The organism is Rhizobium leguminosarum bv. trifolii WSM2297 (assembly GCF_000271845.1).
This window is the reverse complement of record NZ_JH719393.1, coordinates 1007128-1063646: the sequence shown is the minus strand read 5'-3', so window position 1 is coordinate 1063646 and position 56519 is coordinate 1007128. Positions and strand designations below refer to the sequence as shown.

General features: G+C 59.1%; 51 protein-coding genes and 5 pseudogenes (2 of these 56 only partly in view). 23 read left to right on the top strand and 33 right to left on the bottom strand.

All coding sequences use genetic code 11. The annotated features are described in order from the left end of the window. Together RLEG4DRAFT_RS08700 and RLEG4DRAFT_RS08695 are read right to left on the bottom strand one after the other, a co-directional pair. Positions 1–151: pseudogene (locus RLEG4DRAFT_RS08700) on the bottom strand (response regulator) (its annotated part extends 203 nt beyond the left edge of the window); the annotation flags it as partial. Between the two features lie 996 nt (positions 152–1147). Further along, complete coding sequence (locus RLEG4DRAFT_RS08695) at positions 1148–1867, bottom strand: SOS response-associated peptidase (RefSeq protein WP_003577005.1); 720 nt, start codon at positions 1865–1867, stop codon at positions 1148–1150. A gap of 156 nt (positions 1868–2023) precedes the next feature. Between RLEG4DRAFT_RS08695 and RLEG4DRAFT_RS08690 the strand changes: the two are divergent. Then, positions 2024–2969: pseudogene (locus tag RLEG4DRAFT_RS08690) on the top strand (sialate O-acetylesterase). Between the two features lie 133 nt (positions 2970–3102). Here RLEG4DRAFT_RS08690 and RLEG4DRAFT_RS08685 read toward each other — a convergent pair. The 3 genes from RLEG4DRAFT_RS08685 to RLEG4DRAFT_RS08670 form a co-directional block, all read right to left on the bottom strand. Beyond that, positions 3103–4173 carry an acyltransferase family protein gene (locus RLEG4DRAFT_RS08685; RefSeq protein WP_003577003.1) on the bottom strand — a complete coding sequence of 357 codons (1071 nt, stop codon included), beginning with the start codon at positions 4171–4173 and terminating at the stop codon, positions 3103–3105. Positions 4174–4757: 584 nt separating this feature from the next. After that, positions 4758–5516, bottom strand: coding sequence for a DUF1236 domain-containing protein (locus RLEG4DRAFT_RS08675; protein ID WP_003577002.1), 759 nt, complete (start codon positions 5514–5516; stop codon positions 4758–4760). A gap of 116 nt (positions 5517–5632) precedes the next feature. Then, on the bottom strand, positions 5633–5905 hold the full coding sequence (locus tag RLEG4DRAFT_RS08670) for a BON domain-containing protein (protein ID WP_003577001.1): 273 nt from the start codon (positions 5903–5905) through the stop codon (positions 5633–5635). 73 nt (positions 5906–5978) lie between these two features. On the opposite strand from RLEG4DRAFT_RS08670, the gene RLEG4DRAFT_RS38580 reads away from it, so the two are divergent. Further along, positions 5979–6206, top strand: a complete 228-nt coding sequence (locus RLEG4DRAFT_RS38580) for a DUF982 domain-containing protein (protein ID WP_003576999.1) — start codon at positions 5979–5981, stop codon at positions 6204–6206. 78 nt (positions 6207–6284) lie between these two features. Here RLEG4DRAFT_RS38580 and RLEG4DRAFT_RS08660 read toward each other — a convergent pair whose 3' ends face one another. Continuing rightward, positions 6285–8459 (bottom strand): putative bifunctional diguanylate cyclase/phosphodiesterase, encoded by a 2175-nt coding sequence (locus tag RLEG4DRAFT_RS08660; protein WP_003576998.1) that lies wholly within the window; start codon positions 8457–8459, stop codon positions 6285–6287. 338 nt (positions 8460–8797) lie between these two features. On the opposite strand from RLEG4DRAFT_RS08660, the gene RLEG4DRAFT_RS08655 reads away from it, so the two are divergent. Then, a complete protein-coding gene (locus tag RLEG4DRAFT_RS08655) occupies positions 8798–9955 on the top strand; it encodes a glycosyltransferase family 2 protein (RefSeq protein ID WP_003576996.1) in 1158 nt (385 codons plus the stop codon). Between the two features lie 43 nt (positions 9956–9998). Here the strand turns inward: RLEG4DRAFT_RS08655 and RLEG4DRAFT_RS08650 are convergent, their stop codons facing one another. Then, complete coding sequence (locus tag RLEG4DRAFT_RS08650; RefSeq protein WP_003576994.1) at positions 9999–10286, bottom strand: DUF1236 domain-containing protein; 288 nt, start codon at positions 10284–10286, stop codon at positions 9999–10001. A 566-nt stretch (positions 10287–10852) separates the two neighbouring features. Here RLEG4DRAFT_RS08650 and RLEG4DRAFT_RS42465 point away from each other — a divergent pair. The 6 genes and pseudogenes from RLEG4DRAFT_RS42465 (at position 10853) to RLEG4DRAFT_RS08635 (ending at position 14367) form a co-directional block, all read left to right on the top strand. Continuing rightward, a complete protein-coding gene (locus RLEG4DRAFT_RS42465) occupies positions 10853–11251 on the top strand; it encodes a hypothetical protein (RefSeq protein ID WP_051040886.1) in 399 nt (132 codons plus the stop codon). Further along, complete coding sequence (locus RLEG4DRAFT_RS54140) at positions 11230–11541, top strand: AAA domain-containing protein (RefSeq protein ID WP_348529929.1); 312 nt, start codon at positions 11230–11232, stop codon at positions 11539–11541. Before RLEG4DRAFT_RS42465 ends, RLEG4DRAFT_RS54140 begins: the two co-directional genes overlap by 22 nt. A gap of 109 nt (positions 11542–11650) precedes the next feature. After that, positions 11651–11761, top strand: a pseudogene (locus RLEG4DRAFT_RS42460) (hypothetical protein); the annotation flags it as partial. A gap of 13 nt (positions 11762–11774) precedes the next feature. After that, positions 11775–12446, top strand: coding sequence for a DEAD/DEAH box helicase (locus RLEG4DRAFT_RS42455; protein WP_051040884.1), 672 nt, complete (start codon positions 11775–11777; stop codon positions 12444–12446). A 277-nt stretch (positions 12447–12723) separates the two neighbouring features. Beyond that, a complete protein-coding gene (locus RLEG4DRAFT_RS08640; protein ID WP_003576992.1) occupies positions 12724–13530 on the top strand; it encodes a PRC-barrel domain-containing protein in 807 nt (268 codons plus the stop codon). 255 nt (positions 13531–13785) lie between these two features. Continuing rightward, positions 13786–14367, top strand: a complete 582-nt coding sequence (locus RLEG4DRAFT_RS08635) for a hypothetical protein (protein WP_037093365.1) — start codon at positions 13786–13788, stop codon at positions 14365–14367. 195 nt (positions 14368–14562) lie between these two features. Here the strand turns inward: RLEG4DRAFT_RS08635 and RLEG4DRAFT_RS08630 are convergent, their stop codons facing one another. Then, positions 14563–18642, bottom strand: coding sequence for an NACHT domain-containing protein (locus RLEG4DRAFT_RS08630; RefSeq protein ID WP_003576988.1), 4080 nt, complete (start codon positions 18640–18642; stop codon positions 14563–14565). A 780-nt stretch (positions 18643–19422) separates the two neighbouring features. Here RLEG4DRAFT_RS08630 and RLEG4DRAFT_RS08625 point away from each other — a divergent pair. Then, on the top strand, positions 19423–20331 hold the full coding sequence (locus tag RLEG4DRAFT_RS08625) for a nucleotidyltransferase and HEPN domain-containing protein (RefSeq protein ID WP_037093363.1): 909 nt from the start codon (positions 19423–19425) through the stop codon (positions 20329–20331). A gap of 208 nt (positions 20332–20539) precedes the next feature. Here RLEG4DRAFT_RS08625 and RLEG4DRAFT_RS08620 read toward each other — a convergent pair whose 3' ends face one another. From RLEG4DRAFT_RS08620 to RLEG4DRAFT_RS08600, 5 genes and pseudogenes are all read right to left on the bottom strand, one after another. Next, positions 20540–21211, bottom strand: coding sequence for a winged helix-turn-helix transcriptional regulator (locus tag RLEG4DRAFT_RS08620; RefSeq protein ID WP_003576984.1), 672 nt, complete (start codon positions 21209–21211; stop codon positions 20540–20542). A 36-nt stretch (positions 21212–21247) separates the two neighbouring features. Then, the gene (gene fabG / locus RLEG4DRAFT_RS08615) at positions 21248–22024 is read right to left on the bottom strand and encodes a 3-oxoacyl-ACP reductase FabG (protein WP_003576982.1); all 777 of its coding nucleotides are present in this window, start codon (positions 22022–22024) and stop codon (positions 21248–21250) included. Next, positions 22021–23729 (bottom strand): annotated as a pseudogene (locus tag RLEG4DRAFT_RS08610) (acetolactate synthase catalytic subunit). Before RLEG4DRAFT_RS08610 ends, fabG begins: the two are co-directional and overlap by 4 nt. Positions 23730–23731: 2 nt before the next feature. Continuing rightward, on the bottom strand, positions 23732–25093 hold the full coding sequence (locus RLEG4DRAFT_RS08605) for an aspartate aminotransferase family protein (protein ID WP_003576977.1): 1362 nt from the start codon (positions 25091–25093) through the stop codon (positions 23732–23734). A 109-nt stretch (positions 25094–25202) separates the two neighbouring features. After that, positions 25203–25898: a GntR family transcriptional regulator gene (locus RLEG4DRAFT_RS08600; protein WP_037093481.1), complete on the bottom strand. Its 696-nt coding sequence runs from the start codon at positions 25896–25898 to the stop codon at positions 25203–25205. A gap of 243 nt (positions 25899–26141) precedes the next feature. Between RLEG4DRAFT_RS08600 and RLEG4DRAFT_RS08595 the strand changes: the two genes are divergently transcribed. The 4 genes from RLEG4DRAFT_RS08595 (at position 26142) to RLEG4DRAFT_RS08580 (ending at position 30095) form a co-directional block, all read left to right on the top strand. Next, positions 26142–27251: an ABC transporter ATP-binding protein gene (locus RLEG4DRAFT_RS08595; RefSeq protein WP_003576973.1), complete on the top strand. Its 1110-nt coding sequence runs from the start codon at positions 26142–26144 to the stop codon at positions 27249–27251. 7 nt (positions 27252–27258) lie between these two features. Then, positions 27259–28161: an ABC transporter permease gene (locus tag RLEG4DRAFT_RS08590; protein ID WP_432416798.1), complete on the top strand. Its 903-nt coding sequence runs from the start codon at positions 27259–27261 to the stop codon at positions 28159–28161. Between the two features lie 70 nt (positions 28162–28231). Beyond that, positions 28232–29002 carry an ABC transporter permease gene (locus tag RLEG4DRAFT_RS08585; RefSeq protein ID WP_037093480.1) on the top strand — a complete coding sequence of 257 codons (771 nt, stop codon included), beginning with the start codon at positions 28232–28234 and terminating at the stop codon, positions 29000–29002. Between the two features lie 34 nt (positions 29003–29036). Then, complete coding sequence (locus tag RLEG4DRAFT_RS08580) at positions 29037–30095, top strand: extracellular solute-binding protein (protein ID WP_171898198.1); 1059 nt, start codon at positions 29037–29039, stop codon at positions 30093–30095. Between the two features lie 45 nt (positions 30096–30140). Here RLEG4DRAFT_RS08580 and RLEG4DRAFT_RS08575 read toward each other — a convergent pair whose 3' ends face one another. From RLEG4DRAFT_RS08575 to traA, 3 genes are all read right to left on the bottom strand, one after another. Continuing rightward, complete coding sequence (locus tag RLEG4DRAFT_RS08575) at positions 30141–31382, bottom strand: aminotransferase class I/II-fold pyridoxal phosphate-dependent enzyme (protein WP_003576963.1); 1242 nt, start codon at positions 31380–31382, stop codon at positions 30141–30143. A 127-nt stretch (positions 31383–31509) separates the two neighbouring features. Further along, positions 31510–32193 carry a winged helix-turn-helix transcriptional regulator gene (locus tag RLEG4DRAFT_RS08570; RefSeq protein WP_003576961.1) on the bottom strand — a complete coding sequence of 228 codons (684 nt, stop codon included), beginning with the start codon at positions 32191–32193 and terminating at the stop codon, positions 31510–31512. A gap of 665 nt (positions 32194–32858) precedes the next feature. Continuing rightward, positions 32859–37511 carry a Ti-type conjugative transfer relaxase TraA gene (gene traA / locus RLEG4DRAFT_RS08565; RefSeq protein ID WP_003576958.1) on the bottom strand — a complete coding sequence of 1551 codons (4653 nt, stop codon included), beginning with the start codon at positions 37509–37511 and terminating at the stop codon, positions 32859–32861. Positions 37512–37731: 220 nt separating this feature from the next. On the opposite strand from traA, the gene RLEG4DRAFT_RS08560 reads away from it, so the two are divergent. Genes RLEG4DRAFT_RS08560 through traG form a run of 3 tightly spaced genes read left to right on the top strand, consistent with a single transcriptional unit; the run spans position 37732 to position 40158 of the window. After that, complete coding sequence (locus RLEG4DRAFT_RS08560; protein WP_003576956.1) at positions 37732–38019, top strand: TraC family protein; 288 nt, start codon at positions 37732–37734, stop codon at positions 38017–38019. Beyond that, positions 38009–38248: a conjugal transfer protein TraD gene (locus RLEG4DRAFT_RS08555; RefSeq protein ID WP_003576954.1), complete on the top strand. Its 240-nt coding sequence runs from the start codon at positions 38009–38011 to the stop codon at positions 38246–38248. Before RLEG4DRAFT_RS08560 ends, RLEG4DRAFT_RS08555 begins: the two co-directional genes overlap by 11 nt. Then, entirely contained in the window at positions 38239–40158 is a 1920-nt protein-coding gene (traG, locus tag RLEG4DRAFT_RS08550; protein WP_003576952.1) for a Ti-type conjugative transfer system protein TraG, read from the top strand. Before RLEG4DRAFT_RS08555 ends, traG begins: the two co-directional genes overlap by 10 nt. Positions 40159–40192: 34 nt before the next feature. On the opposite strand, the gene RLEG4DRAFT_RS08545 is transcribed toward traG, so the two are convergent. From RLEG4DRAFT_RS08545 to RLEG4DRAFT_RS08530, 4 genes are all read right to left on the bottom strand, one after another. Then, positions 40193–40441, bottom strand: coding sequence for a type II toxin-antitoxin system prevent-host-death family antitoxin (locus RLEG4DRAFT_RS08545; protein WP_003576951.1), 249 nt, complete (start codon positions 40439–40441; stop codon positions 40193–40195). 167 nt (positions 40442–40608) lie between these two features. Then, positions 40609–41088 carry a hypothetical protein gene (locus RLEG4DRAFT_RS08540; RefSeq protein ID WP_003576950.1) on the bottom strand — a complete coding sequence of 160 codons (480 nt, stop codon included), beginning with the start codon at positions 41086–41088 and terminating at the stop codon, positions 40609–40611. 306 nt (positions 41089–41394) lie between these two features. Continuing rightward, positions 41395–41562 (bottom strand): hypothetical protein, encoded by a 168-nt coding sequence (locus RLEG4DRAFT_RS40745; RefSeq protein ID WP_003576949.1) that lies wholly within the window; start codon positions 41560–41562, stop codon positions 41395–41397. A gap of 317 nt (positions 41563–41879) precedes the next feature. After that, positions 41880–42203, bottom strand: coding sequence for a DUF736 domain-containing protein (locus RLEG4DRAFT_RS08530; RefSeq protein ID WP_003576948.1), 324 nt, complete (start codon positions 42201–42203; stop codon positions 41880–41882). A gap of 35 nt (positions 42204–42238) precedes the next feature. On the opposite strand from RLEG4DRAFT_RS08530, the gene RLEG4DRAFT_RS42450 reads away from it, so the two are divergent. Next, on the top strand, positions 42239–42991 hold the full coding sequence (locus tag RLEG4DRAFT_RS42450) for a WGR domain-containing protein (protein ID WP_245277940.1): 753 nt from the start codon (positions 42239–42241) through the stop codon (positions 42989–42991). Positions 42992–43058: 67 nt separating this feature from the next. Here RLEG4DRAFT_RS42450 and RLEG4DRAFT_RS39690 read toward each other — a convergent pair whose 3' ends face one another. Both RLEG4DRAFT_RS39690 and RLEG4DRAFT_RS39685 read right to left on the bottom strand, forming a co-directional pair. Then, entirely contained in the window at positions 43059–43406 is a 348-nt protein-coding gene (locus tag RLEG4DRAFT_RS39690) for a type II toxin-antitoxin system VapC family toxin (RefSeq protein WP_245277939.1), read from the bottom strand. 65 nt (positions 43407–43471) lie between these two features. Beyond that, complete coding sequence (locus RLEG4DRAFT_RS39685) at positions 43472–43738, bottom strand: type II toxin-antitoxin system Phd/YefM family antitoxin (RefSeq protein WP_003576945.1); 267 nt, start codon at positions 43736–43738, stop codon at positions 43472–43474. Positions 43739–43965: 227 nt separating this feature from the next. Between RLEG4DRAFT_RS39685 and parS the strand changes: the two genes are divergently transcribed. Beyond that, positions 43966–44454 (top strand): type II RES/Xre toxin-antitoxin system antitoxin, encoded by a 489-nt coding sequence (parS, locus tag RLEG4DRAFT_RS08510; RefSeq protein ID WP_432416797.1) that lies wholly within the window; start codon positions 43966–43968, stop codon positions 44452–44454. After that, positions 44447–44953 carry an RES family NAD+ phosphorylase gene (locus RLEG4DRAFT_RS08505; RefSeq protein ID WP_003576943.1) on the top strand — a complete coding sequence of 169 codons (507 nt, stop codon included), beginning with the start codon at positions 44447–44449 and terminating at the stop codon, positions 44951–44953. The genes parS and RLEG4DRAFT_RS08505 overlap by 8 nt, the downstream gene beginning before the upstream one ends. 73 nt (positions 44954–45026) lie before the next feature. On the opposite strand, the gene RLEG4DRAFT_RS08500 is transcribed toward RLEG4DRAFT_RS08505, so the two are convergent. Both RLEG4DRAFT_RS08500 and RLEG4DRAFT_RS08495 read right to left on the bottom strand, forming a co-directional pair. After that, on the bottom strand, positions 45027–45968 hold the full coding sequence (locus tag RLEG4DRAFT_RS08500; RefSeq protein ID WP_003576942.1) for a DUF2493 domain-containing protein: 942 nt from the start codon (positions 45966–45968) through the stop codon (positions 45027–45029). Between the two features lie 329 nt (positions 45969–46297). Further along, positions 46298–47329 (bottom strand): DUF7146 domain-containing protein, encoded by a 1032-nt coding sequence (locus tag RLEG4DRAFT_RS08495; RefSeq protein ID WP_003576941.1) that lies wholly within the window; start codon positions 47327–47329, stop codon positions 46298–46300. 579 nt (positions 47330–47908) lie between these two features. Here RLEG4DRAFT_RS08495 and RLEG4DRAFT_RS08490 point away from each other — a divergent pair. From RLEG4DRAFT_RS08490 to RLEG4DRAFT_RS08480, 3 genes are all read left to right on the top strand, one after another. Next, entirely contained in the window at positions 47909–49099 is a 1191-nt protein-coding gene (locus RLEG4DRAFT_RS08490; RefSeq protein ID WP_003576940.1) for a DUF1173 domain-containing protein, read from the top strand. An 86-nt stretch (positions 49100–49185) separates the two neighbouring features. After that, complete coding sequence (locus RLEG4DRAFT_RS08485; RefSeq protein ID WP_003576939.1) at positions 49186–49791, top strand: DUF433 domain-containing protein; 606 nt, start codon at positions 49186–49188, stop codon at positions 49789–49791. 26 nt (positions 49792–49817) lie between these two features. Beyond that, on the top strand, positions 49818–50258 hold the full coding sequence (locus RLEG4DRAFT_RS08480) for a PIN domain-containing protein (RefSeq protein WP_003576938.1): 441 nt from the start codon (positions 49818–49820) through the stop codon (positions 50256–50258). A 110-nt stretch (positions 50259–50368) separates the two neighbouring features. On the opposite strand, the gene virB11 is transcribed toward RLEG4DRAFT_RS08480, so the two are convergent. From virB11 to RLEG4DRAFT_RS08440, 9 genes and pseudogenes are all read right to left on the bottom strand, one after another. After that, positions 50369–51406 (bottom strand): P-type DNA transfer ATPase VirB11, encoded by a 1038-nt coding sequence (virB11, locus tag RLEG4DRAFT_RS08475; protein WP_003576937.1) that lies wholly within the window; start codon positions 51404–51406, stop codon positions 50369–50371. An 8-nt stretch (positions 51407–51414) separates the two neighbouring features. Further along, entirely contained in the window at positions 51415–52590 is a 1176-nt protein-coding gene (gene virB10, locus RLEG4DRAFT_RS08470) for a type IV secretion system protein VirB10 (protein ID WP_003576936.1), read from the bottom strand. An 8-nt stretch (positions 52591–52598) separates the two neighbouring features. Beyond that, complete coding sequence (gene virB9, locus RLEG4DRAFT_RS08465; protein ID WP_003576935.1) at positions 52599–53456, bottom strand: P-type conjugative transfer protein VirB9; 858 nt, start codon at positions 53454–53456, stop codon at positions 52599–52601. Continuing rightward, positions 53453–54124 (bottom strand): virB8 family protein, encoded by a 672-nt coding sequence (locus RLEG4DRAFT_RS08460; protein ID WP_003576934.1) that lies wholly within the window; start codon positions 54122–54124, stop codon positions 53453–53455. Before RLEG4DRAFT_RS08460 ends, virB9 begins: the two co-directional genes overlap by 4 nt. 1 nt (position 54125) lies before the next feature. Next, a complete protein-coding gene (locus tag RLEG4DRAFT_RS38555) occupies positions 54126–54410 on the bottom strand; it encodes a hypothetical protein (RefSeq protein ID WP_003576933.1) in 285 nt (94 codons plus the stop codon). A 37-nt stretch (positions 54411–54447) separates the two neighbouring features. Next, positions 54448–55380, bottom strand: coding sequence for a type IV secretion system protein (locus RLEG4DRAFT_RS08455; RefSeq protein ID WP_003576932.1), 933 nt, complete (start codon positions 55378–55380; stop codon positions 54448–54450). A 4-nt stretch (positions 55381–55384) separates the two neighbouring features. Beyond that, positions 55385–55618, bottom strand: coding sequence for an EexN family lipoprotein (locus RLEG4DRAFT_RS08450; RefSeq protein ID WP_003576930.1), 234 nt, complete (start codon positions 55616–55618; stop codon positions 55385–55387). Next, a pseudogene (virB5, locus tag RLEG4DRAFT_RS08445) lies at positions 55615–56298 on the bottom strand (P-type DNA transfer protein VirB5). The gene RLEG4DRAFT_RS08450 and the pseudogene virB5 overlap by 4 nt, the downstream one beginning before the upstream one ends. 14 nt (positions 56299–56312) lie before the next feature. Further along, positions 56313–56519, bottom strand: the 3' end of a protein-coding gene (locus tag RLEG4DRAFT_RS08440) for a VirB4 family type IV secretion/conjugal transfer ATPase (RefSeq protein ID WP_003576929.1). Its footprint extends 2160 nt past the window's final position; only the last 207 of its 2367 coding nucleotides appear in the window; its start codon lies beyond the right edge, outside the window — the gene reads right to left on this strand; its stop codon occupies positions 56313–56315.

The following is a 56519-nucleotide window of genomic DNA, read 5'->3' as shown; positions in this document are numbered from 1 at the left end:
GGATGCGGACGTCCGCTTCCGTCTCAAGACGCGTTATCGCTGCCGCTGCGTCGCTCGCCTCAAGGGCTTCGAACCCGGCTTCCTCGACGAGGTTTACGGCAAGCATGAGCAGCAGCGGCTCGTCTTCGACTATCAGAACTTTAGATGGCATCGTCACCCACCCTGGCACCACCATTGCGGACTGTAACTTGCCTGTCGAGATAAGGTTCCCGCCAGCCGAGCAAATTTTCTCGAAGCCGTGAACCCGCCATGTTCAGTTGCGCGCTACCTATTTCGCGACTAACCCCTATGTTGTGGCCGGTAGACGTCTTCAAGAGAAACAACGTGATCGTGCGGGGTTCCGGCGACGCGACGATCGTGTTCGCCCACGGGTTAGGCTGCGATGGTGGCGCTATATCACCCCTGCCTTCGAGGATCGCTACCGCGTCGTTCTGTTCGACAATGTTGGCGCGCCGGTCAGTCGGACCTGCCTGCCTACTCGTTCGAAAATACGGAACGCTCGACTTATGCTGGCGACCTGGTCGAGGCCTTTGCCGTCGAAAGGCGGTTTGTCAGTCATTTGGTCAGTTCGATCGGTCACTGCTCGGTCTATCCCATCGATGTTGAACGACTGGATTGTCACGACTGGCCAAGTTCCCACGTCCGCGTGTCTGGATTTGTTCACCGCGGTCACGAAGCACCTCGGGCAGAGAGCCATCTCGGCGCCGCAAAAAGGCCCCGCCGAGGCGGGGCAAGTCTTGACAACACTGGATCGCACAGGAGGAACACCCGTGCTTTCCTTCCCCTCTAACGATGAGGGAACAGCTAGGTTCCGGTACGGTGACGTACCGAGGATATTCGGCTAGCTCGTCGCACCCGTCGTCCAATCCGGCGCCCATGTCCGCGCAAACCCACCTACCGATCTGCCGTTTGGTGTTGACGGGCGGCCGGTCCTTTATGTTTTGTCTCGTCCCCTACGCCGGTGAGCGTTGAGGATGAGAGCTCAGGTCCCTCACGTACTACCGAACGTTCCTGCTTCTGGGATCAGAAAGCAAAATGCCCCACGGGGTTTGCGGGGCATCTTGTATCAGGGCTTTTCGCGACCGGGGGGCCGCGATAAAAGAATGACATGGTTCTGAAGCTGGTCAATTAGCCTTAAGTTACTAATCTAATTGCAGAACCCGTTCGGCGCTGGATCAATTTGATCAATGACCCCAGCTCCAGGGTTTCTGACGGTTTTTACGCGCCGCGCAATCGGCCACATCATCATCGCCTCGGCATTGAATGGCTTCATCAGGTCTCGTGGATCGGGATCTGGGGACAGCCAATGCTCGTAATCCTCGCGTCGAATAATGACCGGCATTCGATTTTGGATTGTCGCCATCATCTCGTTTGGAGGGCAGGTGACGACGGCGAAGCTCCGGATATCGATGCCGATCGGATGGTGCCACGCTTCCCAAATGCCTGCGAGGGCGAAAATCGATTGATCCTTCATGGCGACGGCGTAGGGTTGTTCGTTCCGGCTAGTCCCAAGGCTGTCCCTCCATTCAAAGAAGCCACTAAGCGGGATCAGGCAGCGGCGCGACCGGTAAGCTTCTTGGAAAAGTCCATTCGAGTTGATTTCTTCACGACGTGCGTGGACTGGCGGCTGGCGACGCGGTCGGTCCATCCATGCCGGGGTGAGGCCCCAGCGGGCGACAGCGAAGACTGGCCTTCGAAGATCTCTCTGCCGTTCAACGTCTTGAATGACGATGTGGTAAACCTCAAGCGCGCCGCCATTGTACCGAGGGAGGCGATCACCCAAGTCATCGACATCACCTCGCTCAGCGAAAGCGAAATTTCTTGCCATCTCGTCAAACGGTTGATCGATGTAGATCCGGCGGCACATGCGGAACTCCGTCTGCACATAGACTTTTCGATATGTGTCTTTGATGAATTACGTCAATACCGATTGGTGCTTGGGTTACCCCTATTGCATAGCTGGACCCTCTTTGATTGGTCCAATAGGCTCCATGCCATCGGGTGATGAGTAAAGGGTAACGAGATGCGTAACGCGCTAGCAGTCTGCGGGACCGCCCTAATCGCCATATACTTCCTCGGCGGCATGAGCGCGAGACATGATACCTTTCCTTGGCCACAACTTTCCGCGCTGAGGAAAACGGTTGTTGGAGAGAAGCCGGCAGCACCAAGCCGATATACTTTCGACGACAAGGAACGCCTCATCGGTGATGAATCAAAAACCTCAGTGACCTGCCCCACTCAAACCGATCGAACGGCTGTCTTGCTCCTTCTTGGCCAATCGAACGCGGCCAACGACGGTGGACAACGGCACCGGTCGAATTATGGCGCTCGCGTCGTCAACGCCTTTAACAAACGGTGCTTCGTCGCAGCGTCGCCACTTCTTGGATCGACCGATACCAAGGGGGAGTACTGGACGCTCCTTGCGAACAATTTGATTGCATCGGGACAGTATGACAGCGTCATCCTCGCACCTCTCGCATATTCCGGATCCGAGGTCGCGCGGTGGGCGGCAGGCGGCGACATCAATCCAGTGCTGGTCGACACCATGAAACAGCTTCAGGATTCCAACTATCGGATAACGAGCGTCCTCTGGGTCCAAGGAGAGGCGGACCTCGTTCTGGGCACCACTGCGGAGGCCTATCAGCAACGTTTCATGTCGATGGTTGACACGCTGCGTCAGCACGGCGTCGAACGCACCCGTTTACATTTCGATCGCATCGAAATGTCTGGAACCGAGCAACGGCGGCTTCAAGGAGCATATTCCAGACAATCCAATCGTACGGGCGCAGCTGGCCCTGTCAAAAAGCGGCCACGGTATCCGAGAGGGCGTAAATTCTGACGTGTTGCTCGATGGGGATGACCGCTACGACGATTGCCATATCGGCGGCACAGGCGCGGAGAAAGTGTCGCGGGCCTGGCTGAACCTTCTGCGCGGGGAAAGCCACTTACTGGAAACAACCGCGCGATAGTCTTCGCTGAACCGGTTTTCGCACCTTCGCACGCGCTCGGCCGCGCCCCACAGCCAGGTGCGCGATCTCTGCGGTGAGCATATTAAAATGAAATCATGGCTCTCGCTGCGATGTGGGGCGAAGTCAGCTTTTCTCAAGGACTGACGGGCTGTCGCTGGAGGAGCGCGATCCGCTTCAAACGCAGCGCCCGCTTTTCCAGGAGATGCCACGAGAGCCAGCCGAGCAACCACGCTGTCGGCAGGGAAAGCGCAAAGACCGCCCACCACGTGCTGTACTGGCCGAGGGCATGGTTCATCATCTGCTCCACTGGCCAGCCATAGAGATAGGTCCCGTAGGAGGCGTCGCCCAATCGTTCGAGAGTCGGCAGGCGTATCACCGGCGAGGTCGCGATGTAGACAAGCGGATAGGCGAACAACATGCGGCCGTAAAGATAGCCGGGCCAGAAGACGAGGCAGACCATACCGAGCGCCACGAAGATCAATGCCAAGACAATATCGGGACGCCGCTTTTCCATCACGAACCAGAGAAGCGAACCGCAGAAAAAGTATGGCGCGATAAAAGTGAAATCCGTCAGGAACCGTATCTTTGGCCACGGATGATCGAAGAAAAGCTGCCAGGTCACGCCCACGGCGAGGGCAAGTGCCATCAACGGGGCTCGCAGAAGCCCGATTACCATTAATCCGGCGACGATGAGGTAGCAGAAGATTTCCTGCCCGATCGTCCAAAGAGAGCCGTTGACGGAGACGGCAAGCCAAGAAATGGCGGGGTCATAGAACTGCACATGCGGCAGGGTCATGCCAAAGTTCGGGTCGAGCAACGAATGCAGTGTCGTCTTCAAATGAAGCGACTTGAGCAAGTAACCACTGACGCCCAGCGGGCTGAACAAGGCGCCCAGGACATAGACGCTGAGCAGCGTACATACGATAAATGCCGGGTATATTCGCAGCGCCCGCCGCCAGAGAAAACCACCCGCGCTGCCGAACTGCGCGCTCTGCGTGACGAGGAAGCCGCTGCTGATGAAAAAAATATAAACGCCGAAGAGGCCAAGGATATTGCCCTCTCCGAGCAAACGCTCAAAGGGCTCGTTCGCCGAGGTTTTTTCCGAGATAAGAAAGGCATGCGAGAAGATCACCGTGGAGGCTGCGACGAGCCTGATCATGTTGAAGTTCGGGTAAAATGCCTTCTTGATCTCGCCGCCATGCATGCGAACCTCCCCGCTTCTAAAGCTTAACAAACCATTAAGGTGAATTTGGAACGTTGTCACGGATCGGTGCGAAAACGCGGCGGGAACGATCGAGATTGCCCCAACATCCGTCTACGCGGGACGGGCTTCTGGTCCAATACATGTTCAGCGCTCGGGCAGGATACGTTGCGCTCGATAAGAGCGATGTGAAGTTTGCTCGGACAGCCGATCGGCCGGAGGTCGTTCAAAGTAGGGAAAACGCGTTGCGCACGGAGTGACGCCGCGAATCATGCTGCTTTGATGCGAGTTCGGAGAATGCTGTGGCGAAGGGGACCGTTAAGTTTTTTAATGACAAGGGGTTCGGTTTTCATCACGCCGGACGACGGCGGTGCGCCGCCGGATCAAGGCCCTGCCGATCTTGCAGGAACCCAAACCCGAGCAGACGCTGGATGGCCTGATGACAAGACCAGGCTGCCGACAATAGCGACCATGGCAATCAGGATGACGATGATGGGAAAGGCAGTGCCGGACGGCTTATCTTCATGGTAGATCATTGATTGCTCCTGCGGCCCGGCGGCGCATAAGACACCGCCGGGAAACGCGAGTTAGGCCTCGATGATGTAGACAATCGTGAGAGCATCGGGATCGACGATGACGATCCTGCCATCCGCAAGGATGAAGAAGCGGTAGCCTTCATATTGCGGAACGATCTTCACAATGCGCTTCGGCAGCCGTTCAAGCCGGACTTTTTTCGGGATTTTCGTACCGACGGAGACGGTAAAGTCGACTTCCTTCACAGGCGCAACGTGGACCTCCTTCACCACCGTTCGAATTTCGGTCTGCTGCTCGACCGAGATGTTGACGTTGGTTTCAGAAGAGCTTTTGTTTGTTGTCGTCGCATTCTGATCGGTCGATTGCTTCGACGCATCGCCGCTTTGCGTGGTGCTCTTCGTACCTGTGGTGACCGAACCGCTGCTATCGCCGGACTTGGCGGCGGGCTTCTGTTCTATCGTGGTACCACCGCTGGCATCTTTCGATGCAGGTTTGGTTTCTGTCGAAGTCTTGCCGGGCGCACTTCCGCTCGTCGAGCCTTCGGTCGAAGGCTGCTCGGCACTCTTTTTCATCTCCGAGCCTTCACCGGATTTCTGCTGAGATGACTGGCCCTTGCCTGGGCAGGCTCCGGAAGCGTCGGGGGTGCAATCGCTGCCGGTCTTGGCGGAGCCAGACTGCGAGCCGGCGTCTGTGCCAGACTGGGCCTGGCCGCTGCTCTTTGTGTCCTGCTGGGCTGCCGCCGGCAATGTTGCAAGTGGGGACACGCTCAGTGACAGCGCTGTCACTAGCATGGCGAGATGGTTACTTTTCATGATCGATCTCCGGATGCGGTTGGTTCCGCTCCCGGGCGAAACTGGCGAGTGGAGGAAAGTGTTCCGGAGCTAGGACTTCATACCGGGATTAAGTAGGACCTTGGTCTGGTCGTCCGCTACTGCGTGGGGAAGCGGCTCAGCATCCGATCCTGGACGTTCTCGTGGCCGACGATCATCGCCGCAAGCGAGATGGCTTTTTCGCGATCTGCGGCGTTTGTTATGTAGCCCTCGAGCAGGACCACAGGGCCGAGCATCCTGATCTCGATGGCACTGCTGTCGATATCCTGTTCAGCGGAAAGGGCCGCTTTGATCGTCGCGATGGTCGAGGCTGAACTATGGCCTTGGGAGCAGCGCTCTTCATGGTTGGTGTTGTCGGAACCGAACTTCATGTCGTCCTCCTGGCCCTGCCCCTCCACGGGCCGTCATATTGCACAAACCTAATATGAGAGGGGGGTCGCGGCATTGCTAGTCCGACCTAAGTCCCTGTTCCCCTCGGTGATCCGATCACTTGGCGACGTTGCCGAAGCCCTTGTCGCCGCCTGGCCGACAGACGACGGCAAGGAATACATTGCGGCCGTGAAAACCTGCCTGGATGCCATTCAAGGAAATATCCCCGCAAAGACAGCGCGTGCCGCACTTGTTCGCGCTGCGGAGGAAGCGGGAACCCCCGTGATAGCGGTCGTCCACTGACAGATTGCCCTGGCGGAGCCGGGCAGTTTCGACGTCGCAGGACGCTGTTGACTTCGGTTTAGCTTAGAAAGCCCCGCTTCAAGCAGTGAATGTTCGCTTCCCGCCTCCACTGTACAAATCGATGATGGCCGCACGGGCAAGAGGCCGCGAGATCAGGAAACCTTGGAGGCTGTCGCACCCAAGGGCCACTAAAGCGTCGCTCTGTTCGTCCGTTTCCACTCCTTCAGCCGTGGTCTTAAGACCTTTCGCTCGGGCCATATTGATCATCGCCTCGATGAGTGGCTTGCTCTCTCCTTGCACTGCATCGATGAACGACTTGTCGATCTTGATCCTGTCGATCATGAGATTCTGCACTCTCGAGAAGGAGGAGTAACCCGTTCCGAAGTCGTCGATGGCGATACGCACCCCCGCATTTCGGAGCATAGCAATGTTCCGATCGCTGTGCGCTTCTCCACCAAAAGCAAAGGACTCGGTGATTTCTATCTCCAGCCTCTTTGGATCGATGTTCCATTTCGCCAATCTGGACAAGACACGAAGAGGATAACCGTCGGAACAGAGTTCCAGCGCCGACGCGTTGATTGCCATAGAGGTGGACGGAAGGTCCGCCATGACACTGCAAGCATCTTCGAGCACGATGGCGCCGACCTCCTGGATAAGGCCGATTTCCTCGGCAATGGGGATGAAGATGTCGGGAGCGATGAAACCTTCTTCAGGATGCTTCCAGCGGGCAAGCGCTTCCATTGATGACAGGCCCTTGTGCTCCGCCGAATATACCGGCTGATAAAAGGTCTCGATCTGAGACCTCGTCTCGAGCGCCAGTCGAAGGTCGTGTTCAAGCTTCCGACGCCTGCGCAGCAGTTCGTCCATATGGCCTCCGAATATCGCGAAGGTATTCCGACCCGCAGCCTTTGCGTGATAGAGGGCTATGTCGGCCTGACGGGTGAGTTCCGACGGATCCGCGGGGCCGGCAGCAAGCGCAGCGCCGACACTCGCACCAATGACGATGTGGGCGCCCTCTATCTCGAAAGGCTCCCGCAGGCGTTGCACGATCTCAGCGCAAGTGGCGGCGGCCGCTTGACCGTCGGCTTCTTCGAGCAGGACGGTGAATTCGTCACCTCCGATGCGGCCGATGAGCGCCGCCGGCATGATCTCATTCATGCGCTGGGCCACGAGTGAGATGAGCTTGTCTCCCGTCGGGTGCCCGAAAGTATCGTTGACCGCTTTGAACCGGTCGAGGTCTATGAACAGCACGCAGTGGCACTGGTTCTGGGAAGCCGCCCCAAGCCGGGCGGCGAGTTCGGTGCTGAAATGAGCGCGGTTGGAAAGGCCAGTCAGCGGATCGCGCGAAGCCAGATGTTGGAGCTCCTCACGACTCCAGGCGAGGCGTGCTGAACGTCTCCAAAGCGCACGCCCGAACAGGCTTGCCGCGACGAAGATGGCAACGGCGGCCAGGCCGACCGCCGGCAGGGTCGCTTCCATCACGCTCGCTCCAGGACGAAATGGGCGCCAGGTGAAGTATCCGATAGCGGCGCCCGCACGAGACTTCAACGGAACGAATGAGTGCTCGGCGTCCGTCGGAGCGTCATCCGAAAACTGCATTTCGGTAAACTGGTAGTCCTTTCCGATCTCGGATACGAAACTTCGATCGAGGAACCTCACAGCCACATGGAGATTTTGCTGCCCCGGCTGTTGCTCGATGTCGCCCGTGTCTGAGACGATTGGCTTGACGCTCACGATCGCCGGTCGCCGCCCTACATATGTAAGGTCGCTTTCGCCGATTGAGAGCACCCGGTCCGTGACCCCTTCAGCGTCGCCAGCAGCAAGTCGTTTCTGCAATGCACCTGCCAGCGGCGCATAAGCGACGCGGAGATCATCCGGCGTCAAAGCGTTGTCCGAGGGTGCAATGAACTCGTAGATCGGGTTTCGATCGGAGGAAAGAACGACAGCAACGTCATGCCCGAAGTAGGTTTGCATCCATTCGCCGAGGTTTGAGCGAAGCCATTCCAGATCCCGCGCGTCGGTTTTTCGAACAGCGTCGTCCCAGACCGTCGCGCTTTCCTGATCATGAGCAACGCTAGCCTGCATCTTCGAGACGATCAGTTTGACGAGATCCCGCTGGCGAGCCTCCGCAACCATATCGGTCTGCCCTGCGGCCCATTGGAGGGTACCAAAAAGAACGCACCCTATGATCAATGACGTGGCTGCCGGGAGAACCCATTTTAAAACCCACTGCGACCGCGCCTGCCAATTCATCTGCATTACGTCCTTCTATGTTCGCAGACCGTAAAACAGGGAGCGTTAAAGCACGCGGAAGGGGATTGGTTAGCACTTCCTTTCAGATAATCTTTGTCCGCTTCGGCTAACACACCCTACCCCTTCTACGAAAGGAGAGGGTCTACCTCAGACCAAAGTCCGTTTGCGCCCGCACAACAAAGTTGGAGTGTGGGCCTGTTGAAGGCGATCTTCGAAAGATGTCGGCGCCTGGGATTTGCCGTCTCCGAATTGAATGGAGAAGAACGGCAGAAATCACTAACGCAGTCCCTTCATCCGTACGAAAGTATCTTTGTCGTTGACGTGGCGAGAGATCTGCAATGCTTTCATGTACAGATGAGGATCGACGCAAGGCCGTTAATTCTGACCAGCCTTTGGTCTCAGTGGTCATCCCGGTCTTCAACGCTTCCACCTATATTGAGCGCACGCTTCGCTCCGCTATGCGCCAGACCTACGCCGCCCTGGAGATAATCGTCGTCAATGACGGTTCCACGGACGACACGGCAAAACTCATCGAGCCGATAGCGATGTCGGACTCGCGGATCCGCCTCCTGTCCACACCGAACCGCGGTGTCGCGGCCGCAAGGAATACTGGGATCGAGGCATCATCAGGTCGATTTGTGGCATTCCTCGACGCCGACGATCTCTGGCACCCCACGAAAATCGAAAAGCAGGTGAACGCTCTTAAGCGCTTGTCCTCGCGATGGGTTGCGGTCTACACGCTGCATTACGTCATTAACGAGGACGACGAGATCATTCGCCCTGGCAGTTCCGATGTCGCAAGAGGATATATCTATGCCCGGCATCTGAATCTTAAGTATATAGGCAATGGAAGCGCGCTTCTCGTCCGACGGGACGCTGCGCTTGAGATCGGTGGGTTTGATAGCTCGTATGCAGCAGCCGGTATTGGAGGCTGCGAAGACCTCGATTTCGAACTCAAGCTGGCCGCACGCTACTTCATCGAAGTCGTTCCCGAGCGGCTGGTGGGATATCGAAAGCATCCCGGCAGCATGTCGTCCAATCACCTGCGAATGGGCAAAAGTGCCTTGGAAGTCGTCAGGCGTTCGTTGGCCGCAAACCCGAATCTCCCGCGATACGCGATCGGAAGTGCAATCGACGCCACGCGAAAATATGCGTTTTGGGAATTCCGACAGGCTCGGGGAACATGTCTGTCGCTCGCGACCATTGCGGTAATTTTACGAAGCGACCCGGGTTTCGTGTTCCGGCTTTTCCTCCAGAAGGGCCTGCGCGGGATACAACACTGTCTTCGTCTGGGGACGAGCACCGCACACGGTGAAGACCCACCGCGTATGAATAGGTCGAAATTCGACGATCAATTTGCTCCGTCGTGTCTCGAACGCACAAAGGAGACGCCGCGATTACGGCGTCACCTGATGAGGCTGGCTGCGGTGGATGCCAGTCTGAATTCAATCTTGCTCCCCAGCGAAGGGAACTTGATGCGGAGGAAGGTGAAATGAAATTGAGGCATCGCGGGCCTAACCAGGCCCGCGATGCTTTCAGTTATTGAATGACTTCGATTACCGCGCGGGTCTTCGGATTGACGAGCACACGCTTCTTGTTGACGACCACATAGCCGTAATCAGGTTGGTCGGGGATTGTGTGGATCTCGACCGTATCAGGAAGCGCCGTACCGACTGCAACGTCACCGTCAAAGGTGACGGATGGCGTTTCCTGTTTCATGACATAGGTTTTGACCTCGCCAGGGACGACCACCGTCGTAGTCTGCGCGACCGCTGCTCCACCGAGTGACAGAAACAGCGATGCGGCAGAAATAACCAGTATTTTCATTTTATCCTCCAGGACCTTGGGTGTCCGGGCAAAACGCTGCCGATAAGATATCGTTCCGCCGCTAGCGTCTCCCTCCAGTCGCCGTTGAAAACCGAAAGTCGTCTTCTTCGGGATCACGCCCTCTCTTGGACCGCCGTCGCCGTCGCGCTGGCCGGCATGCGGGCTCTTGCGGCGATACCCCTCGTCCTGATCGTCAGGGGTCGAGCAGGGGTATCATATAGACACGACTTGAACTCGCACCGCCGATCGAAAACGGGCTTCGGGCGCCTCATTGCAGCTGAGTAGGCTCGAACGGTCGGCGTCCTTCTTCAGAGTATCTCGCGCAGATTATTTATCTGGATGCGTCTGGCCACGGTTGATTTACGTGGCATCCTAAGTCTGGTGCATAGCCCAATGCCTGAACTGGCTCTAGCCCAGAACCTTGTACAGACTTTCACGAAGCTCGTCGCAGGTGGATCCTCGCCCACAGCCTCGGCTGGCACCGCCGGCGGGCGAAGGCGGGCTGGTGGGAGTACTTCCGGCTTTGCGACCTTACCGCCGAGGACCTGCTGGACGAGAAGGCGGCATTGGCCGGGCTGCGGTTCGTCGGCACCGTCGAGCTGACGAAGGGCGGTATCCCGACCGACCGCTATGAATTCGATATGCAGGACACGGACATCCGTGGCGAGGACGAGCTTCGCGCCGTGGGCGGAGAATCCTTTGGCAAAGTGGTGGCGATCTCGCAGGATGCCCGGACGCTTGATGTCAGGAAGAGCAAGAAGTCGGCTGACCTCCACCCTGACGGAGTCTTCGTCCACGCGCTCATCCGCACCCCCGAGCAAGAAAACTCCCTGTTGCGGCTCGGCGACTATGTTGCCGACCATGGCATAGAGGGAAGCGGACCGAATCAAGCTGCTCGCGATCTCCTTCTGCGCCAATCACCTCGGGTCGCAGGCCCCCGCATATGGATGGGGAAGACACCCTGACCTGCGCGGTTCGCATCGCGCCGCAGCTTCAGGGTGGCGTGCTTCCAATCCAGGGACCACCGGGGACCGGAAAGTCTTTCACGGCAGCGCATATGATCTGCACGCTGCTGAAACAAGGTAAGCGGGTTGGAATCACGGCCAACAGCCATAAGGTCATCCGCCACCTGATCGACAAAACGATCGAGGTCGCCAGGGAAGATGGCACCAAAGTGCAAGCGGGCAGAAACTCTCTTCGAAGGCGGACGATACTGACGACATCCATTTCTACGTGGACAATGGGACGGCGGTAACGGCAATTGCGTCCGGCGGTGTGCGGCTAATGGGGGGACTTCCTTCTTTTGGGCCCGCGAGGACGCCGCAGGCAGCGTTGACGTGCTGTTCGTGGACGAAGCAGCGCAAATGTCGCTCGCGAACGTCCTGGCGGTCGCGCAGGCGGGGTCGACACTCGTCCTCCTTGGTGATCCGCAACAGCTGGAGCAACCAACGCAAGGCTCCCATCCCGACGGGACGGGGGTATCGGCGCTTGACCATCTTCTGCGGGAACAGAAGACCCATCTCGCCGGAACAGGGTCTTTTCCTCGAGAAGACGTGGCGGCTCCACCCCGACATCACTGCCTTCAACTCCGAGCTGTTCTACGAAGACAAGCTCGGCTCAGAGAACGCTTGCGCCGTGCAGGGGACGGCTTCGGCAGGTCCGTTGAAGGGCGCTGGTCTGCGCTATGTCCCAGTTCGCCATTCCGGCAATCAGTCGCGTTCCATCGAAGAAGCGGACGCCGTCGGTCGGATCGTCGAAACACTGCTGGGTTCACAAATGCACTGGACTGACCGCAAGGGCGTGTCCCGGCCCCTGACGCTGGAAGACATCATCATCATCGCACCCTACAACGCTCACGTGTTCGAGGTTCAGAAGCGAATCCCCGGCGCGCACGTCGGGACGGTCGACAAGTTTCAGGGCCAGGAAGCCCCGATCGCGATCTACTCGACGGCGACGTCCAGCTACGCGGACGCACCGCGCGGAATGGAGTTTCTCTACAGTTCGAACCGCTTGAACGTTGCGATCAGTCGCGCGAAATACATGGCCATCCTAGTCGCCTCGCCGGAGCTTTTTGAGGCGGAATGCAAGACGCCTCGCCAGATGCCGCTCGCAAATGCCTTTTGCAGGTATTTCGAGATGGCTGAGGTTGTGGAGCTTTAGGCGTTTGGTCAGCCGATGCTGATGTTGACGCGACGCATATCACGACACCCACCCACTAGACTGCGATTATCCGGCGGCACCAGACCTTCTCGCAGTGGAGATCGAGGTCCGTCCACTCGGTCTTGTGAACGATTGATGTGGGGCACTCCGATTCTTTTCGGCCATCCAATGCCCCATGGCGAACCGGAACATTTACACCGCGTGTCGGTTACATCCGAGCGGAGGTCGTATAGCCATTTCAAAGCGATCGGTCATCCGAATACCCAAGGAGATAACAATGAAGAAGTTCCTGACAACTACCGCACTGGCCATCGTTTTGATCGGCGGCAATGCTTATGCCGCAACCATGGAACCGATAGCGATGTATCAGCAACAGCCGACCGACATCAGGGCATCAAAGCTCATCGGTGCGCGGCTGTATGCTACTGAAAAGCCGATGACAGCGGATATGATGGTCAAACCTGGCGCTGAAAAGGATTGGGACGACATAGGAGAGGTAAACGAAGTTATTCTCAGCCGGCAAGGTGAGGTCAAAGCGGTCGTTCTCGGCGTCGGCGGATTTCTTGGCTTAGGCGAAAAGGCCGTCGCAATCCCGATGAAAGATATCAAGTTCGTTCGTGACGGCGACGACGCGGATGACTACTTTCTAGTCGTTAATGCCAATAAACAGATGCTGACCGACGCACCGGCATATGTTGCTCCAACCACCGCGGCGAGCAATTCGACGAATGTGGCCAAGCCTGCCCCGGCGGGTGACACCGCTCTGGTCCGCCCGGACGTTCAACGTGAAGGTTACCGCACGTCAGAAACGAAGGATTTGACTTCCGAAACTCTCACGGGAGCCCACGTCTATAGCGCCAAGGACGAAGACGTCGGCGAAGTCGACAAGCTCGTTCTCAATGACAATGGCACCGTCAAGCAGCTGGTGTTGGATATCGGCGGTTTCCTCGGAATGGGCGAACATCGGATCGCGGTGCCTCTTGACCAGGTCAATATCATGAGGAACGAGAAGGGCGACGATGTTCGGGTCTATGTCGATGCGACCAAGGAGAAGCTGAAAGCTCAACCCGAATACAAGAATTGATGCCGCGGCTGGGGGCCTGGCCCCCAGGCCGTTCTAATCTGACGCGAAGAAGGCCCTTCCGCTCGCGCGCGTAAAGCCAGGCGGCGTGAAAGCCGATACTAAAAAATTGCGCATAAAAGCCGCTTCCGATAGGGGAGTTCCCGTCATTAGCATGTCGCAATCTCAGGTTTCGGCGATTTCAACGGCCACCTTTGGTTAACTTAATAGTAGATGAGTGAGATTTGAGTTTCGGTATAGATTGGCGGGCCCTTTAAAATGAAGCAGCGATCGGCGTTCGTCGCCATTTTCTCAATCTTTTATCTCCTATCAAATGTGGTGTCGGCGGACGAAGATAGGAGGTTAGGCGATGCGATTGATAAGCTTTCGCCGGCGAGAGAAGCCCTTTTTAGATGTGCAGCTTCTATCAAGATCTTAGATAATATCGATCATCCCGCGTGCCGGACCAGCGCCATCACGATTATCCTCGCACAGGGCCAAGCCCGTCTCCCCAAGATAGGAGCCTCGGATAGCGCAGCGGTTCGTGCAATTGTCGAAGACGTCACGAGCGACAAATCTCCTCTTCGGTTTGAACGCCCTGCAAAATCGGATATCGATTCGATGGTCGATGACGTTTCAAGCTCCTTGAAGCGATCTGGACCCGATTACGATATGATTGATTGCCTCTCGGACATCGAATACTTCCAGCGGCCGAACACCGCCGCCTGCAATTATGCCTACGCCAAAGTCGAGCTCATTCTTTCCAAAGTCGCGGACGTCGTCGGCTGGGGCGTCACACGGGATGAATTCCCCTATGTGCTGCAACGCGGACTAGAGGACGCGCATACCGCGCGTCGGTGAGTAAGGGTGCGAATTAGCGAATCGCTTGTCACATACTCGGGTTAGCAAAAGTTCCTTGCTCTCCGGTAGAGCCTGTCGTCGGACCCATCCTGATCGCAGCGCCGCAGAACTTGAGCCATGCCCCTATGCTGCGAGCCGAACGATCTCGTGCCGGTCGCGGCGTGCTTGATGAGCCGGTGCCCCCAATATAAGACATTATTTACGCACCTCCGTAGTGCTGAGGGCTACTGGTCTAGAATGTGGAGTGCTGCCGCCGCGGCACCTCCGCCGTTCCAACTGGGCACCTTCTTGGTGGGGCTGATTGATCGGCCTAAGCGCGGCCTTCTTCGCAGACGTCTTTCTAGGCGGCTTCGGAAATTTGGTCGGCCGCGACAGGTCGAGCACAACCACGTCAACCCGCGCCTTTAGCTCATCCGTCATCTTGTCGAGAATGCGCGCCTTCAGATCGCCGGCCGATGTGAGGCTCGCATCAACCACACCGTTGACCTTTTCGCCATTGCCAAACCACAGTGCGAGATAGACGCCCTGACGCGCAGCGTCGGGGTGAATCGCGTATCGCTGATCCAACTGTGCGGCGGCAGCCGAGTATAGCTCGTCGTTCCACTGGCCCTTCACCTCCGTCACGAGAAGGCGGTTGCGTCCTTCCAGAATGGCGGACGCGGTGATGTCACAGCGATTGCCGCCCGCCATGTGACGCTCGATCACGATCGACAAGCCAAGGGCCTTCATCTGCCCTTGCAGTTGATCCACAATCCTATTGCGCGCGGTGTTTTCATCGACGCGCTTGTCGCCGTTATAGAAGGGAACAAGCGGATCGGTCTCCGAGCCGTTGAGCCAACGCTGCAGCTCTTCCAGCTGCTCGACCATCAGGGCCCGAAGGTCCTCGTCGTTTTCTTCGAGCATCTTGTTGATCTCCAAGGGACGCGGCGCCCTGAAATCTTGAAGTGCGAGTTTTCGCTGGGCTTCGGCCCGCATCGTCAGCATCGCCTCGTGGTAGTCCACGAAACGCGCATCGGGAAGCATGCGGTCGAGCACCTCGATCCTGTGCTCCGGCGCATCCTGCGCGATCCTCCAGATGCAATCCCGCAGGAAACGATAAGCGCTCTGATCTTCGGGATCGCCTGTGCCCCAGCTGCTCGGGAGATGAACCTTCGGCCAAACCGGCACGAACGCATCCATGACCTTGTAGATGGTCTCCGCCGTTATCGGTGGATAGTCGTCGTCTTCCCGCTCGTACATTCGACCAAGGCGGCCTTCGAAATCGAAGATTGCCTTCGGATCAGTCTTGAGTTCCTGCCACGCGGCGTCATGACCGGGCGTCCGATAAAGCACGGCATTCAGCTGCCAGAATTTTCGGCGACCGCGTGCGCGCTTGTCTTCCTCTATTTCGTTGCCGCTATCGACCAGAGGATCGCCGCAACGCCGATCGATGAGCGCAATCAGATCTTCCCGCCGCCCGTACTGCGATGCCATGCCGAACAGCGGCCGCATCGCCTCCTGGGGCATCTGCGGGAAGCGCTCCAGCCATTCCATCGGCAACGTGGCGCGCAAATCGTGAAAGGCGGGCTTGTTGTTTAACCAATAGACATGCTGCGGCGCGTTCTCGGGCTCGGCCAGCTGAGGCTCGATGTAGGCGCGTAGGAACGTTTCCGCCGATCCCGGCTCCTTGAACAGCGCTGCGTCGAGCGCCGCCTCGAACGCTTCGCCGTCGGCCTCACCGTCCTTGAACACAGGGTAGGACGATGTTGCTTCGGTCTTCGCCGCGGCCAGCATGCGCGGATCAAGAATCGTCAGGTCGACACCATCGCGATACAGGACAATCAGGGCCGCGAGCAGAATCTCGGCAATGTTGGTACTCTTGCGCTGGCCCAGCCGTTCGACAGTGGGGATGTGCGGCTCGACGAAAGGCAAACAGTTTCGGAGCGCGCGCAGCGGCGTTTCCGGATTGTCGACCATGTCCTCTAGTTCATCCGGGTAGTAGAGGAAGGCGCGGGTAAATTCCGTGAGCCACCATCCATGGCGTCCCGCCTCGATTTCCGCGAGGTTGGCGCGAAGATAGGCCCGGTTGTTGGCCTCGACAGCCGCTTCCTTCTCCGCCCGTTTCTTCCGGCCGCGTATGTGGGTCACGCGACGCTCGTCGCGCCAGTATTCGCGTCGGGCTCGCTCTCGTCTCGCCCACAGTCGCATGAAGTCGGGCGAGAACTGGCTTTGCGCCCGTTGCGCGGCGCGAAGCGCGTTCGGCCCTTTCTCCTTGTCCCAGATATTATGGCCGGAGAGAAGCGCCCCCCAAACATCCACCATGTTGTGGTCAAAAGCGTATTGGCTGAGCGCGTCCGAGTCGCCGGCATGCATATGCAGGCCAGAGTGCGCGTGGCTCGAATATAGCTCGATAACCGCGTTCTGCGCCTGCTCGCCGCGTAAGCCCTCGACGGCACGCCGCTGAAGGTCGCGCCTAAGCTCGTCATTTGCGACGAGATGCTTGACCGACACGCTCCGCTCGGTCGATGCGTTGCCCTGGAAATGGAGCGATCTGATCCACTGCCAGATGCGAGCCGGGTCTTGCGGTCCCGCTTCCGCAAGCTCGAAATACCTGTCAAGAAGCCGACCGAGGATTTTGCTTTTTCCGTACCGGCACGTACAGGCATAGGCGTGCTTGGGCGCACAGGTGCAGACGAAGCCTGTCGTCAGGGCATCGAGAAAGTTCGTGACTTCGGCGCGCCTGAAAGACCGCACTAGGCGGTCGATGAAATAGCGCGACGTCCCGTCACGATGCCTGCGGTTTGGCTTGCCGTACAGCACCGAGAGCTTGTCCAGAAGGTCTGCAACCTTGGCCGCGCCTACCGATTCAACGCCGCGCTTGGTGACCCATCGCGCCACGATCTCAAGCGATGTCGCCGAGCCTTCCGCGACCAGAGCATCGAACTCGACCACAGGATTAAAGGTGCCGGCGGCCAGCAGGACCTCGCCGACCCACTTCCGAGTATCGCTATCGGTCGTCGCATTGCGCACCAATACCGACAGTTCCGGCAACAGACTGGCCGACGCATCCGTGTCGATCAGTAGCTCAAGGACAAGCGTGCGAAACTGGCCCGGTTTCCTCAGGATCGTGCGAACCTGACCTAGAATGTCCGGCGTGAAAAACTGACCGACGTTGAAGCGTCGCCACGTGTCGCTGCGACGGAACAGCGGCTCCAAATCCGCGAGCTTGTCCAAGGCCGACAACAGAGCCCGCTTTGCCGCCGTCGTCAGTTGGCTTGGATCCCCGTTCGCCAGCACCGCATAGGGATCAAGCTCAATCAGGCGCAACTGTAACGGTTGATGTCCCAGCGCCGCCATCCAGCCAACCATACCGCGCAATTCGTCGCGGGTCACGCCATTCGGTGCGACGACGGCAAGGACCCGTTCCAAGGAGAGACGGTCCCTCGGATCTTCGAGCCGACCCACCAGATACGACGCCGCACAATATTCTGCGACGATCCGGTGGACCGGTTCGTGCTCGTCCGGATCGTCCGAGGGCTTCAGCAACCGCGTATCGATCAGGAAGGGTGCATTCGATGCGTCGCGGCACAGCGCGTTGATGTAGGGAAAATCACGGTCGCTTAAACTCTCGACCGTGGCGATGCCGGTCGCGCCGGACAAGAGGAGCTTGGCGAACACCTCGCCTGCAACTGCGATGATGGCGTCAAGCGGCGGCTTCAATTTCGGTTTTGGCCGTTCGGTGTTCGCCTCATGCGCGAGACGACGTATAGCATCCGCGAAAATCTTCGCCTTCGACGTGAAGACGCGCCCGCTCTCGACGTAGGCCTCGCCGAACAGGATCAGAAACTGTGGATTGCCAAGCAACGGGCCTAAACCAAATTGATGAACCTCCGCAGCGAAGGCCTCGAAATCCTCGCTGGGAAACCTGCTCTCGAAAAGCTGGCGCTGCTCGTCCTCGTTGAAGGGCCGCAGATGCACGATGACAGGCTTCGCACCGAAGCACTGCTCGACATACGCCGTGCGGCTGCGGTCCCACTCCGCGGACCGGCTCGCGAAGACGACCGTCACCGCCGGTGTCTCGCTCGCCGTCGCGATGATCTTGTCGGTCGCCACGGTGTCGATTCGCGCGACCTCGTCCATCGCGTCGATAACGAGCGGCCCGGTTCCCGCGAGCCCCGGCTTGTTCTGGAAGATGCTGGCGCGAGTCCGATTTGCCTGGAGCAGCCCGGCAAGCGCCTTAAGCAACTCGGTCTTGCCCGCACCCGGTTCCGCCAGGACGACGAATACCGTCCCCACCTGAAGCAGCTCCTCTTCAGTGTAGGTCTTTTCGTCTACGACAAGGGCGCGGGAAATATGAACTGTTAAGACTCCCCGATGGTCAAATTGCGCAGAGACAATACAGTCCGCTCGACCGTCAGCCAATCTAAGGATTTGCGCTGGAACTTGCAAAAATTACCAGAAAAGAACAAGCGACCGACGCACCAACTACCCAAAGCCGGTGTGAAATCCGTCACGCGTGCGTGCTGGATCGCCGCAGCTATGACGAGCAATGGTCGATAGCAGGCAATGCATTCTGCGAGCAGGTGGTCAAAGCTCCGATGTTGCCGTGCAGCGCTCCTGCTCCAATAAACCGATGCCCCAAGGCAGCTTCCTTGATTTTTACGCCGAGATTGAAAGCTCGTATCAATTATCTCGGTACCTGCGATCGAGCGGCATCCCACCGCGACACCCCTCACCTATCGAGTGGCCGAAACGTTCGAGCCCGACCAAATATACAAGCTTCAAACGGCTCACGCATCAGTTGATACGCTCGATCCGGCCGACGCCTGACCTAGGAACCTGCAATCCCTTCGACCTATTTCCTGGCAGAACCCGCTGATTTTGGTTTCGTTAACCATATGGATTAGCGTTGTTCTTTTCCTTTCTGGAAGCGTATCAGCCTCTAGCTTCCGTCACCGATGGTGACCTGAAGCGTGACAGCCAACCATCGATAAGTACTGCTTATCGGAAGTGATTTCTGGAAGCCGCTAAAACCGGGGGTGGACGGTGCAGGATGTTTCTCCTATCGATAGTGATATGAAGTCATCTCTCGATCATATTCCGCTTCGTAAGCAGCGCGAGATTACCCGCGTTATGGAAATCCTTCACGAGGAATTCGAGGACGCGCTGCAAGACGGCACAGCAGAGTTCAAAAAGCGCGGCAGGATCCTGAAGATCATCCTGTTTGGCTCCTATGCCAAGGGTGGCTGGGTGGATGAGCCCTTCACGATGAAGGGTTATCGCTCGGACTTCGATCTTCTGGTCATCGTCAATAATCGCAAACTGTGCGAATTCGCGGAGTACTGGCACAAGGCTGCCGACCGGCTGATCCACGACAAGACGATCGAAACGCCGGTGAGCTTCATTGTCCACTCCAGGCGAGAGGTGAATACCTACCTGAAAGAAGGGCAGTACTTCTTTTCTGATATCCGCAAGGAAGGTATCGTTCTCTACGAACTCGACGACGAGCCGCTTGCAGAACCCAAGCCGCTCTCGCCAGCGGATCGCCTTCGTGTCACAAACGAGCATTTCGAGGATAGGCTCTCGCTGGCTCGATCCTTTTTAAAAATAGCGACATCTTGCATTAGCCAAAACGAGCTACGGATTGCAGCATTCCAGCTGCATCAGGCGTTAGAACAAGCCTATTCGTGTGTCTTGCTAACAGTCACCAATTACGGCCCGCCGTCTCACAATATCAAATTCCTGCGCTCTCTTGCGGAGGAACAGGACCGGCGTTTAGCCGAGGCCTTCCCTCGTGATCAGCATCGAGAGCGGGCATGGTTCAACACGCTAAACGAGGCCTATGTGAAAGCGCGCTATTCAAAACATTTCGAGATCAGCGAAGAAGCTCTTGGATGGCTTGGAGAGCGAACCTCGTTATTGATAGATCTGGTCGAGACGGTGTGCTCCGAGCATTTGGATAGGCTCAGACGGAACTACGGGTAGCGGCGCCCGATGCGCGGTTAGGTCTCACGTAAGGGGGCACTCCGATGAAGAGCTGCTCGTCTGTGCCAATTCCGCGGCTACCGTGCAGCTTTTCATCGACCCTGAGGCCTAACCAGCGTTCAGTCGCTACTTTTTGGCAACGCATTTTCAAACGTTCGCGCCGCCATCTTCCAGGAGTACCCACCTAATTCTCGCCAGACATGCGCCTTCACGCGTCTTGAAATTCAAGACTGTAACCCACGCCGTAGACAGTGCGAACCCGCAGATTACGAAGTTCCGCGACCGCTCTTCGCAGGCGGCCGATATGCACATCGACCGTGCGACGGTCCACCGGGCGCGGATTGGGCCAAACGGCCTCAATGAGTTGCTCTCGGGTGCTGACTTGTCCTTGCCTTTCCAACAGGAATTTGAGGATTCGCGCCTCGATAGGCGAAAGGCTGATTCTCTTCCCGCCAAAGACGACAGCGTGCCTCTCGATGACAAACTCGGCGGGAACAACAACACTTGGCGCGGTCACAGCTTCCGGCCGCGGCCTAACGGTATTCAGAAAGGCAAAAAGCTTCGGCGGTGACAAAGGACGCATGATGACTTCTTCGAGCCCCGCTCTGATCAATTGCAGGTGCTGTGCACGCATATCCCCGCTGATGAGCGCCCCGACTGGAAGCCCGGCCTCCTTCAACAGCGCACAAAGCGGTGCAACCTCACTCGGCCAGCTTCCACAATCCACGAGTACTGCAGAAATTGCTGCTGATGCGCAGGTTCCCACGGCATCGTCGTCACTTGCTGCTAGCCGAGTCTCGAAACCCTCATGGCGCAGAATATGCTCGAGCAGCAAATAAAACTCGGCATCACGCGAGCAGACTAGAATGACCGAGGGCATATCGCTCGCCTCTTCTTGGCTAAAATGATCCCGGTCTTAACTCGGTGCAAACTCGCCGCCGTTGACATCGATGATGGCACCATTGACGAACCCCGCATCTTCCGACGCCAGGAACGCGATAACGGCAGCCACTTCATCCGGATCACCAAGCCGGCCTGCCGGAATGCGCGCGAGCGCGTCGATGTTGGTCTTGGTCTCCGCGGATCCGATCAGTGGCGTCAGGATGCGACCTGGCGCCACCACGTTCGATGTTATGCCGTATTGAGAATATTGAGAGACCAGCACGCGGGATAACCCTGAAAGTGCCGCTTTTGATGCGACATAACTCGCTCCTGCGATCCGCGGTCTCGTCCGGCCAGCAAGCGATCCCACGAATATGATGCGGCCATAGCCTTTCTCCTTCATAGCAGGCAGAACGGCCTGGCAGCACAACATTGAACCCGTCAGATTGACAGTGAGCACGTCGTTCCATTCTTCAAGAGAAAGGTCGGAGACGTCGGCAGGGCCGTCAGTGCCTTTGGGCGAAATTCCCGCATTACAGACGAGAATTTCAGGGGCGCTAAAGACATCGGCGACCTCCCTGAAAAAGTTCCTGACGGCCGCCGGCTCGCGGAGATCCACCTGTCTTGCAAGCGACATCCCCGGTCCGAAAGTTTCGGCAAGTGCCGCGCCCGCGGCCGCGACGCTTGCCTCGCCATGGCTGAAGACGGCGACTCTATGACCTGCTTTGAGCAGACGAAACGCGGTGGCAAGACCAATCCCCGTCGTGCCGCCGCTGATAACCGCTACATGTGCGCGACGGGCGACCATCATGCCGCTTGATCCATTGCAGCAAACAACGACAGCGGCGGATGAGCGCCAGGCTCGGTCATGACCTCCAGCAGCAGGGGGCCATCCCCTGACAGGCCCAGCTCGAGGTATCGAGGAAGATCAGCGGGATCAAAGATGCGGACTGCCGGGCAGCCGCAGGCTTCGGCAATTTTCTGATGGTCGACATCGGCAAAGTTGCAGGCCGTGGTGAAGCTGCCGAACTTGACAGTTTCCGCGTCACGCTGAAAACCGAGGACGCCGTTGTTCAAGACGATAATAAGGATGGGCAATTTGCTGCGAACCATGGTCTCAAGTTCTGCCCAGCTATGCGCGAAGCCGCCGTCCCCCACGATTGACACGACCGGCTTATCTGGTCTTGCAGCTTTGGCGCCAAGAGCAAGTGGCACGCCCCACCCAAGTCCAGCCAGGCCTCGCGGCGAGATAAAGCGCATGCCAGGCGAAAGCGCCCGCAGCTGGCCGGCAACCCACATGGAGGAATAGCTGGCGTCAGCGACAACGGTCGTATCAGCCGTTAACATCCGTTGAAGTTCGAACATGATCCGCTCAGGTCGGATGGGACTGGCCTCCGAGCGGGCAACGGATTGCCTATCCGTGTCGAACGCATGCCAGAACCCGGCGATACGAGAAGCCACATCATTGCGCTTCGATGCGCGATAAGAAAGATCGCGCGCAGCAAGCGCCCCGCGGAGCGCGCCGATGGTTTCCGCGGCATCGCCGGCCAACCTGACAGCCTCGTACGTCCGACCGATTTCGACCGGATCGACATCGAATGAATGACCGAGGCGGAGCGGGGAATTTGACGCCAACTATCCGTGCCGTTCTGATTGGTTCGCGTCCCGATCAGAATGACGAGATCTGCTTCTTCGACCAGCGCAATCGTGTGTCGTCCGAGTGACTTCGGTCCGACAAGCGAGCCGAGAACCCCTGCCGACAAGGGATGGAATTCGTCGACCGCACCTTTGCCCATATTTGTCGTGACGACGGGAAGCGAGGCCTCGTCCTGTAGCGCCGAGAGTTCGCCGGCGGCGCGGCTTGCGTGAACGCCGCCTCCGGCGATGATAATGGGTGTGTGAGCTTCCGCAATCATCGAAGCTGCGCGTTCGATGTCGCTATCGCGTGGACGCGATCGATCAAGTGGCCAATGGCCCAAGACCGACTCACGCCGAAATGCTGACGGCGCAATCTGCTCTCGCAATAGGTCGGCGGGAAGCAACAGCGCGACCGGTCCTGGTCGGCCCGACGCGGCTGCCGTGAAGGCAGCATCGACGTAATCGTCGATACGTTCCGCAACGATCACCTTACGCACCCATTTCGTGCAGGATTGGAATAAGGCCAGATGGTCGAGTTCCTGGAATGCATTGCGATCCGCCTGATCTCGTTCAACGTCCTGAACAAGGGCGACGATCGGTACGCTAGCCTTGAGCGCTTCGGCCAGCGGCGGAACAAGAAGCGTTGCTGCGGGGCCGTTTTGCGCTGCTACGACCCCGATCTTTCCGGAGAGGCGCGCATAGCCATCAGCCATGGTCCCTCCCATGTTTTCTTGGCGGTAGGCGATCTGACGGATGCCAATTGCTTCGGCAGCGAGGATCACCGCAGAGGGCAGGCTCTGAGCGAAGATATGGGTGACGTCGTGTCTCTTGAGAGAAAGCGCGATACGTTCGGCGACGGTTAAAACATCATTTGCCATGATCATAGGCCCGCTTCGGTTGGGTTTGCTTCAAGGGTTGAAAGGAAGTCTGCGAAGGCAGAAACGACCGCGTCAGCGTCAGCCTTCGTCATCGCCGTCGACAGGCACGCCGCGGCTCCATTGGGCAGAAGAACGCCGCACTCGAGGAAATGCCTCGAGAGCCGCGCCATTAATTCTGCCTCTTCAGTCTCGAGATAAGCCTCGCGGAAATCTGTTGGCTCCTTGCCTTTCGGATGGATGCGAAACAGTGATGCGGCCCCCGTGACGCTGAAAGCTGCGCCGCAGCGCTCGATTTCCTTTCGAAGACCGATCCTGATCCTATCGCCGAGGCTTTCGAGCGAGGCGAACGAGGCTTCCGTCATCGCCTCCATCGCGACCCGCCCCGCGACCATCGATACGGGATTTGCCGAAAACGTACCGCCTTGCGGAAGCAGCGGCTTGCCGCTGTCGCTCCCAAAAACCCGCATGACCTCCTTGCGCCCACCAATTGCCCCGACGGGGAAACCTCCGCCGATGATCTTCCCAGCCGCGATCAGATCGGGCTGCAGACCGTAACGAGCCGAAGCGCCAATATAGGACTGGCGCAGATTGAGGACTTCATCGGCAACAATGAGAATTCCATACTTCCTGGCGATCGCACCGACGGCTGCAAGAAAACTCTGCTCAGGCGCAATCAATCCGGCGCGGCTCGGCATCGGGTCAATGAGGATACAGGCGAGTGACGGGGCTGCCGAGGCAATGCGCCGCTCAAGATCTTCGACATCGTTGAAACGGATGACGGTCACCTCCTCACCAACCGAGGGCGGCATGCCACGATACGCGGGTACGGCCGGCGATCGCAGTGGGTCGTTCCAAATGGCCGGCGATACCGCCTGCCCCGTTTCAGCCCAGTCATAAGCGCCGTGATAGGCGCCTTCGATCCGTGCAATGCCTGGTCGGCAGGTGAAGGCGCGGGCGGCCTTTATCGCAAACATCACAGCCTCAGTCCCGCTGTTGACGAAGCGAATATGTTCGATCGCCGGGATGCGCTCGATCAACAGTTCGGCCAGCGTGATCTCGTGCTCGGTGGGGTTGGAGAAGCACGTTCCGCGATGAAGAAGGTCCGCAACCGCGTCGGCAACGGGAAGGAACCCGTGACCGTGGATCAGCGTCGTGAAATTGTTGTTGAGATCGAGGAGACGGTTGCCATCAACATCGATCAGATAGGCTCCTTCTCCGCGCGAGATGTAAAGCGGGCTCGGCTCGTGATCCACCGTAACCCGCGTGATCCCGGTCGGAAAAACGCGCCGCCCCCTTTTGAAGAAATGTTCTGACCGCGACCGGGAGAATCCCCGGTCGCTGGGTAAGATGTCAGCACGAAACATTGGATTTTCTCCGGTCAATGCGGGGCGCGGCGCGACCCTTCACAATTTTGTTATAACAAAAATCATGAACCCGAAGAAGTTGCAACAAAAAAATGCTGCCACCGATTTATTACCGCTTTTGACGCTCCTGCGCCGCTTTCTTCAAACGACGGAATCCATCGCGAATATCGTTTTCCATTGCGGCGCGAACAGCAGAGGGATCCCTATCCACCAGCCCCTCTATCGCCGCCATGTGGTTTCGGACACCATATTTTGCTTCCGCAAACTCGGGATAAAGATCGTGAAATGAAGCGCCCACCCTTAACCACAGAGATTCGATAGTTGAAAGGAGGTGCGGCATTTCGCACAGGCGATAGATCGTAAAGTGGAATTCCTTGTTTTCGTGAAGAGCATCAGAATAGCGCATCTCATCGAGAGCTGTTGTTATTTTCTCCTGAAGTTCCAATAGCTTATTTATTGTATCATTCGTCGCGTGAAGCGCACCCTTTTCAGTGGCTAACCCCTCAAGCGCAAGCCGCATCTGAGTGATCTCATAAAGAGCCGGAAGATCGAGATGTGGGACGATAACAGTCTTAGGACCAGCCATGACGAGCGCGCCCTCCAGGACCAGCCTGTTAATTGCCTCGCGTGCAGGCGTCGCGCCAACGTTCAGCATTTCGGCAACCGAGCGGATCGGCAACTTGTGACCAGGCTTGTATGTACCGCGTGTGAGCTGCTCCTTGATGGATGAATAGGCGAAGTCGCTAAGGCGCCCAAACTGCAGTTCCGACACCGCCGATTCCTCTCCGGTTGTATTTTTGTTCAAAATCGACCCCCTTGCGTTGACATCGTCACATTTTTGTTGCAACAAAACAAACATAATCGAAAAACGATAACGCAATGTGACAGCATAACGGGATCGTGATTATCCGCAACGTCGTGGCCCGCCGAAGGGCATGTCCGCAAAGCCGCCGATCTTTTCGGCATTGCACTCGCAGCACCTGGTCGCACGAGCGACCCGGGAGGTTTTAGTGCGCGTCGCTGCACGCGAAATGGAGGAGATATCGTTTTGATTGGTGCGCCTGTTTTCATCGATCGCATAGGTAAAGCCTACGGCAGCCAGACTGCCGTTGCTGAAGTAAACTTGGACATTCCCGCTGGCGAATTCCTGTCGATCCTCGGCCCGTCTGGATCGGGCAAGACGACGCTGCTGACAATGATCGCAGGTTTTGAAAGCCCCACCGCGGGGCGTATCGCAATTGGCGGGCGGGATGTCACGGCCATATCGCCCAACCGCCGTAACATCGGGATGGTCTTCCAGCGTTACGCCTTGTTCCCGCACCTGACCGTCGCTGAAAACATCGCCTTTCCGCTGAAGATGCGCGGCATTCGCAAGGAGCTGAGAGCCGAACGCGTTGGCCGGGCGCTGGACCTTGTGCAACTGCCCGGCTACGCCCGGCGCTACCCACATGAACTATCCGGCGGCCAGCAACAGCGGGTGGCCGTCGCGCGAGCAATTGTCTTCGAACCACCTGTTCTCTTGATGGACGAGCCACTCGGGGCGCTCGACAAGAAGCTCCGCGAATCCATGCAGCTCGAGATCAAGCAGTTGCAGCAGCGTCTCGGCGCTACGGTCATCTATGTGACGCACGATCAAGAGGAGGCGTTGACCATGTCCGACCGGATCGCCGTCATGGCCAAGGGCCAAGTGGCACAACTCGGAACCCCTGCGGACATCTACCGCAATCCGCGGAGTTCTTTTGTTGCAGACTTCATCGGCAAGATGAACTTCCTGACGGGAGAATTCCTGGGCGAGACCGCCGGGAGCCAGACGATCAGACTGGGGGACGACGTGATCATCGACGCGCCGGGCTCTGTTTCGGGTCTCGAGGGCTCTGTAAGGATCGGCGATCGTGTTCGGCTCGCGCTCCGACCTGAACGCCTCGGCCTTGCCGCGCGGGGAGCAGGGGGAAAGAACGCTCTCCCCGGCCGGATCGAAACATCGGTCTTTTCAGGCTCCTTCGACCTTCATCTCGTTCGTACCGATTTCGGAAGCGGAGAAATCATTCAGGTGCAGATCCCCGCCGATGGGACGAGAGCGTCCTTTGTAACGGGCACACCCGTCGATGTCATTGCCGAGCGCGATGGCCTGCGGCTCTTCGCCGACGCGGAGGCATGACATGACGATGACAGTCGAGGACGTCGGACTCGCACCGACCGTTTCAGCAAGCTGGCTATTCTCGCACTCGGCCCGCCGCTATTCGCACGCGCTGACGCTCGTGCTTATTGCGCCACTGATGCTCCTTCTAGCCGGAGGCTTCATCTATCCGATTGGCCGACTCATCTCTTTGAGCGTCATGGCGCCGGGCTTTACGCTCGAATATTACCGGCGCATCTTTTCCGAGCCCCTTTATGTCGACGTCCTGCTTCGCACGCTGCAGACGGGTGCAATCGTGACTGTAGCCAGCCTGCTACTCGGATATCCGGTTGCCTTTCTCATGGCGCACGCCAAAGGCAAGACTGCGATGATCGTTGCGGCGGCGGTGTTCGTGCCACTATGGACTTCAGTGCTGGTGCGGTCATACGCTTGGATCGTGCTGTTGCAGCGAAACGGGATCGTCAATGACTTGCTCATTGAAACCGGCGTCATCACCAGTCCTTTGAAGCTCCTCTATACCGAGGGCGCCGTCATCCTTGCGATGACACATGTCCTGATGCCCTTCATGATCCTGCCGATCTGCAACGCTCTCCGCACTATTCCTGCCGAATATATACAGGCGGCCCGCAATCTCGGCGCCGGCCCGATTGGCGCCTTCATGCGCGTAACGTTGCCGCTTAGCCTGCCTGGAATCTTTGCCGGTTGCGTCATGTGCTTCATTCTGGCGATCGGTTTTTATATCACGCCAGCACTTGTGGGCGGACCGGGAGCATTGATGATGGCAACGCTGATCGGCCAGCAAACCATCGTCCTGCTTGACTGGCCATTCGCCGCAGCTCTCGCGACGGTCCTTCTTACCACGACGCTCGTCTTTGTCCTTGTGTTCCGCAAGGCCCTTTCCATCAGCAAGGGAATGAACAGTGTCAACTGAATCCGGAGCCTTCACGTCATTCGCCGCCTCTTACGTCAACAGCAGCCATCGGCCCTATGGCAAGGCAATCTTGCGCCTTCTCGGAGGATCCCTGATTGGCGCAATCCTGTTCTTCCTGGTACTGCCGACGCTGCTCGTCATCCCGATTTCGCTAAACGATAGCAGCTATATCGAGTTCCCGCCGAAGGGCCTGACGCTTCGCTGGTATGGCGAGTTTCTTTCCGATCCGGACTGGCGCGCGGCGACGATTTTCAGTCTGAAGATTGCGCTGTCGACAACCATCGCTTCGACGGCAATTGGAACAATGGCCGCTATCGGGCTCGTTCGGGGCAACCTGCCGGGAAAGGCCCTTCTGCAGGCGCTTTCGCTCGGGCCAATGATTGTCCCACATGTCGTCTTCGGCGTTGCGCTGTATCTGATTTTCTCGCCGCTTGGCCTGACGGGCAATTTTGCTGGTTTCCTGGTCGCGCACACTGTGCTCTCGGTCCCCTACGTCATCATTACCGTATCCGCAGCACTCGAGCGCTTCGACCCGTCGCTTGAACTTGCCGCACTGAATTGCGGAGCAAGCCGGAGCCGCGCGTTCTTCAGCATTGTGCTTCCGAACATTTCGCCGGCGGTGGCTGCCGCTTCGATTTTTGCGTTTCTCGCGTCATTCGATGAGGCAACCGTCGCCTTCTTCATCTCCGATACCGGGGGCAAAACAATCAGCCGCAAAATGTTCGAGGATATCGATTTCAATCTTACCCCGGTCATCGCATCGGCTTCGACGCTGCTCGTTGCGATATCACTCATCCTCATGGGCTCAATCCATCTCCTTAAAGGCCGCGGGGAGGACTAACGTGGCCATATTCATCGGGACAGAGGAATACGCGATGAAAACGCGAATCGAGATCAAGCCTTTGCTGCTTGCGGCGTGCCTCATGTTTGCTGGCGCGGGGGCGACCCAAGCCGAGGAACAGGTGGTCATCGCGACCACCGGTGGCGCCTACGATGCTGCGCTCCAAAAATTCTGGTTCGAGCCGTTCACCGAAGAGAGCGGGATCAAAGTCGTTTCGGTCGCGGCAACGAACGCAGAGATGCGGGCGAAAGCTGCGGCCATGGTCAAGACTGGCAATGTGACCTGGGACCTTTATCCGGACGGCGAGATCCAGGCGAGCGCTGAAACACATCGGCTGACCTCTGAAGACCTCACTGAATTTTGCAAACCTTTCCGCGGCCAGCCAGACCTGGTCGAGGACGCCTGTGTCGGTGCCGGGGCCAGGCTTTTTTCGACAGCCACACTGATGGCCTACGATCCAACCGGCTTCAAGGAAGGCACCCCGTCGAACTGGGCCGACATGTGGGACCAGGCAAAATTTCCCGGCGGCCGGTCGTTTCCGAATTTCGACGATCCTTGGCGCGTCATGGCCGCCGCGTTACTGGCCGATGGTGTACCACGGGATAAGCTTTTTCCGCTCGACGTCGACCGCGCACTCAAAAAGCTCGACGAGATCCGCCCTGCGATATCGCTCTGGTGGAAGACTGGTGATCAGAGCGTTCAGGGCTTTCGCAACGGCGACTACAGCATCGGGCAGATCTGGCTGACACGCGCAAACACCCTGAAGGCGGAAGGACGCGAGATCGCCTGGTCCAAGCAGGCTTCTTTTCTTGTGGGTGATCGCTTGACCATCATCAAGAACGCGCCGAACCGGGCGAATGCGTTGAAGCTGGTCGGCTACTGGCTTGACCATCCTGAAGCGCAGGCCAAGGTCTGTGAGGAACTCCTCTGCACTCCACCCAGTCGCAAGGCGATCGGACTTATGTCGCCTGCCGCACGAGCGGCGCTGCCAAGCGATGATGACATTAGGGATTACATTGTCATTCCCGACGCCAAATGGATCAATGAAAACGCCGCGATGATGCTTGAGCGCTGGAACGCCTGGATCCGATAAGGAGCCATCCCCGGGCGAAAGCGCCCGGGGTGCGAAGGCCAATCGTTAGCCGTTGAGGGCACGATTGATGGCAGCAGCGACGCCGCGCACTTCGGCTGCCGTGTGACTGCCGGTCGGGCATATCCGCAGTCCTGCCCTCCCCTTCGCTACCGTCGGGAAGAAAATGGCCGATGTATAGTAACCGGCGTCCAGCACCACTCTCGCAGCACCGATTGCCGCAAGCTCGTCACCAATCACAACGGTGCGGATTGGCAGTCGGGACCCAGCCTGTGCGGTCGGCACCAGCTCATCGAATAGGGAAATATATTCGGAAAGCGCCCTTTGCCGCACGCCGAGTTCCGGCGTGCGGTGGATCGCCTCGGAGGCAAGGGCGGCACCAATCGCTGCAACATTGATTGAGGCTGAAAAGGCATGCGCAAGCGCAAAGCGACGAAAGATCTCTTCCTGAAACGGCGTTGCAAGCATCAACATGCCGCCTGAGGCGCCGAAGCCCTTGCCGAGCGAGGCCGCGATGATCGTGCGTTCGCCGAGACCCTCGCGCATTTGCGAGCGAGCAAAGCCCTCACCCCTTTCTCCGAAGAGCGATATGCCGTGAGCATCATCGATATAAAGGAAGAGGCCGTATCGCTCCTGAAGGTCGCGCAACTCCTTGATCGGTGCGCAGCCCCCCATGGAGTACACGCCGTCGCAGACATAGGCGACCGTCTCATTCTGACGGCAGATGTCCTCAAGCGCGTGAACATCATTGTGGCCTATCGTGCGGACCTCGCATTCTTCGGCAACGACAGGTTTATTGAAGGCAAGCGTCGCATGGGCGTAACGATCGAACACCATCACTGGCTTTTTGCCGCCAGTCAGGACTCCGGACGCAATCAGTGGAAGGGCGCTCATGTTGGCGGCAAGCACTGTTGTGTAGGTAATGACCCTTGCCGCGAAAAGATCAGAGAGAGCATCCTCAAGATCTCCCAACGCCGCAAAATTGAGCCGGGTCCTAGCGCAGGACCAGTGCAATGTTCCATAGCGGCGAAGGGCCTCGATCGCACCCTCGATGATTGACGGGTGATTGTCGAGCCCGAGATAGGAGCAGCGAACAAAGTCGACAAGGCGTTGCGATCGATTCTCCGAAACCGGCAGCGTCACCGCCCGACCGTCTGACGGATTGACATAAAGCGCCATGAGGCCGTCGAGATGAGCCGCGGCGAAATGAGGTCCGGCATGCCTGATCAAGCTGGCGGTGTTTCTATGGGATAGAGTGGGCGAACCGGGGCCCGGATTAACCTCTTGCATGTTGTTGTGCTCCCAAACATTGTACGGAACACACGCTAATAGGGAGGCGTCTATTTATACAACGAACGCGACAGCAAGCTTTTCCAAATTTTTAGTGAAGGTATGAACAGGACAAGGTTCATATTCTTCAGGCGATGTCGATCGCATATCCTACCTTTGGGACTGTGCGGATTACATCCCGGCCAAGTGCACTCTTCAACGTCCGCCGGAGGCGGCCGATATGAACATCGACCGTCCGTGGCTCGACGAATGCTCTCTGCGGCCAAGCAATGTTTATCAGCTCGGCACGGCTGAGAGCGCGGCCCGCGTTATCCATAAGGCCGCTCAACAGGCGAAACTCAATCGGACTAAGGTTGACCGGCTCGCCCCGCACTAGAACACGTCGCCCCCCGGCGTCCAACTTCATATCGTCGAACATGCGAAGCAGGCGGCCCGGCGCCTTGTCGGGGAAAACACCTATAACACTGTTAAGGTAAGACAGGAGGCGTTGCGGCCGCATAGGCCTGGTAAAGCTCTCATCGACGTTGGCCTTCAGGATGTCGAGATAGGCGGTTTTTTCGGCGACAAGCGCGATGAGGATGACCTCTCTGGCAAGTCCCCTTTCCCTCAGGCTCGATGCGATGTCAGCCAAAATTTGCGAACCCGGTTGGCAGTCGACGATGATGGCTGCAGCGTCGCGCTCGGCAGCTGCGGGCACGGCTTCGCTCGGAACATCGACCAGGACAGTTGCATACCCTGCTTCTTCCAGAATGTGTGAGAGCATCAAATAATAGTCGGCATCTTGCGATACGATTGCCAAAAGCTCGTTCATCGAACGGCCTCGCAACCCGAGAGCGTCGCCACGACCGGTTTTGATACTACATAATGATCGTCAGGATTGCTCGTATTGACTGGCACATCACGCATATTGCCTCGCAAGGGTATCAAAGAATCGCGAAAGCACTCTCATTCCGAGTGTTTTTATAGCTTGCCTTTTTAGTTTGTTACAACATAATGTTGAATGTGCGAGAAATTTCGCGCAGCGCGTATCTGCCAGGGACGGCACGTGATCGTGGCCCATTCGTGGGATCAACGTCCGGCATATTTTGATCACCTGTTCCCGGACGGTAACGGGGCTTGTTCAATGCGCGAAATATTCGAAAACTACCCGCTCGGTTGCGCCGCCGCGGCCACACATGACATTTGGAGTGATGGAGATATCGCAGTCACAAGTGATGCAGCTCGATTGCTTTACGGATCGAATGCGAAAACGGCGGCGGCGTGGTGCGCTTTAGGCGCGCGCTCTGACGGCCGCTCCGGTGACTTCCGCTTCTGGGTGAGGGTTTTCAAACATCTGAGCAGAGAGGGGGCCGCCACATCCTCAGTGTGAAACCGGGCAGGCAACAAACGTCGATCGCCGCTTGTTTGCGAAGCTGACTCCATGTGCTGGCGGACAGTACCGCATGAAAGCCAATCAATCCGGTTGTTCAGCGAGCTCTAGAGATCAATCCCGCGGCCGCGGCTCACAGCCCGCTGGCGCCGTTCCGCAATAATCTCCTCACTGCTTTCATGGCGAACCGTCTGCTGCAGGACCTTCAGCCTTTCCTGCATTGCCGCAAAGGCCGGGCGTTGCGCCGGCGACACGTGATTGATGAGCTCCTTGTCACCGCGGATGATGGCATTGCGCCCGAAGCGCTGGTCGAGTGCCTTGCTGACATCAGCAAATTCCCGACGGATGTTTGCATCGAGAGGTGCAGCCGGAATATTCAGCTTGCGACCATTCTTTCGCTGCGCCACCCGTTGCGCGAGCGCCTCCTCTGCCCCTCTCGACAGGCCGGGAATGGCAACCGCCATGCGCTGCCGCTCTGCCGTAATGCTCCGTCGTTCTGCGTCAAGCAGATTGACATAGGACGACCCGAGCGTGCGCAGGCGGACGGCGGCTTCCGGCACCGCCCGCACTGCCTCTTTCCGCTCGCGGCCAGAGGCCAGCATCCGGTCCATCAGGCGGTCGGAGCCGCGCAGTGCACCGTAAGCGGCTGGATCATTGGACACCGCGGCGGCGATGCGATCGGCAGCAAAACCTTTCAAGATCAGCTCCTCGATCATGCTGACGGCGCCGGCCGGATCGCGCCAGATCGTCCTAGCCACGTTGGCCAATGCCGCACGCTGCTGTTGATAGAGAGGAGCTGCGAGCACACGCGATCGCGCCTCCTCGTCGACCGGCGTCTTGAACTCGGTGACGGCGGCGAGCATCGGCAGCACAGTGACATTCTCCTTCCTCGGCTCCTTGCCTGGCTCCTCGCTTGGCTCCTTAGTCGGAACGGCACTGGCCGCCGCGACGATCTTCGAGCGATCCTGGCGCTCGGCAAGATGCTGCTCCTGGGCAAAGCGTTTGACGGCCTCGAACAGTTTGATCAGTGTCTCGCCCTGGCCCTGCATCAGATCTTCCGGCATGCGTTGGGCCACGTTGCGTCCGGCAACCGCATCCGCCTTCGCGGTGAATGCGCTCCAGCCAAAGCGGGCCGTCAATGCCTCGCTGACCGCCTTGATCTCCTGCACGACCGAGCGGTCCTCGGCGGCAAGCGCAAAGGCGCTCTTATAGGCGTCGTCACCACCTTGGCTGCGTACCGCCTCGATTTCGAGCAAGCGCGCCATCGCTCGTTCGGAGAGCGCCGGGATCGATAACGACATATGCACCCGACGGCTCTCCTCGCGCTCGTGGAACCGTTCGGCATTCCTGCGGAATTCGGTTGCGTGGGCCCGTGCGAGCGGGCGCAGTTCCTCCAGGGCTGCCTTTGCGACATTGCGCTCGTTGCGTGCCGCGCGTCCGTCGACGATCAGTTCGGAACCACGCAAGCGGCCAAGCCGATCGGGGGCCGCGGCAAGATCGTCGGCGAGCTTGCGCGGTTCGACTCCGGCATCCGATGCCAGCGCATTCAGCGCCGCAAGCGCTGCATCCGGATTGCGATAGATCTTCCCCAACAGCGGTCGAAGGATCGCTTCCCGCTCTGTCCAGGCCGGGGACGAACGCTGCGCCAGCCGCGCGTCCTCCTCGACGCTTCTGGCGAAGGAAGTGGCCGGCGGGATCAGATAGCGTGCTTGGCTGGAGGTCGCTTCGACCATGCTTTCGCTCCGCTCTTCATTGTAGGCGACACGCCGTTCCCGCTCGATGGCAAAGCCGAGCGCCACGCTTGCCCGCTCCCAGAGCCTTTCCACCTGCTCCCTCTTTGCGGCAATCCACGCAAAGCGCCGGGAGAGGCTTTCCTCCATCTCGACTGCAGCCAACGAAAGATGATCAATGCCGCGGCGCCGGGCGAAGTCTTGCGCCTGGGCGCGATAACCGGCCTCACTTTCAAAATCGAGCGTCGTCGTCTTGGCGCCGGAGCGCGACAATCGCTCGACGAGCTGCTTAAACATATCCGGCCGATGGCTTTCCCGCTCGATGCGATCCTGGCGCGCTTCGGCGGTTTCGATCTGTCTGGCCGTCCAGACGTTGCGATCGACTTCCCTCTCCTCGTATCGCTTCTGTCCTGTCTCTCCGTCGACGACTGCTATCTGGACCTTGACCCGCTCGACGCCATCCTTGCGCAGGGTGACGGTATCGCCTTCTGAGATGCCCGCCTCCTCGAGCGCCTTCGGCAGGCTGACGCCCCACAGGCGATGGACGGTTCCGTCCTCCGTCCTGACATCGGCATAAGGACTGTCGTCGGCATCTTCGTCATTCGGCCGGAATTTTGCTTCTCCGGTTTCGACAAGCTCACCGGTGACACCGGCGGCATGATCGACATGCAGCTTGCGTCCCCATTCCGGCTTAGCCTCAAAATCCTCTCTTGCCGCATAGAGGTCGACGCGATCGCGATGCCGGGTCATCGACACATAGGTCAGATGCTGGTCCATCATGCCGGTGGCAAGCACGAAGGTGCGGTCGACGGTGGACCCTTGAGATTTGTGGATCGTTGCGGCATAGCCATGATCGACATTCCGATAGCTGTCTTCGCTGAAGACGACCTTGTCGCCATTATCGAGAAGGACCGACAGCAGCGGATCGCCGCGTTTGTCACCGGTGGAGACGACTGTGCCGAGCATGCCGTTCTTGACGTATTGCGGACCGGGATGCCTGGCCCGCGGCTCAAGGAAGCGGGCATTCTCCAGGAAGATGATGCGGTCGCCGGCAGCAAATTCCCGCGTGCCGCGAGCGCTCTGGAACGTCCGACTGTCAGAAAGCGCTTGCTGCGCCCTCATCACCTGACGCAGCGCTTCGTTCAGCTTGCGGACATCGTCATTGGTGTGGGCGAGCACCAGCAGCTCGTCACCGCGAAGACGGCCATCCCTGCCCTCGGAAACCGATCGATCGATCGCCTGCTTGCGTGCTTCGGTCCAATCAGCAACGATGCGACCGATGGCCTCCTGGCGTGTCCCTGCCTCGACGAGATGACCATGTTGGGCGTAGACGTCGAGCCCCTTCTCGACCTCGCCGCGGGCAAACAACCGTGAGGCCTCTCGTGCCCATTCGTCACGCTGGCGGCGCACGCCGGCAAGCTCGGCAAAACCGATCCGCTCAGTGATCGCCCGAAAGGCAGCACCCGCCTGGATCGGCTGCAGCTGCATCGCATCGCCGACCAGCACCACTTTCGCGCCTGCCCCTTCGGCGATCTTCAGCACACGCGCCATCTGCTGCGACGACACCATGCCGGCCTCGTCGATAACAAGCACGTCACCGCGATGCAGCGTGTCGCGGCCATTGGCCCAGGCCAGTTCGAAGGAGGCAAGCGTGCGCGACTTGATGCCGGAACTGTCTTCCAGCCCTTCCGCCGCCTTGCCGGCAAGGGCAGCACCGATCACCCGGTGCCCCTCGCCCTCCCAGGCAAGACGCGCCGCCGCCAACAGCGTCGACTTGCCGGCGCCGGCAAGGCCGACGACGGCGGCGATCCCGCTGTCACCGGTGACATGACGGACGGCATCGACCTGCTCCGCATCGAGCCGGAACGGAGTTTTAGGATCGGCGCTCTCGACGGTTTTGATGGCAGCGTCGACATGCTTGCGGGAGACGGCAAAGCCGTCACGCTTCAACAGGGCCTGTGCCGACTGTGCCATGTCGTATTCGATGCGCAGCATGTCCCGCGTCGTGAACACCGCCGGTTCCGACAGCTTGCCGGTCTCCGCCTCGATCTCCTGCGGCTTCAGCAAGACCAGCTGGTCGGACGCCATCAGCCGGGCGCGGATGTTGGCAAAATCGGTGGGATCGTCGACGTAACGATGTAGCGCCTTGGCGATATCCTTCTCGTCGAAGGTGGAGCGTTCGTTGCCGAGCTGCTTCAACAGAAGCTCAGGCTCGGCCAGCAGCCGGTCGGCCATCTCCTGGCGCCTGGCAAGATCGGCGGGAGCGAAGTAGAGCTCCCTGCCCTTGCCGGCGAGGGCGGATTTTTCTGGTCCCAGATGTTTTTGCGCGATGCCGTCGAGGCCCTGTTCGGCATAGGAGCGTCCATCGAGCCGGATCTCGTGACCGGCGAGCGCCAGATGCCGGTTGGCCGTCTCCGCCCAGGCGATCTTCCAGCCCTTCATCGTTTCCTTGTCACCGGCCCAGACCCTATAGACTATCTTGCCACTTGGCCGGTCCGGCGTGACCACGCGCAGCGGTTTGCCGTCCTCTCCAGGAACCGGAACTTTCTTTGGCCCAAACCCTTCCTCGGTCAGCGGCCGCAGTGTCGTCATCAGATGGATGTGCGGATTGCCGTCCTTGTCGTGATAGACCCAGTCGGCGATCATTCCCTTCGACGTCAGATTGTCGCGGACGAAGTCGCGGACCAGGGCAATATTCTGCGCTCGCGTCAGTTCCTCCGGTAGCGCAATGATCAGTTCGCGGGCAAGCTGCGCGTCCGCCCGCGTCTCGAAGGCATCGACGGCATTCCACAACGCCTCGCTTGCCTTGGCAACGGATTGGCCTGATATCGCCGACCCCAGCCAGGCCGGGATCTCATCCGGCAGCGCCAGCTCCTCATGGACCAGTTCGGCCGCCCCACCGCGATAGCTGAACGACGTTCCCATCTGTTCGTCGATCATCCGGGCGCGATGGCGATAGGCGGCAGCCGAGACGATGCTGCGTCCGGCTCCCCTGCTGATCACCTGCGCTCTGACGAACATGATCGCCATCGACGTCTCCACAGCGTTCAAGCACGTCGCGACAGCGACGTATATTGCGCCCTCAAACAGATCGGACCAAAGGGCCGATGCCGCTTTTCGGAAGGCGGCCACGAGCCGAAATTCCGGCTGCGACGTTTTCGGGTTGACCCAGGATAGCTTGTTTAACTATGTTATCCTAGTTAGTATAATCATGGGCTGACATATTTTTTCAGGAAGGATGAATTCACCGATGGCCACGAAAACATCGATTTCCGATCTGGACGCCCAGATCGACAAGCTGCGGGAACGCAGGAGACATTTGATAGTTAAATCCGCCGAGCGCTTTGCCCGCGCCGCGACGAAATCGGGGCTGGCGGAACTGGAGATCGCAGACGAGGAGGTCGATCGGATCTTCGAAGAGATCGCTGCACGATTTCGCAACGGCGAGAAGAAAGGGGCTGCACACGCATCTCCTCAAACGCCTCGATCGTCAGATCGCAGCGCTGGAGCGCCGTCGGAGGTTCCACATGATGGCTGACCGGAAAAAGCAAGCCCGCGAGAAATTCCTGCTTGGCGGCCTGGTCGTCAAAGCCGGCCTATCGGGAGCTGACCGGGCATTCCTGCTCGGTGGCCTGAGCGAGCTGGCAAGCGTGACGCCGGGCTCGCCTGAGCATCGGCGGCTGCGGGATATAGGCGAAGAAGCATTTAAACCTCCTTTGCCTGATATGCTGTCTTCGCACATTGCGGAGACGGCAGAATGGCACTGAAACGGCGACTGCATCCGAGCCTGCTGCTCGTCTTCGTTCCGATCGCGGTGACCGCGATCACCGCTTCCATCATCGGTTGGCGATGGCCTGCCCTGGCCCATGGCCTTTCCGGCAAAATCGAATACTGGTTCCTGCGAGCCGCGCCCGTGCCGGCACTTTTGTTTGGGCCGCTCGCTGGTCTGTTGACGGTATGGGCTCTGCCACTGCACCGGCGAAGGCCGGTGGCAATGGCGAGCCTCGTCTGCTTTCTGGCTGTGGCCGGCCTTTACGTTCTGCGCGAATATGACCGGCTCGCTCCGTTCGTGGAGAGCGGCACCGTTTCATGGGACCGGGCGCTCTCCTATCTGGATCTCGTTGCGGTGATCGGCACGCTCGCAAGCTTCATGGCGGTGGCGGTCGCCGCCCGCATCTCCGTCGTCGTTCCCGAGGCGGTCAAACGCGCGAAGGGCGGCGCCTTCGGCGATGCGGATTGGCTTGCGATGTCGGCAGCGGCAAAGCTCTTTCCGCCCGACGGCGAAATCGTCGTCGGCGAGCGTTACCGTGTCGACAAGGAAATCGTCCACCAATTGCCCTTCGATCCGAACGATCAGACCACATGGGGACAGGGTGGCAAGGCGCCGCTGCTGACCTACAACCAGGACTTCGATTCCACCCATATGCTGTTCTTCGCGGGATCCGGCGGCTACAAAACCACCAGCAATGTCTTGCCGACTGCGCTGCGTTATACCGGTCCTCTGATCTGCCTCGATCCTTCCACCGAAGTTGCACCGATGGTGATCGAGCACCGCACCCGCGCCCTCGGGCGCGAGGTGATGGTGCTCGACCCGACCAATCCGATCACGGGCTTCAACGTCCTCGACGGCATCGAGTTCTCGAAGAGGAAAGAGGAGGATATCGTCGGTATCGCGCACATGCTTCTATCCGAAAGCCTGCGCTTTGAATCCTCGACAGGTTCCTACTTTCAGAACCAGGCCCACAATCTTCTAACCGGTCTGCTTGCCCATGTCATGCTGTCGCGGGAATATGCCGACCGGCGGAACCTGCGCAGCCTACGGCAGATCGTTTCCGAGCCGGAGCCCTCGGTCTTCGCCATGCTGCGCGACATTCAGGAACATTCCGAATCTGCCTTTATCCGCGAAACGCTAGGGGTGTTCACCAATATGACCGAGCAGACTTTCTCAGGCGTTTATTCGACGGCGTCGAAGGATACGCAATGGCTCTCATTGGACAGTTATGCCGCACTCGTCTGCGGCAATACCTTCAGGTCGAGCGATATCGTATCTGCCAAGAAGGACGTTTTCCTCAATATCCCAGCGTCGATCCTGCGCTCCTATCCCGGCATCGGCCGCGTCATTATCGGCTCTTTGATCAACGCCATGGTCCAGGCAGACGGCGGCTTCAGCCGTCGAGCGCTGTTCATGCTCGATGAAGTTGACCTGCTCGGCTACATGAGGGTGCTGGAAGAGGCACGCGATCGCGGCCGAAAGTACGGCATCAGCATGATGCTGCTCTACCAATCTGTCGGACAGTTGGAGCGGCACTTCGGGAAGGATGGCGCCACGTCGTGGATCGATGGCTGCGCCTTCGCCTCCTATGCGGCAATCAAGGCGCTTGACACGGCGCGCAACGTCTCGGCGCAATGCGGCGAGATGACGGTGGAGGTGAAAGGCAGCTCCCGCAACATCGGCTGGGGCACGAAGAACAACACATCGCGGAAGTCGGAGAGCGTCAGCTTCCAGCGCCGGCCGCTGATCATGTCGCACGAGATTACGCAATCGATGCGCAAGGACGAGCAGATCATCATCGTGCAGGGCCACAGCCCAATCCGCTGTGGCCGGGCGATCTACTTCCGGCGAAAGGAGATGGACCAGGCGGCCAAGGCCAACCGTTTCGTCAAACCAGTGCCGTGAATGACGAGGCTATCGCGGGGTAGAGTCCGTGGCCTCACTCCTCCTCAACAGCATAGGCTTCAACAGCGTTTTCGAACTGCGCGAATAGCTCGTCGGACATCCTCTCGACCGTTCCGGTGGATCGGTGGTCGGATTGTCTTATCAGTCGCTGGTAGTCCTCAACGTTGAGGAGGACGAGGCGCGGCTTGTTGCGATGTGTGATTGTGACGGGACGGCGAAGCGCCTCGGCAATGATACCGCCGGATTTCCGTGAGAGGTCGGTGGTGGAATAGGATCGGGACATAGCCATCTCCAAAATTGTCGTTGCAGCAATACAGCAATTCCAGCATTGCTGCAGCTTCCGTCGTCCCATTTGGCGAACTGGGGCGCTTTACGGCCCAGGAACAATGATGGGAAAGCCGCGGCGGGCGCCGCCGCGAGCTGACTCTATTACGCGACTTGACCCGAAAGCTAGCGGGCATAAACAACTCGGGCCGCATGAACCGGAATTCCGGTACCCGTCTTGATTTCTCTTACGATCGGCGCCAGCGAGCCGAGTTCGTCTTCGGCAAGTGCAACAAGCTTGGGATAGTCGATATCGACGCCGCTATGATCAGCGGCCAAAGCGTTCATCCAGTCGCTGCCGTTGACGCGGAATTCATGCGTGTCGCAATCGATGTCGAGATCATCGAGCAGATTGATCGTGAAGCGTAAGAAAATATCGATCTCGCCCTCCAACTGATATTCGGCGAACTCGTCGTCGCCAGCGAGAAGGTTACGTTCCAATGCCATGATGACGTGGATCCGATCGATTGCCGCGTCGAGCCCCTCGACCAGGCGATCGTGAAGTCGTCGCGAAAAATCGTTGTCGCAGCCGAAGCGGTTTGCGAGGACGACGAGCCGAAAGCCGGCAAGCTTGGTGTAGAGCATGAGGTTCTGATCTGTTGTCATAGTGTGATCTCCTTCGTTGATGACGGAGATCGGCCACTCCTTGGCAAAGAGGGGTCAAGGACCGCGGAACGCGGCTTGCAAGCGGGGGAACCGATTTTGTCGCTCGCGGCAAAATTGGGGGAGACCGCGCCGTCCTTGACGCCGGATTTGCTGGAGTAAAATCGGACGTCAGAGAGAAGAGACCCGCGGCCCCGAAGGGGACGCGACCGTTTCCGGCGTGAGCCGGCATCGAGGGATAAAATCCCTGACAGACCGGCGGCCGGTCGATCCGGCCGGCCGGGCTCATGGGCGTGGCGATAGCCTCCGTCAAAACGGAGGCTCGGGGTCGATGCGGCCGTCCTGCTCGGCCCAGATCACCTCGCGTTCGGCCAGCGCCAGTTCCAGCTCGTTCTCGATCTGGCGACGTTCGGCCGGATCGGCGTTCCGCAGCTCGGCGCCCAGCAGTTCGATGATGTCGTCGATGCAAGTGGTCATTGTCGTCTCCTTGACGTTGTGAAAGACGACGCCCGCGGTCATGGCGGGATGGAGGGGTCAAGGATCGCGTCAGCGACCGGCGGGGCCGGCGAGTGGGGGAGCCGATTTTGTCGGAGCGGAGGGAACCGGAGCGGCGGCAAAATTGGGGGAACCACTCGTCCTTGAGGCCTTCATGCCGCCATGGCACCCTTCGACGGACTGAGCAGACCTTCCCTCTCCGTATGGCACCAGAAAGGCGGGCAGCGGGCTCGATGCCCGCTGCCGGCTTGACTTTTCCGGGAAGAGGCCAGCCCCGGTGACGGGGCCGGCCAGTCGCCTCAGGCCGGGCTGTTCCAGAGGATGACCTTCTTGCTCGGCTCTCCGCCGGGCGCCTGGGCGACGTTGCCGAAGATGACGCCGATTTCCGGAGCCTCCAGCTTGACGGAGAGGTATTCCTCGCCGGTCTGGCGGGCGATGCGGTTCCAGGCGGCGCCAATCTCGAAGCCGGTCTTGCGGTGGATGACGCGGTAGTCCGGTGCTTCGTCGCTCGCCTTGCTGGCGTTCGGGACGATGGCGATCGGCGCGTTCACCCGGATCGTCGCGAAGATGCCTTCGAGGCTGCCGTCGGTCTTCTGGGTCAGGGTTGCGATCGTGGTGGCCATGGTATGTCTCCTTCGGTTGCTCGGGACCATTCCCGATGGCGCCCGAAGAAGGGGCCGAGGCGCAGGCGTCACCGGAGCGCCAGCGCAGGGGAACCCCTTGCGGGTTGACGCTGATGGTGGCCGGTCCCTTAGAAAGGCGACACAAGAAAACGGGAATGGTCCTGAACCGCGACCGGTGGGAGAGACCGATCTATGGCTATCCGATAGCGCCCGTGCCAGGAGCTCCTGCCCCGGTGTCCTGGCGCGATCCATTGATACGCTTGCGCCTGCCCCCCGCCGACTGTCGTGCACATGATTACCAGCTGCTTGCGCTGCTGTCGGTGATCGTCACTGGCGGCGGACACGGTTGGAGAGACCGCCGACCGGTAAGATGCATCACCGATATGAATCGATCCACAGCGACCGATTCAGGAAAGTCGTTGGACGACGAACTCGTGAATTCGCATGATCCGATCATGGATACACAGACGGACATCACGCTGCTCTACCGGGTCGATCCGTCCCGGAATATGGCCCGCTTCTATCGTCTATCGATCGAGCCGACATTGTTCGGCGGCAGTTCCCTTGTGCGCAATTGGGGCCGGATCGGAACTGAGGGTCGGCTAAAGGTGGAATTGTTCGACACACCCGGAGAGGCTGCCATTGCCTATGAACGCATGGCCGGCCGCAAGCTGCGCCGTGGGTATCGGCATGAGCATGCAACATACGCCGCGCAAGGGGTCATCACGCCGCAAGGCGCGAAGACTGCTTCAGTTGGCTTCGTGGAGCAGGCGACGCCGGCGGAATAGAGCGCGGGCCACGGCGAATACGCCGGATGCGCCAACCCTTGCTCGCGATTGACGAAAAAACCGCAATCTACCGTGCAGGAGGAACTGTCGAAGGTGAAGGATCCGAACAGGTCAGAAATGCAATGCCGTAAAGCGGTACATTCTGATCTTCTGAAACGAAATGCGCTCCCTCCGAGATCGCCTGCGCCATGAGGAGATGATCGAATGGATCACGATGGTAGAGCGGAAGCTTTCCAAGTGCGATTAAATGCGAGTCGGCAACATCGAGCCTATCAAATCCCTGGTCCGGCAGGATCGCAAGGATCTCATCTATGTCTGCGTCGAGCTTGCCAATCCGCAGTCTTACCGTGATTTCCCAGAGCGAAACGACGCTTATGAGCACATCGTTTTCGGGATCGGCAATGAGCCTGCGCATATGACCGCCCAGCCTGTTGTCGTCATTCAACCACCACAAAAATGTGTGAGTATCGAGTAGAAGCCTTACGTCTCGTCTTCCATCGCCTCGAGGACGTCTGGGGGCAGGTTGTCGAAATCGTCGGAAACTCTGATCTTGCCGCGCAAAGCGCCGGGCTTGCGCACGGCTACGTCCGCTGACGGAGGGCCGATCTCGGCGACAACCTTGTGATGCGACGTAAGGACAAACCTCTGCCCGTCTTCGACCTGCTTCAGGAAGGACGTCAGGTTACCGCGAAATTCTCGCACGCCGACACGGCGGGGAGGTGATGTCGGTTGCCGGGATTGAGACATGGCGAGGCTCACTTCAGCGGGAAATGTGTACACAATTTTCGAGAAATGCAATGTCTTCTCAGCCGTCTGGAGAGACGGCGCTCACGGAAGATACCGCATGTGAACAATGGGACGCTCGTCAATTCGAAGCTGCCTCGGCGCATATGTCTATGCGCCGGCAGTAATCGGTCACCTTGAAATCGACTGCGCCACCTGTCACATATAAAGCGACACGTGACGCGGAGATAATCCATGGCTATTGCGCAGAAAAAATCGCCCCTGAAACAGCAACCGGCGGATTGCAGAAGGTTGCAGCCTTGCTCGGCGGTGCGCGCGTGCTGTCGCGCAGTCTGACCAGTCCCCTCGACGCGCACGAGCTGCTTTTGCGCGGCCTGCCGGCCTCGGCACTGGATCACCTGGTTGGACAGCTGGTCATCATCGGCAAGACGGACTCGCTCGAAAAGGCGGTGGGCATGAGTTTGCGCACCTGGCAGCGGCGCAAAGACACGCCCTCCAGGCCGCTGAGCCCGGAACAGAGCGGTCGTGCATGGAAATTCGCCGAGATTCTTGCAAAGGCAACCGATATCCTCGGATCACAGGCTGAAGCCGAGCAATGGCTGGAGCGCCCGGCAATCGGGCTCGACCAGCGCCGCCCGATCGATCTTCTCGGAACGCCCGCCGGCGTCGAGCTCGTCGAGGATCATCTCGATCGTCTCGAATACGGCGTCTATGCATGACCCTTTTGCGATCGGGCTCGGCGGGACCGAGCTGGTCGCGTGGCGGCTCGATCAAGCCGTCCACGCGCCGACATGGGATAGCGGCGAAGGCGCCTATCGCGTTGGCGGCCGTTGGAACAGCAAGGGTGTTCGCGCGGTTTATTGCTCGCTCGATCCCGCGACGGCTATCCTCGAGGTCGCTGTCCACAAGGGGTTTCGGGCCCTGGACACGGTAGCGCACATGATGACGGCGGTCATTGCTGATGCCGGCGACGTCCATGTCGTCGATCCGATGAGCGTGCCCAATCCCAATTGGCTTCGCCCAGGCATTCCTGGCGCTGGACAGCAAGCCTTCGGCGACGGTTTGTTTCGACGCCACCGTTTCGTCGCGATCCCGAGCGCGGTTTCGCCGCATAGCTGGAACCTGATTTTTCTGGCGGGCGGCGCGACGGGCGCTTATGCCCTGAAGTTCCAGGAGGCATTTGCTCTCGATACGAGGCTGCACCCGCCCACGACGTGAATGAGCCTGGGGTTGCATCGCCGTAACGCGATCGCGCAACCATTCACCTCATCCTCTTCCGGAGAAATGACGCTTACGCGCCATCCCCCGTCGCCTGCCAGACCGGGATGCCGAGACGGCGCGCCTTGTCGGCGAGATTGCCGGTGATGCCGGAACCAGGGAAAACGATGACGCCTGATGGCATGACCGAGAGCATGTCGTCATTGCGGCGGAAGGGAGCCGCCTTGGCGTGTTTCGTCCAGTTCGGCTTGAAGGAAATCTGCGTGACTTTGCGAGCCTCGGCCCAGCAGGCGGCGATGCGCTCGGCGCCTTTCGGGGAGCCCCCATGCAGAAGGACCATGTCGGGATGCTTAGCATGGGCCTGATCGAGTTTTGACCAGATCCGTTCATGATCGTTGTAGTCCATGCCGCCGGCGAAAGCGATCTTGGTGCCGGCGGGAACCAGGACCTCGGTCTCGGCGCGCCGACGGGCGGACAGGAAATCTCTGGAGTCGATCATGGCCGCGGTCATATTGGCGTGGCTAACTTTGGAACCGGTGCGCGGACGCCAAGTCGACCCGGTCTGGGATTCGAACAGGTCGGCACTGAAGTCGCGCATGAACTCGAAGGCGTTGCGGCGTTCCAGCAACGTGATGCCCTCGGAGACGTGGCGCTCGAGCTCGACGCTTTTCACCTCCGAGCCGTCCTGCTCGCGCTGGCCGGTACGTTGGGCCTCCTCGTTGCGGTCGAGCTCACGCTGAATGCGTTCCCCGGCGCGATGGAAGAGATTGGGGATCGACCAGAACAGGTCCTCAAGATCGGGCTCCAGACGGGTGTCGCCGAGCATTTCGAACAGGGCGTCGAACATAGCGGTCAGCGCCGACTGGACGACCGGCTCCTCTGGCAGCGGGCGCGGGTCCGGTTCGTCCTGGAAGGCGCGATGGCCATAGATTTGCATCTCATAGATGAAGCGATCGGTCGGGGAAGAGCCGTGATCAGGCTCGAAGGCGTCTTCGATGGGAAGGACAAGGTTCATGACGATCTCCGTCGGTTTGAGCCGCGCCTCTCGCGGCCTGACGGCGATCCCTGTCCATGCGGCAGACGGGCCGGAACCGCGGCGCGTTCAGCCGCGGCCCAGCGGAGCGCCGGGCGGTGGAGGGAAGGTTTCTTGTCGCGCGAGGAATGGCGGCCGCACGCGGCCCAGCCAGGGGAAGAAACCTGACTGACCCGCTGAAGGCCCACCCGCCGTATGGTAAGGGTCGCCTCTCCGCAGGCCCGCGGGGCACGCGCCCACCCGAACGGCGACCGCCAAGGAACCGGCCATCCCGCTGCGCGCCGCGCCCTTACCGATCCCATCTCGCGCGATCATCCGGGCAGAAAGGCAAGAGCGTCTTCCGGGGCGAGCTGGGCCTTCAGATTGGCGATGAGCCGGTCTGGACCGAGTCGGCGCAGATCCTCGTTGAAGTCGCCGAGCTCCGGGGCCAGCACCAGCGGCAGGATTCCGAGCGCCTGCGCCCGACGGCTCAATCCCTCGATCCCGTGCCGACCGGCTGCGTCGGCATCGGCGGCAATATAAAGACGCCGACATTCGAGCGGGAGCCGGAAGGCAGCGAGATGGTTGGCCGTCAGCGCGGCCGCCGTCGACATGCCGGGCATGACAGCGACAAGCGAAAGCATGGTTTCCAGGCCTTCGCCAGCCGCCATTGCCGTCACCGGAGCCGAAATCGAAAAATGGAAACGCACGGCATTGCCAAGTAGACCGCCGAGCGCACGGCGGGGATCCTCGACCTTGGCCTTGCCGTCGCCGTTTGGATCGAGCCAGGTGCGATGCACGCCGGTGATTGCGCCACCGGAATCGGTCACGGCTGCGATCAGCGCCGGGTAGCTGGTCGCGCGGCCGGTCACGAGGTCCCGATAGTAGCACGACGGATGGAAGCGAAGTGCGGCATGGACCGAGCCGCGCAGGATGCCGCGCTCGCGCAGATAGCCATCGGCTAGCGTGCCCGCAAGCGGCTGCGTGATCCGAAACAGGCGCCGAGCCCGCTCTGCATTCGGACGGTCACATAGCCGGTGCTCGCAGGCATCGCTGCTCTCGGATAGAGTCAATTGGGGCAGACTCAAAAAATTCCGCACTTCATAGGCTACATCACAGAAGTCGACCAGCCCGCAGGCTTCCCGCACGAGATCGAGCAGGTCGCCATATTGCCCGGTTGCTGCATCCGACCATTTCCCCGCGCGAGGACCTGTCAAACGGACATAGAGCGAGCGGCCCTGGCTATTGGCGACATCACCGACGATCCAATAGTTGCCGGCCCTTCGGCCTGCAGAGAGATAATGCCTGCACACCGCCTCGACATTATGCGCGAGCCGATCTGCCAGTTCCGGGGCGGATAACATGGATTTGCCTCCCTTACAGACGACCGAAAAAGGTCGAATTTCGCTGCTCGCGAGGTGTCAGCAATCGGAGGCCAGCTCCGTTGATCTGGGCTGCACAGTTCGGGCGGCCCGAAGAAGCTCGCAAGGGTGCGGCGCTGCCTGCGGCCGGGGAAGAGATCGCGTTCATAGGAAATCCTGTCGGGAGCGAGGAAAGAACCGGCCCGCGCCGGCGCTCTCCAGCCCACCAGGCCAACCCTTTCCCGCCCCTCTCTCCCTCTCTCGCGATGCTACCGCTACTGTCGGTTCGAAAAGCGGGCAGAAGGGCGGTTAGACCACCGCTCCACGCGGCCCCGGCCACGCGATTTCGACCTGATGACTCCTAATTATCATGGTGTCGACTTCTATTTATCATGACCGACTAAGCCTGGCCGGTGGGTGGCGTGCAGGAATTGGCATCTCGCTTGATCCACCGACGGCGGGTCACCGCGAAGGTCCGGCACCGCCTCATTATACTAACTATTTTACACTAGTATAATAGACTCACACTATGCTATGCTTCCATGCGGCTTGATCAGGTTGGCAGGCAAGACGAGGAACGACGTGCGACAGTTTTTGATCGGCAACCAGGCGTTCGATGAAAATTCTCCAGAGTTTCAGTTGCAGCTTGAAGACGCCTACGAACAGAAGCTCAGGCCGCTTTGCTGCTGTCGGGAGCCGCCGGTGCCGATGTACATCGCCCGGATGGATGACCAATTCCTGATCAAGCGCATGCCGCTGTCGGGCCGGCAGCATGATCCCGGATGCCCGTCTTACGACCCGCCCTATGAGCTATCCGGTCTCGGGCCGTTGATCGGCAATGCCATCCAGATCGACGCGGCGACCGGTGCGGCGATGCTGAAACTTGACTTCTCTCTGTCGAAACGAGGGAACCGATCGGCCTCGACATCGCCTTCGGAGCCGTCGAAAACCGTGCGAAGCGAACCCAAAAGGCTCTCGCTCAGGGCGATGCTCCATTATCTCTGGGATATGGGGGAGCTGACGGAATGGACGTCGCTGTGGGCCGGGAGACGGGGCTGGGGGCGCGTCCGCAGCAGTCTGCTGAATGCGGCAAGGCAGATGAACGTCCGCGGCAGTCCGCTCAGTGATGTCCTGTTTGTCCCGGAAGTGTTTCATCAGGAGGACAAGGAAGGGATTTCCGCCAGGCGTGCGGCGATGTTGGCCGGCACTCAGGCAACCAGTCCGGGCCCACGCAAACTGATGGTAATGGTTGCTGAGGTGAAGGATTTTTCGTCAGCCCGCGACTGTCAGAAGATAATAGTGCGCCACCTGCCCTTTCCGTTCATGATCGACGAAGGCGCATGGAAGCGGTTGAGCGCCCGATATGAGACCGACTTGGAACTGTGGCGATCGAACGAAGAATTCCACCTCATCGTGATTTCCACATTCGGTATTTCGGGCGCCGGGATCGCATCCATAGAGGAAGTGGCGATGATGGTGGTGAACGATAACTGGATCCCGTTCGAAAACATCCACGAACAGCGTGTGCTCGAACGGCTCTCCGGACTGAAGCGAAGAAGTGTGAAAGGACTGCGGTTCGATCTCTCACGCGGTCAGCCCATTGCCTGCGTGACGTTGCCGGAGGCAAGACCGGCGCCGGTCGCGATGTTCATCATTCCGGCAAATGCCGACGAAGACTATGAGGTGGCCCTGAATGAAATGATTGCCGCAAGACCTGAGATGCTGCCCTGGATCTGGCGTGTTGCCGAGGGTGAAATGCCGCGCCTGCCATGATCCGCATCAGCTCTGCTTCACAGCAGCTGCTTGACCGAAGCGGTCGTCAACGCCTATATTAATTCATCTCCAGATGGAGTTGAATTATGGCTATCGACATGGGCGATATGGAATTTACGGTTACGGAAGCGAGTTTCCTGGCAGATCGCTCTACTACGGACGTTCAAAACGCAGTCGACAAGAAGGTCGTCAAATCCACGGTGGTTAAAGCCGGGCCACGGGCTCAACGTCTTCTCGGAAGAGCTGAGCTGCGGTTTCTAACTATGGATCGCGAAATCGGTGAAGCGCTGTCCGGCGTAGGCAAACGCCGTCTTTACGAGGAACTATCAAGGCTTCCGGAAAAGGCCACGACGGCGCGATTCGGCGCACTCGTCGTTGATCTTCGAAAGAGCGACGCCAAACTCAAGAGGAGATTGAGACTGCTCGAAACGATCAAGGGGTCAATCAAAATGAAGGGGGGAGAGCCCTTTATCAAGGGAACCGATATTCCTGCTTATCAGGTGGCTGCCTTGTATCCTGCGGCTTCTATCGAAGAGATCCTGGAGGATTTCCCCTCGCTCAAGCGTGGCCAAGTTGAACATGCGATCGACTTCGCTCGGGCATATCCTAAAAAGGGACGCCCGTATCCTTCGATTTCCCTGAAACGCGGAATTGCCAGTCTTATTAAAAGCGGTGTCTTTGATGATGACTAAGACAACGCCTCGGAGTGCTTAAATATTTGCTCGACGAGTCCGTCATCCGTTCAATGGACACGCACAATAACGTCCTCAAGTGGAAGAGATCCATCGACGACAGCGAGTTGGCAATATGCGTTTTCACGCTCTTCGAGAAACGGAAGGGCGCTGAGGCGCAGTTGAAAAAGGACCCGAAGAAAGCTCAGGCCAAGTTGGACGCAATTGCCGAGTTCGAAATCAGCTTCGGACCCGATCGCGTTCTCAGCCTCGATGCAGCGGCAACGAAAGAATGGGCTTCGTTTGTCGGCGCGAGGGAAAAGCATGTCATGGATGCCGGCATCGCCGCGGTCGCGAAAATACACGGGCTTATCATTCTCACGCGTAACCTGAACGACTTCGTTGACTTCCGCGTACTGTGTCTGGACCCATTCCGAGACCCGCCGCTTTTGGTGGAATATGACGACAAGCCGACGAAGAGCAAATGAGAGACGGCCGCCGTAAACCATTCGGCCGGCAACGGCACATCTGTGGAAAGCTGGCGAACCCAAGTGGTTGACGGTCGCCACTTAAATGTTTCGCCTGGCTGCGACGCCTGCTATTGCGTAGCGCGCTCCGCCCCGGGGCCATTATTGTCTCCCCCGGCCGCATCTCGGTAGTAGACCTCGCTCACCCGGAACCGCCCACCGATGCGCTTGCATTGGACAATGATGTCGACCGCGGCCGTCAGCATCTCGCGGATATCGTGCCGTTCCAGATCCCCGCCGCCCTCTGATTCCTTGACCAGCAGCGTCAGTTGCTCGAAGGCGAGGCGAGCGGAATCGGCATGAACCGTCGTGATCGAGCCCGGATGGCCGGAGTTGACATTGCGAATGTAGTAGAAGGCGGTTCCGTCTCGCAACTCCTGCAGCAGGATGCGATCCGGCCGCATGCGCAGGCAGGATTCGAGCAGGTCCTTGGCGCCGACTTTGGCCAGCCCCTGGCCGCCTTTGGAATAGAAGAGCCGAACGTGGTTGGGCTGGGAGACCACCAGCTCCGGTGTGTCCTCGATAGAAATGATCCGCTCGCTTTGCGGAATGTGGCGGATCAGGGCTTTCGATAGGGTTGTCTTTCCGGACCCGGTGGCGCCGGAGATGATGATGTTCTTTCTTGCGAACACCGCCTCACGGAGAAACGCCTTATAGGCGCCGACCCGGTAATATTCCAATAGGCTTTTGTCTGATCGCCCCCCGCGGCCTTCGGCCGGCGCAACATCGGCGAACAATCCCCCATGATCGAGATCGTCGAGGGTCAACGACACCGAAGATGGCTTGCGGATGGTGATGCTGACGGTACCCTTCGTCGTTGCCGGTGGGATCACGATCTGGATCCGTTCATCACCCGGCAAGGTCGCCGACAGGATCGGTCGCGTCTCGTCGATCGATTGATTTGAAAAGCTCGCGACCGCCTTGGCGAGACGCATCAGCCGATCAAAGGACAGTTCCGGTAGGTCATGGGTCTGCCATCCCTCCCGCCCCTCCGTAACCACTTGCCCTGGCCGATTGACGATGATCTCATAGAGCGTCTTGTCGCGCAGGAAGCGCGAGAGCGGCGAAAGCAATTCGCGGACAACACCTGAGTCAGCAGCTTCAGTCATCCTCGACCCTATTTTGTCACGAGCCTCGAAGAGGGCTCAAAGTCCCCGAGCACGGCGCGGTCGTAGATGCGGTTGCGGGGCTCCGTCACGCGAAGCCGGTAGACGCTCGAGAAGTCGAGATCTCGTGCGACGAAGATCGAAACCAACTCGCCCTGATGTTTCATCAGGGTCGGCGGGATATTGATTGATTGCTCGACGGCAATCGCTGCGGCCTGCTGCCCGGCGCTCGTGGTGTTTTGCGCTTCGACATCGCCATCCTGAAGCCGGCTGCTGGCATAGGAGCTCGTATCGCCAACGATTGACAGCAGGATCGCACTGCCGAAACGCTCCCACCAATGGGTGTCGACATAGCCGTCGACGCCGGCCCGGCCGAGAGCATCGGTGGCCGGCGACGCCAGCGTAATGATCACGCCCTTCGGTGTCTTAGCTCGGTTCCAGAGGACGAAGAGGCGCTTTTGCCCGCGACGAAGGCCGCCACGATATTCGCCGACGACTTGGGTACCTTTTTCCATCAGCACGACACGGCCATTGTCGGACAGGACGTCTCGGTTGATGACGCAACTCGTAAATCCCGGCTGATCGGAGGAGACCGCCGTTTCCAAAACGCATGGGATAGACGCTCCCATTGCAACGACAAAATCGCGGTTACCCAGCGTGCCGGCGCGCGATCCCTGCAATTGCGTCGGCGTCAGCAAGCGGTTGAAGCGCTGGTCCTCGTTTTCGCCTTCCGAGGTGAATCCCCCCGGATTGTTGCCGAGCGGCACGTAGTTGGAGCTCTCATCGGATCTTTCGTCCTTCTCCTGCTGCCGCGTCGAGGGTGATTTCTCACCGCCATAGGCGATGACCGGAGCACGGCGCGCAGCATCGAGCAGCTTGTCGTCGTCGTTAGGCGGCTGCTCGGCTACGCCGGGCGTCGGGAGCAGGACTTCCGCCGGCGGCGACCCCGGCTGGACGGGCTCCTTTGCCGGCTCGAAGTCCGATGTCTGACGGATGACGACCCGTTCGGGCTGCGTGCCATCAGAGGGTTTGTCCTGCCCTCGCATCGACCAGAGAGCGAAGGCGACAAAGACGACGATGGCCAGCGCGACAGCGCCTCGTTTGAGGATCGGATTGTTGTCGGCCCGACGGGCAGTCGACGTTTCGGCGCGTTCACCAGCAATCTGAGTAATCTCTTCATGGGCCATGACCCCTCCTATTGCACCGCGTCGGGCTTCGCCTTGATGACGCGCTCGACCGACGGTGACGTCGTATTGGTCTCGGGATTGATGCCGACGCGATCGTAGGCTTCGTTGAAGACGCAGAGGGCATCGTCTCCCCTGCGCAAGATGAACTTGCGGCTGATCGCGTGAACGAGCACGAGATTTCCGTCGACGGATTTGGGGACCAGGCTTTCGGTGCCGTCGGAATTTTCCATGTAAATCGCCGGCATTTCCTGGTTGCCGGCAAAGGCGAAGGTGGTGACCTTGCCGTTGTCGTAGACTGCTTGCGGCTCGAGCGCCTGCGCCCCTTGCGCCGCGTAGCGCCAGTTACGCGGTCCATAGGCTTCGTGAAGGGCAAGCACGTTGTCGGCCTCACCGGCCTGTGCCGCCTGCGCCCGGGCAGCCACCTCCTGCCGGCGCCGCTCTGCTTCATCAGCTGGATAGCGATATTTCACATAGAAATAGGTGTTCTGCCCGGCTTCGACGCTGCCGCCGCGGACGGTGAGCTCCATCTGATAGCTGCGGGTTGATCCATCCCGCCGCGTCGTCACGACGGAAATATTCGTCACCGGTTGGTTTTCCCGGGGTTTCAGGAACAGGATGTTGCCGGCCGGTGCGACTTCCCACGCGACGCTATTGCCAAGCGCGACATGGGCGATTTCCTCGTCGGCTGAAAATTCGATCTGTACCGAAGACCGCAGCGTGCCGACAATTTTGGTGATGTTGTAGGGCTGATAATCGACGAAGCGGATGCGGCTGTCCTGCGCGGCGCCACGTGGCGTTTCGAGGGCGATCGCCGCCGAGGAAAAGCCGGTGACCAGGATGAGTGGAAGGAGGAACCGCGCGCTCAATTGATCGCCTCCGGATCGGCGCGATATTCACTGACCACGAAGCCGAGGGGATTTATCAGCCGATCGGTCGAGGACATCGGGGCGTTGGCATAGGAGAAGGTAAGGGTCGCAACCCAGTGCGTGGTGCGCACGTCGTCGCCGCGGGTAACTGTTCTCATATAGCGGACGGATGCCACATTGGCGGTAATCAGCGAGATGGAAACGATGTTGACCCGCGAGGTCGCGCTACGGCCATAGATATTCTGCGGGGAATCCGGATTGCTGCCGCGATAGACCGCTGCAAATCGCGTCTGTTCCGGCTGCGTCGACAGCAAGGCTGCGGTGCGAAAATTCTCCTCGCCCTCGCTCCAGACGTATCCTTCGCGGGCGCGAACATATTTGGCCGCAAAATATTTCGTGACGGCCTCGTCGTAACTGCCGGCGGTCGACGTCAGGGCCGAGACCACATCGACGATGCCGGTGGAATTATCGACCCGCACCACGAAGGGCTCGACGGTTTTCAAAGGCGTGAGGCCGGCAATGGCAAGAACCGAAACGCCGGCAAGGACGCCGGCGCAGGCGGCGACGAACCAGGCGATCCGCGCGGAACGCTCGACCTGTATCATCCGGTCCTGATCGAACCGGCGGGCCTTGTCGAAATAGCTCTTCAAACTGTCCGTGGTTACCATGTCACCTGCCCTCGCATGGACGATAGGAACCCGCGATATCGAAAGGCGCGAAGGCAGCCGGCATGGCAGACGGCGGTGCCTGCACATAAGACGCGGCCCGGCTCACCGGCTCCGCGGGAACAGCCCCACTTGCAGGCTGTTCTGTTCTTCCATTGTCTTGCCACTGCCACATCGAGCGGTTCAGCGGCCGGCGGGAATAACCATCACATTTGGGCAGAGGGTGGGAAATAGAGCCGCAAGCGGCCAGGCTGACGATCAGGAAAAGCGATAAAACGATACGGATCATGCGAAAATAACCTGTCACTATCTGGAATTTTAAGCCGTCATTCGCTCTGGCCTGGCGTCAGGCGGCGACCGACGGAACGCGCTCCGCGGCCGACTGCCCTGGCTGTGTGAGATGCGCCCCAAGCGAGCGTGCTTTCGTGCGCATCGCGGGCGGCGCCATAGCCGTAGGTCAGCGACGCCCCGCCCGCAGCAAGTGCCGAAGCGATGCCGGGCAACTGGTAGAAGACGTAAAGGGCCGCAAGGCAGATGGCGCAGAGTGCGGTCGGGCGCATCAGGACGTCGCTATAACTTTCAATCGCCGTAAATGTCGTGTCGATGCAGGTGATCAGCAGCGAGCCTATGGCAACGACCAGCACCTGCAGGATGACGAAGTTTGCGAGCTGGCCGATCCAGGATTCGGTGAAACGGCGGGTGGACTGGAACATGGCGAGCGAAATGAAGATCGGGCCGATCGCCAGAACGATGGCAAGCGCCAGCCGGGCATAAAGCGAGACGATGTAACCGATCGCCGCCACGATGAAGCTCGCACCGATGACCATCATCCCGCCGATGCCGGTGACGATGTCGACCGGCCAGGAGCCGCGAGACCAGATTTCGCGGGCGCATTTCTGGCCCTTGTCGAGCAGACTGTCGAAGGTCGAAGCGCTTGGCGCCGTGCCGGAGTTCAGCGCCTGCGAAATCTCGCGTGGCAACGTGTCGAAGAAGATATTGGTGACGTAGGTCTGATAGTCGCTGGCATTCCTGACCAGCATGACGATGATCGCAAGCTTCATCGCCCGGAAGGCGAATTCGAGGATCGGCTCCTGGACGGATCCACGGAGAACCAGGTAGCCGTAGAGCACGACATAAAGTGTCAGCGCCGCCGTCAGCGGGCCGCTGACCCAACCGGCGATATTCGAGGTGCCCGAGGAAATGAAGTTTTCCAGCGGCGTCTTGAACTGCCCGTCGACGAAGCTGAAAACCTGATACATCGGGTCAGCCTCCGAGCGACTTGCGCATACGCTCGAGGCGCAGTTTGCCGTCTGCGGCCTCCGCGTTGCGGCAGTTGGGCGTTTCCCCAAGCTTGCCGGGATTATTCCGGCACTCGCCGAGGATCTTTGTGAGGAGGGTGTTGTCGGCCACGAACTCGTCGACGGTGTAGATCCTGTCCGCCTGAGGGGAGCAAGCCGACAGCAAAACCAGCGTCACACAGGAAAAGATCCGTTTCATTTGAGTGCCGCTCCCATAGTGTCCATGCGTTTGCGCCAGTCTTCGGCCTTGCGCTGTTCATCGACCTGCACCTGGGCCTGCTGGACCATCTGCAAGCCTTGCATGCGCAGGACGTCGGTCTGCAGGAAGGCGGTTTCAGCCTGGAGGCGGGCCTGCAGGTCGGCGATATCCTTGGCGTCGGCAGCACTTGAAATCTGCTGACGAAGCTGGTCGATGCCATCGATGCGTTTGGTGGCGGCATCGTAGATCTGCTGCCCAAGGCTCATCTGCCCCGCATTCTGGTTCTGAAGGCGTGAAAGCTCCTGAGCATAGAAATCCTCGGCATCGGTGCGATAGGTGGAATTGTCCTTCAGGAATTTTTACGCGGAGCTACCGAAGACGCCCGTCCCGGACCCTTTGTATAGCCCCTCGATCGCATTGAAATCCTGGGGCAACGCCTTGCGGATCGAAGGATCGTTCAAAAGGTTCGCCACATCCGCCATATTGGTGATCTTGTTCAGCGATCCGTAAAGCTGCTGCGCCTGCTGAAGCTGCTGATTGAGTGTATCGAGCTGCGACTTCAGCTGGGCAATGCTCTCGATCTGCTTGGCGATCGCTGATGTATCGATGACCGGGATGCCCTGGGCCTGTGCCAGCCCCGTCGACAGAAGCAGCATCAGCAGCGCAAAGCTTGTCCGCATTCCATTCACCTGCATCAGTCCGCCCTCCTTCGTTCGTAGAATACGGGAAGCCAATCCTCCCAATTGTCGCCGAGCTCCGATCGGATGGCATCGGCAAGCTCCACATTGGCTGTCCGGCCGGAGAGGATGGCGAGCTCGTCGTCGAAACCGTTGAGATTGAGCTCGGCGACAACGCTGTTGTGCCCTTGCTTGACGATGAAGCGCCGGCTTTCGACGGAGAG

Coding starts and splice junctions, on each gene's coding strand:
- RLEG4DRAFT_RS08695 (WP_003577005.1), bottom strand. CDS start 1,867: ATGTGCCGCCGGATCTACATCGATCAACCGTTTGACGAGATGGCAAGA.
- RLEG4DRAFT_RS08685 (WP_003577003.1), bottom strand. CDS start 4,173: ATGCATGGCGGCGAGATCAAGAAGGCATTTTACCCGAACTTCAACATG.
- RLEG4DRAFT_RS08675 (WP_003577002.1), bottom strand. CDS start 5,516: ATGAAAAGTAACCATCTCGCCATGCTAGTGACAGCGCTGTCACTGAGC.
- RLEG4DRAFT_RS08670 (WP_003577001.1), bottom strand. CDS start 5,905: ATGAAGTTCGGTTCCGACAACACCAACCATGAAGAGCGCTGCTCCCAA.
- RLEG4DRAFT_RS08660 (WP_003576998.1), bottom strand. CDS start 8,459: ATGAATTGGCAGGCGCGGTCGCAGTGGGTTTTAAAATGGGTTCTCCCG.
- RLEG4DRAFT_RS08655 (WP_003576996.1), top strand. CDS start 8,798: ATGCTTTCATGTACAGATGAGGATCGACGCAAGGCCGTTAATTCTGAC.
- RLEG4DRAFT_RS08650 (WP_003576994.1), bottom strand. CDS start 10,286: ATGAAAATACTGGTTATTTCTGCCGCATCGCTGTTTCTGTCACTCGGT.
- RLEG4DRAFT_RS54140 (WP_348529929.1), top strand. CDS start 11,230: ATGGATGGGGAAGACACCCTGACCTGCGCGGTTCGCATCGCGCCGCAG.
- RLEG4DRAFT_RS08640 (WP_003576992.1), top strand. CDS start 12,724: ATGAAGAAGTTCCTGACAACTACCGCACTGGCCATCGTTTTGATCGGC.
- RLEG4DRAFT_RS08635 (WP_037093365.1), top strand. CDS start 13,786: ATGAAGCAGCGATCGGCGTTCGTCGCCATTTTCTCAATCTTTTATCTC.
- RLEG4DRAFT_RS08625 (WP_037093363.1), top strand. CDS start 19,423: ATGAAGTCATCTCTCGATCATATTCCGCTTCGTAAGCAGCGCGAGATT.
- RLEG4DRAFT_RS08620 (WP_003576984.1), bottom strand. CDS start 21,211: ATGCCCTCGGTCATTCTAGTCTGCTCGCGTGATGCCGAGTTTTATTTG.
- fabG (WP_003576982.1), bottom strand. CDS start 22,024: ATGATGGTCGCCCGTCGCGCACATGTAGCGGTTATCAGCGGCGGCACG.
- RLEG4DRAFT_RS08605 (WP_003576977.1), bottom strand. CDS start 25,093: ATGTTTCGTGCTGACATCTTACCCAGCGACCGGGGATTCTCCCGGTCG.
- RLEG4DRAFT_RS08590 (WP_432416798.1), top strand. CDS start 27,259: ATGACAGTCGAGGACGTCGGACTCGCACCGACCGTTTCAGCAAGCTGG.
- RLEG4DRAFT_RS08580 (WP_171898198.1), top strand. CDS start 29,037: ATGAAAACGCGAATCGAGATCAAGCCTTTGCTGCTTGCGGCGTGCCTC.
- RLEG4DRAFT_RS08575 (WP_003576963.1), bottom strand. CDS start 31,382: ATGCAAGAGGTTAATCCGGGCCCCGGTTCGCCCACTCTATCCCATAGA.
- RLEG4DRAFT_RS08570 (WP_003576961.1), bottom strand. CDS start 32,193: ATGAACGAGCTTTTGGCAATCGTATCGCAAGATGCCGACTATTATTTG.
- traA (WP_003576958.1), bottom strand. CDS start 37,511: ATGGCGATCATGTTCGTCAGAGCGCAGGTGATCAGCAGGGGAGCCGGA.
- RLEG4DRAFT_RS08560 (WP_003576956.1), top strand. CDS start 37,732: ATGGCCACGAAAACATCGATTTCCGATCTGGACGCCCAGATCGACAAG.
- RLEG4DRAFT_RS08555 (WP_003576954.1), top strand. CDS start 38,009: ATGATGGCTGACCGGAAAAAGCAAGCCCGCGAGAAATTCCTGCTTGGC.
- traG (WP_003576952.1), top strand. CDS start 38,239: ATGGCACTGAAACGGCGACTGCATCCGAGCCTGCTGCTCGTCTTCGTT.
- RLEG4DRAFT_RS08545 (WP_003576951.1), bottom strand. CDS start 40,441: ATGTCCCGATCCTATTCCACCACCGACCTCTCACGGAAATCCGGCGGT.
- RLEG4DRAFT_RS08540 (WP_003576950.1), bottom strand. CDS start 41,088: ATGACAACAGATCAGAACCTCATGCTCTACACCAAGCTTGCCGGCTTT.
- RLEG4DRAFT_RS40745 (WP_003576949.1), bottom strand. CDS start 41,562: ATGACCACTTGCATCGACGACATCATCGAACTGCTGGGCGCCGAGCTG.
- RLEG4DRAFT_RS08530 (WP_003576948.1), bottom strand. CDS start 42,203: ATGGCCACCACGATCGCAACCCTGACCCAGAAGACCGACGGCAGCCTC.
- RLEG4DRAFT_RS42450 (WP_245277940.1), top strand. CDS start 42,239: ATGGCGCCCGAAGAAGGGGCCGAGGCGCAGGCGTCACCGGAGCGCCAG.
- RLEG4DRAFT_RS39690 (WP_245277939.1), bottom strand. CDS start 43,406: ATGCGCAGGCTCATTGCCGATCCCGAAAACGATGTGCTCATAAGCGTC.
- RLEG4DRAFT_RS39685 (WP_003576945.1), bottom strand. CDS start 43,738: ATGTCTCAATCCCGGCAACCGACATCACCTCCCCGCCGTGTCGGCGTG.
- RLEG4DRAFT_RS08505 (WP_003576943.1), top strand. CDS start 44,447: ATGCATGACCCTTTTGCGATCGGGCTCGGCGGGACCGAGCTGGTCGCG.
- RLEG4DRAFT_RS08500 (WP_003576942.1), bottom strand. CDS start 45,968: ATGAACCTTGTCCTTCCCATCGAAGACGCCTTCGAGCCTGATCACGGC.
- RLEG4DRAFT_RS08495 (WP_003576941.1), bottom strand. CDS start 47,329: ATGTTATCCGCCCCGGAACTGGCAGATCGGCTCGCGCATAATGTCGAG.
- RLEG4DRAFT_RS08485 (WP_003576939.1), top strand. CDS start 49,186: ATGGCTATCGACATGGGCGATATGGAATTTACGGTTACGGAAGCGAGT.
- virB11 (WP_003576937.1), bottom strand. CDS start 51,406: ATGACTGAAGCTGCTGACTCAGGTGTTGTCCGCGAATTGCTTTCGCCG.
- virB10 (WP_003576936.1), bottom strand. CDS start 52,590: ATGGCCCATGAAGAGATTACTCAGATTGCTGGTGAACGCGCCGAAACG.
- RLEG4DRAFT_RS08460 (WP_003576934.1), bottom strand. CDS start 54,124: ATGGTAACCACGGACAGTTTGAAGAGCTATTTCGACAAGGCCCGCCGG.
- RLEG4DRAFT_RS38555 (WP_003576933.1), bottom strand. CDS start 54,410: ATGATCCGTATCGTTTTATCGCTTTTCCTGATCGTCAGCCTGGCCGCT.
- RLEG4DRAFT_RS08455 (WP_003576932.1), bottom strand. CDS start 55,380: ATGTATCAGGTTTTCAGCTTCGTCGACGGGCAGTTCAAGACGCCGCTG.
- RLEG4DRAFT_RS08450 (WP_003576930.1), bottom strand. CDS start 55,618: ATGAAACGGATCTTTTCCTGTGTGACGCTGGTTTTGCTGTCGGCTTGC.